Source organism: Microbacterium sp. PF5 (genome assembly GCF_004794315.1).
GTDB lineage: Bacteria > Actinomycetota > Actinomycetes > Actinomycetales > Microbacteriaceae > Microbacterium > Microbacterium sufflavum.
In genome coordinates this window covers 1-54,827 of record NZ_SSDQ01000109.1, presented here as the reverse complement: position 1 = coordinate 54,827, position 54,827 = coordinate 1, and the positions used below count along the sequence as shown (strand labels likewise).

At 70.3% G+C, this 54,827-nt stretch carries 59 protein-coding genes, 2 tRNA genes and 2 pseudogenes (1 of these 63 running past the window's edge); 33 read left to right on the top strand and 30 right to left on the bottom strand.

Features of this window, described 5'->3' with window-relative positions; genetic code table 11:
• A protein-coding gene (serC, locus tag DW297_RS09090; RefSeq protein ID WP_136031551.1) for a phosphoserine transaminase crosses the window boundary here: on the top strand, positions 1-502 show its 3' end. Its footprint begins 611 nt before the window's first position; only the last 502 of its 1,113 coding nucleotides appear in the window; its start codon lies beyond the left edge, outside the window; the stop codon is at positions 500-502.
• Positions 503-512: 10 nt separating this feature from the next.
• Here serC and DW297_RS09085 read toward each other — a convergent pair whose 3' ends face one another.
• A complete protein-coding gene (locus DW297_RS09085) occupies positions 513-1,253 on the bottom strand; it encodes a DUF3027 domain-containing protein (protein ID WP_136031549.1) in 741 nt (246 codons plus the stop codon).
• The gene (locus tag DW297_RS09080; protein WP_136031547.1) at positions 1,237-1,617 is read right to left on the bottom strand and encodes a cold-shock protein; all 381 of its coding nucleotides are present in this window, start codon (positions 1,615-1,617) and stop codon (positions 1,237-1,239) included. The genes DW297_RS09085 and DW297_RS09080 overlap by 17 nt, the downstream gene beginning before the upstream one ends.
• Before the next feature lie 116 nt (positions 1,618-1,733).
• Here DW297_RS09080 and DW297_RS09075 point away from each other — a divergent pair, with 116 nt between their 5' ends.
• The 6 genes from DW297_RS09075 to DW297_RS09050 all read left to right on the top strand — a co-directional run bounded on the left by DW297_RS09075 (position 1,734) and on the right by DW297_RS09050 (position 8,352).
• The gene (locus DW297_RS09075) at positions 1,734-2,009 is read left to right on the top strand and encodes a multidrug ABC transporter ATPase (protein ID WP_136031545.1); all 276 of its coding nucleotides are present in this window, start codon (positions 1,734-1,736) and stop codon (positions 2,007-2,009) included.
• 10 nt (positions 2,010-2,019) lie between these two features.
• Positions 2,020-3,729: a helicase-associated domain-containing protein gene (locus DW297_RS09070; protein WP_136031543.1), complete on the top strand. Its 1,710-nt coding sequence runs from the start codon at positions 2,020-2,022 to the stop codon at positions 3,727-3,729.
• A gap of 37 nt (positions 3,730-3,766) precedes the next feature.
• Positions 3,767-5,413 carry a DNA repair helicase XPB gene (locus tag DW297_RS09065; RefSeq protein ID WP_136031541.1) on the top strand — a complete coding sequence of 549 codons (1,647 nt, stop codon included), beginning with the start codon at positions 3,767-3,769 and terminating at the stop codon, positions 5,411-5,413.
• A 72-nt stretch (positions 5,414-5,485) separates the two neighbouring features.
• Positions 5,486-6,178, top strand: coding sequence for a response regulator transcription factor (locus tag DW297_RS09060; protein WP_136031539.1), 693 nt, complete (start codon positions 5,486-5,488; stop codon positions 6,176-6,178).
• A 55-nt stretch (positions 6,179-6,233) separates the two neighbouring features.
• Complete coding sequence (locus tag DW297_RS09055; protein WP_136031538.1) at positions 6,234-7,925, top strand: sensor histidine kinase; 1,692 nt, start codon at positions 6,234-6,236, stop codon at positions 7,923-7,925.
• A gap of 139 nt (positions 7,926-8,064) precedes the next feature.
• Positions 8,065-8,352 carry a WXG100 family type VII secretion target gene (locus DW297_RS09050; RefSeq protein WP_136031536.1) on the top strand — a complete coding sequence of 96 codons (288 nt, stop codon included), beginning with the start codon at positions 8,065-8,067 and terminating at the stop codon, positions 8,350-8,352.
• Positions 8,353-8,426: 74 nt separating this feature from the next.
• Here DW297_RS09050 and groL read toward each other — a convergent pair whose 3' ends face one another.
• The 4 genes from groL to DW297_RS09030 all read right to left on the bottom strand — a co-directional run bounded on the left by groL (position 8,427) and on the right by DW297_RS09030 (position 12,077).
• A complete protein-coding gene (groL, locus tag DW297_RS09045) occupies positions 8,427-10,046 on the bottom strand; it encodes a chaperonin GroEL (protein WP_136031534.1) in 1,620 nt (539 codons plus the stop codon).
• Positions 10,047-10,169: 123 nt separating this feature from the next.
• The gene (locus DW297_RS09040; RefSeq protein ID WP_206252986.1) at positions 10,170-10,748 is read right to left on the bottom strand and encodes a LytR C-terminal domain-containing protein; all 579 of its coding nucleotides are present in this window, start codon (positions 10,746-10,748) and stop codon (positions 10,170-10,172) included.
• Between the two features lie 69 nt (positions 10,749-10,817).
• A complete protein-coding gene (locus DW297_RS09035; protein WP_136031532.1) occupies positions 10,818-11,075 on the bottom strand; it encodes a DUF3263 domain-containing protein in 258 nt (85 codons plus the stop codon).
• Positions 11,076-11,084: 9 nt separating this feature from the next.
• Complete coding sequence (locus DW297_RS09030) at positions 11,085-12,077, bottom strand: DUF2332 domain-containing protein (RefSeq protein ID WP_136031530.1); 993 nt, start codon at positions 12,075-12,077, stop codon at positions 11,085-11,087.
• Between the two features lie 72 nt (positions 12,078-12,149).
• Here DW297_RS09030 and msrB point away from each other — a divergent pair, with 72 nt between their 5' ends.
• Entirely contained in the window at positions 12,150-12,554 is a 405-nt protein-coding gene (gene msrB / locus DW297_RS09025) for a peptide-methionine (R)-S-oxide reductase MsrB (RefSeq protein ID WP_136031528.1), read from the top strand.
• The gene (locus DW297_RS09020) at positions 12,551-13,237 is read left to right on the top strand and encodes a nitroreductase family protein (protein WP_136031526.1); all 687 of its coding nucleotides are present in this window, start codon (positions 12,551-12,553) and stop codon (positions 13,235-13,237) included. The genes msrB and DW297_RS09020 overlap by 4 nt, the downstream gene beginning before the upstream one ends.
• On the opposite strand, the gene DW297_RS09015 is transcribed toward DW297_RS09020, so the two are convergent.
• On the bottom strand, positions 13,238-14,149 hold the full coding sequence (locus DW297_RS09015) for a DMT family transporter (protein WP_136031603.1): 912 nt from the start codon (positions 14,147-14,149) through the stop codon (positions 13,238-13,240).
• Between the two features lie 211 nt (positions 14,150-14,360).
• On the opposite strand from DW297_RS09015, the gene DW297_RS09010 reads away from it, so the two are divergent.
• Genes DW297_RS09010 through DW297_RS08995 form a run of 4 tightly spaced genes read left to right on the top strand, consistent with a single transcriptional unit; the run spans position 14,361 to position 18,033 of the window.
• A complete protein-coding gene (locus tag DW297_RS09010; RefSeq protein WP_136031524.1) occupies positions 14,361-15,272 on the top strand; it encodes an ABC transporter ATP-binding protein in 912 nt (303 codons plus the stop codon).
• Entirely contained in the window at positions 15,269-16,081 is an 813-nt protein-coding gene (locus DW297_RS09005; RefSeq protein WP_136031522.1) for an ABC transporter permease, read from the top strand. The genes DW297_RS09010 and DW297_RS09005 overlap by 4 nt, the downstream gene beginning before the upstream one ends.
• 9 nt (positions 16,082-16,090) lie before the next feature.
• Positions 16,091-17,359: a sensor histidine kinase gene (locus DW297_RS09000; RefSeq protein ID WP_136031519.1), complete on the top strand. Its 1,269-nt coding sequence runs from the start codon at positions 16,091-16,093 to the stop codon at positions 17,357-17,359.
• Positions 17,356-18,033: a response regulator gene (locus DW297_RS08995; protein WP_136031517.1), complete on the top strand. Its 678-nt coding sequence runs from the start codon at positions 17,356-17,358 to the stop codon at positions 18,031-18,033. Before DW297_RS09000 ends, DW297_RS08995 begins: the two co-directional genes overlap by 4 nt.
• A 4-nt stretch (positions 18,034-18,037) precedes the next feature.
• Here the strand turns inward: DW297_RS08995 and DW297_RS08990 are convergent, their stop codons facing one another.
• Both DW297_RS08990 and ppk2 read right to left on the bottom strand, forming a co-directional pair.
• A complete protein-coding gene (locus DW297_RS08990) occupies positions 18,038-18,994 on the bottom strand; it encodes an aldo/keto reductase (RefSeq protein WP_136031601.1) in 957 nt (318 codons plus the stop codon).
• Positions 18,995-19,056: 62 nt separating this feature from the next.
• Positions 19,057-19,860, bottom strand: coding sequence for a polyphosphate kinase 2 (gene ppk2 / locus DW297_RS08985; protein WP_206252979.1), 804 nt, complete (start codon positions 19,858-19,860; stop codon positions 19,057-19,059).
• 183 nt (positions 19,861-20,043) lie between these two features.
• On the opposite strand from ppk2, the pseudogene DW297_RS19455 reads away from it, so the two are divergent.
• From DW297_RS19455 to DW297_RS08975, 3 genes and pseudogenes are all read left to right on the top strand, one after another.
• Positions 20,044-20,196: pseudogene (locus tag DW297_RS19455) on the top strand (TetR/AcrR family transcriptional regulator); the annotation flags it as partial.
• A 36-nt stretch (positions 20,197-20,232) separates the two neighbouring features.
• Positions 20,233-20,613, top strand: a complete 381-nt coding sequence (locus DW297_RS08980; protein WP_240744569.1) for an LmrA/YxaF family transcription factor — start codon at positions 20,233-20,235, stop codon at positions 20,611-20,613.
• Positions 20,610-21,347, top strand: coding sequence for a metallophosphoesterase (locus DW297_RS08975; protein WP_136031513.1), 738 nt, complete (start codon positions 20,610-20,612; stop codon positions 21,345-21,347). The genes DW297_RS08980 and DW297_RS08975 overlap by 4 nt, the downstream gene beginning before the upstream one ends.
• Positions 21,348-21,402: 55 nt before the next feature.
• Here the strand turns inward: DW297_RS08975 and DW297_RS08970 are convergent.
• Together DW297_RS08970 and DW297_RS08965 are read right to left on the bottom strand one after the other, a co-directional pair.
• Positions 21,403-21,475: transfer RNA gene (locus tag DW297_RS08970), tRNA-Thr, on the bottom strand.
• A 39-nt stretch (positions 21,476-21,514) separates the two neighbouring features.
• Positions 21,515-22,468 carry a DsbA family protein gene (locus DW297_RS08965; RefSeq protein WP_136031511.1) on the bottom strand — a complete coding sequence of 318 codons (954 nt, stop codon included), beginning with the start codon at positions 22,466-22,468 and terminating at the stop codon, positions 21,515-21,517.
• Positions 22,469-22,696: 228 nt separating this feature from the next.
• Between DW297_RS08965 and DW297_RS08960 the strand changes: the two genes are divergently transcribed.
• Positions 22,697-23,800, top strand: coding sequence for an ABC transporter ATP-binding protein (locus tag DW297_RS08960; protein WP_136031508.1), 1,104 nt, complete (start codon positions 22,697-22,699; stop codon positions 23,798-23,800).
• Positions 23,801-23,872: 72 nt separating this feature from the next.
• Complete coding sequence (locus DW297_RS08955; RefSeq protein ID WP_136031506.1) at positions 23,873-25,177, top strand: DUF4032 domain-containing protein; 1,305 nt, start codon at positions 23,873-23,875, stop codon at positions 25,175-25,177.
• Between the two features lie 9 nt (positions 25,178-25,186).
• Here DW297_RS08955 and DW297_RS08950 read toward each other — a convergent pair whose 3' ends face one another.
• The 5 genes from DW297_RS08950 to DW297_RS08930 form a co-directional block, all read right to left on the bottom strand.
• The gene (locus tag DW297_RS08950) at positions 25,187-25,828 is read right to left on the bottom strand and encodes an NAD(P)-dependent oxidoreductase (RefSeq protein WP_136031504.1); all 642 of its coding nucleotides are present in this window, start codon (positions 25,826-25,828) and stop codon (positions 25,187-25,189) included.
• 20 nt (positions 25,829-25,848) lie between these two features.
• Positions 25,849-26,850 (bottom strand): 23S rRNA (guanosine(2251)-2'-O)-methyltransferase RlmB, encoded by a 1,002-nt coding sequence (gene rlmB / locus DW297_RS08945; protein ID WP_136031502.1) that lies wholly within the window; start codon positions 26,848-26,850, stop codon positions 25,849-25,851.
• Entirely contained in the window at positions 26,843-28,243 is a 1,401-nt protein-coding gene (gene cysS, locus DW297_RS08940; protein WP_136031500.1) for a cysteine--tRNA ligase, read from the bottom strand. The genes rlmB and cysS overlap by 8 nt, the downstream gene beginning before the upstream one ends.
• A 59-nt stretch (positions 28,244-28,302) precedes the next feature.
• Complete coding sequence (ispD, locus tag DW297_RS08935; protein WP_136031498.1) at positions 28,303-29,529, bottom strand: 2-C-methyl-D-erythritol 4-phosphate cytidylyltransferase; 1,227 nt, start codon at positions 29,527-29,529, stop codon at positions 28,303-28,305.
• 68 nt (positions 29,530-29,597) lie between these two features.
• The gene (locus DW297_RS08930; RefSeq protein WP_136031496.1) at positions 29,598-30,080 is read right to left on the bottom strand and encodes a CarD family transcriptional regulator; all 483 of its coding nucleotides are present in this window, start codon (positions 30,078-30,080) and stop codon (positions 29,598-29,600) included.
• 134 nt (positions 30,081-30,214) lie between these two features.
• On the opposite strand from DW297_RS08930, the gene DW297_RS08925 reads away from it, so the two are divergent.
• Positions 30,215-30,688 carry a DNA modification methylase gene (locus DW297_RS08925; RefSeq protein ID WP_136031494.1) on the top strand — a complete coding sequence of 158 codons (474 nt, stop codon included), beginning with the start codon at positions 30,215-30,217 and terminating at the stop codon, positions 30,686-30,688.
• Between the two features lie 60 nt (positions 30,689-30,748).
• Here DW297_RS08925 and DW297_RS08920 read toward each other — a convergent pair whose 3' ends face one another.
• Both DW297_RS08920 and DW297_RS08915 read right to left on the bottom strand, forming a co-directional pair.
• A complete protein-coding gene (locus DW297_RS08920; RefSeq protein ID WP_136031492.1) occupies positions 30,749-31,432 on the bottom strand; it encodes a response regulator transcription factor in 684 nt (227 codons plus the stop codon).
• Positions 31,429-32,649, bottom strand: a complete 1,221-nt coding sequence (locus DW297_RS08915; protein ID WP_136031490.1) for a sensor histidine kinase — start codon at positions 32,647-32,649, stop codon at positions 31,429-31,431. The genes DW297_RS08920 and DW297_RS08915 overlap by 4 nt, the downstream gene beginning before the upstream one ends.
• A gap of 211 nt (positions 32,650-32,860) precedes the next feature.
• Between DW297_RS08915 and phoU the strand changes: the two genes are divergently transcribed.
• Positions 32,861-33,556 carry a phosphate signaling complex protein PhoU gene (phoU, locus tag DW297_RS08910; RefSeq protein ID WP_136031489.1) on the top strand — a complete coding sequence of 232 codons (696 nt, stop codon included), beginning with the start codon at positions 32,861-32,863 and terminating at the stop codon, positions 33,554-33,556.
• Between the two features lie 75 nt (positions 33,557-33,631).
• Here the strand turns inward: phoU and DW297_RS08905 are convergent, their stop codons facing one another.
• Complete coding sequence (locus tag DW297_RS08905) at positions 33,632-34,381, bottom strand: phosphoglyceromutase (protein WP_136031487.1); 750 nt, start codon at positions 34,379-34,381, stop codon at positions 33,632-33,634.
• Positions 34,382-34,441: 60 nt separating this feature from the next.
• On the opposite strand from DW297_RS08905, the gene DW297_RS08900 reads away from it, so the two are divergent.
• Positions 34,442-35,269, top strand: coding sequence for a class I SAM-dependent methyltransferase (locus DW297_RS08900; protein WP_136031486.1), 828 nt, complete (start codon positions 34,442-34,444; stop codon positions 35,267-35,269).
• Positions 35,270-35,284: 15 nt separating this feature from the next.
• On the opposite strand, the gene ygfZ is transcribed toward DW297_RS08900, so the two are convergent.
• The 3 genes from ygfZ to DW297_RS08885 all read right to left on the bottom strand — a co-directional run bounded on the left by ygfZ (position 35,285) and on the right by DW297_RS08885 (position 37,463).
• On the bottom strand, positions 35,285-36,400 hold the full coding sequence (gene ygfZ, locus DW297_RS08895) for a CAF17-like 4Fe-4S cluster assembly/insertion protein YgfZ (protein WP_136031484.1): 1,116 nt from the start codon (positions 36,398-36,400) through the stop codon (positions 35,285-35,287).
• Between the two features lie 20 nt (positions 36,401-36,420).
• On the bottom strand, positions 36,421-37,023 hold the full coding sequence (locus DW297_RS08890) for an FABP family protein (RefSeq protein WP_136031483.1): 603 nt from the start codon (positions 37,021-37,023) through the stop codon (positions 36,421-36,423).
• 149 nt (positions 37,024-37,172) lie between these two features.
• Positions 37,173-37,463, bottom strand: coding sequence for a hypothetical protein (locus DW297_RS08885; protein WP_168387152.1), 291 nt, complete (start codon positions 37,461-37,463; stop codon positions 37,173-37,175).
• Between the two features lie 74 nt (positions 37,464-37,537).
• On the opposite strand from DW297_RS08885, the gene DW297_RS08880 reads away from it, so the two are divergent.
• The 7 genes from DW297_RS08880 to pstB all read left to right on the top strand — a co-directional run bounded on the left by DW297_RS08880 (position 37,538) and on the right by pstB (position 45,691).
• Positions 37,538-38,221, top strand: a complete 684-nt coding sequence (locus tag DW297_RS08880; protein ID WP_136031479.1) for a winged helix-turn-helix transcriptional regulator — start codon at positions 37,538-37,540, stop codon at positions 38,219-38,221.
• A gap of 45 nt (positions 38,222-38,266) precedes the next feature.
• The gene (locus tag DW297_RS08875) at positions 38,267-40,432 is read left to right on the top strand and encodes an RNA degradosome polyphosphate kinase (protein ID WP_136031477.1); all 2,166 of its coding nucleotides are present in this window, start codon (positions 38,267-38,269) and stop codon (positions 40,430-40,432) included.
• Positions 40,429-41,415: an NUDIX hydrolase gene (locus DW297_RS08870; RefSeq protein ID WP_136031474.1), complete on the top strand. Its 987-nt coding sequence runs from the start codon at positions 40,429-40,431 to the stop codon at positions 41,413-41,415. The genes DW297_RS08875 and DW297_RS08870 overlap by 4 nt, the downstream gene beginning before the upstream one ends.
• Before the next feature lie 181 nt (positions 41,416-41,596).
• On the top strand, positions 41,597-42,700 hold the full coding sequence (locus DW297_RS08865) for a phosphate ABC transporter substrate-binding protein PstS (protein WP_136031472.1): 1,104 nt from the start codon (positions 41,597-41,599) through the stop codon (positions 42,698-42,700).
• A 105-nt stretch (positions 42,701-42,805) separates the two neighbouring features.
• On the top strand, positions 42,806-43,789 hold the full coding sequence (gene pstC / locus DW297_RS08860) for a phosphate ABC transporter permease subunit PstC (RefSeq protein WP_136031470.1): 984 nt from the start codon (positions 42,806-42,808) through the stop codon (positions 43,787-43,789).
• 1 nt (position 43,790) lies between these two features.
• A complete protein-coding gene (gene pstA, locus DW297_RS08855; protein ID WP_136031468.1) occupies positions 43,791-44,885 on the top strand; it encodes a phosphate ABC transporter permease PstA in 1,095 nt (364 codons plus the stop codon).
• Between the two features lie 26 nt (positions 44,886-44,911).
• Positions 44,912-45,691: a phosphate ABC transporter ATP-binding protein PstB gene (gene pstB / locus DW297_RS08850; protein ID WP_136031466.1), complete on the top strand. Its 780-nt coding sequence runs from the start codon at positions 44,912-44,914 to the stop codon at positions 45,689-45,691.
• 60 nt (positions 45,692-45,751) lie between these two features.
• Here the strand turns inward: pstB and DW297_RS08845 are convergent, their stop codons facing one another.
• The 5 genes from DW297_RS08845 to DW297_RS08825 form a co-directional block, all read right to left on the bottom strand.
• A complete protein-coding gene (locus tag DW297_RS08845; protein ID WP_136031464.1) occupies positions 45,752-46,636 on the bottom strand; it encodes an aminodeoxychorismate lyase in 885 nt (294 codons plus the stop codon).
• A 166-nt stretch (positions 46,637-46,802) separates the two neighbouring features.
• A complete protein-coding gene (locus DW297_RS08840; RefSeq protein WP_136031462.1) occupies positions 46,803-47,432 on the bottom strand; it encodes a DNA-directed RNA polymerase subunit beta in 630 nt (209 codons plus the stop codon).
• 28 nt (positions 47,433-47,460) lie between these two features.
• Entirely contained in the window at positions 47,461-48,249 is a 789-nt protein-coding gene (locus tag DW297_RS08835; protein WP_136031460.1) for an anti-sigma factor, read from the bottom strand.
• Complete coding sequence (gene sigK / locus DW297_RS08830) at positions 48,246-48,848, bottom strand: ECF RNA polymerase sigma factor SigK (protein WP_205812597.1); 603 nt, start codon at positions 48,846-48,848, stop codon at positions 48,246-48,248. Before sigK ends, DW297_RS08835 begins: the two co-directional genes overlap by 4 nt.
• A gap of 31 nt (positions 48,849-48,879) precedes the next feature.
• Positions 48,880-50,592: a cytochrome c biogenesis protein DipZ gene (locus tag DW297_RS08825; protein WP_136031458.1), complete on the bottom strand. Its 1,713-nt coding sequence runs from the start codon at positions 50,590-50,592 to the stop codon at positions 48,880-48,882.
• Positions 50,593-50,769: 177 nt separating this feature from the next.
• Between DW297_RS08825 and DW297_RS08820 the strand changes: the two genes are divergently transcribed.
• The 3 genes from DW297_RS08820 to DW297_RS08810 all read left to right on the top strand — a co-directional run bounded on the left by DW297_RS08820 (position 50,770) and on the right by DW297_RS08810 (position 52,421).
• Positions 50,770-51,429, top strand: a complete 660-nt coding sequence (locus DW297_RS08820; RefSeq protein WP_136031456.1) for a fasciclin domain-containing protein — start codon at positions 50,770-50,772, stop codon at positions 51,427-51,429.
• A gap of 131 nt (positions 51,430-51,560) precedes the next feature.
• A tRNA-Lys gene (locus DW297_RS08815) sits at positions 51,561-51,633 on the top strand.
• A 242-nt stretch (positions 51,634-51,875) separates the two neighbouring features.
• Positions 51,876-52,421 (top strand): type 1 glutamine amidotransferase domain-containing protein, encoded by a 546-nt coding sequence (locus DW297_RS08810; RefSeq protein WP_136031454.1) that lies wholly within the window; start codon positions 51,876-51,878, stop codon positions 52,419-52,421.
• A gap of 3 nt (positions 52,422-52,424) precedes the next feature.
• On the opposite strand, the gene DW297_RS08805 is transcribed toward DW297_RS08810, so the two are convergent.
• Positions 52,425-52,943: a CGNR zinc finger domain-containing protein gene (locus tag DW297_RS08805; RefSeq protein ID WP_136031452.1), complete on the bottom strand. Its 519-nt coding sequence runs from the start codon at positions 52,941-52,943 to the stop codon at positions 52,425-52,427.
• A 25-nt stretch (positions 52,944-52,968) separates the two neighbouring features.
• Here DW297_RS08805 and DW297_RS08800 point away from each other — a divergent pair, with 25 nt between their 5' ends.
• Positions 52,969-53,211 (top strand): hypothetical protein, encoded by a 243-nt coding sequence (locus tag DW297_RS08800; RefSeq protein ID WP_136031449.1) that lies wholly within the window; start codon positions 52,969-52,971, stop codon positions 53,209-53,211.
• Between the two features lie 21 nt (positions 53,212-53,232).
• On the opposite strand, the gene DW297_RS08795 is transcribed toward DW297_RS08800, so the two are convergent.
• A complete protein-coding gene (locus DW297_RS08795; protein ID WP_136031447.1) occupies positions 53,233-53,766 on the bottom strand; it encodes a DUF1697 domain-containing protein in 534 nt (177 codons plus the stop codon).
• A complete protein-coding gene (locus DW297_RS08790) occupies positions 53,763-54,344 on the bottom strand; it encodes an isochorismatase family protein (RefSeq protein ID WP_136031445.1) in 582 nt (193 codons plus the stop codon). Before DW297_RS08790 ends, DW297_RS08795 begins: the two co-directional genes overlap by 4 nt.
• 91 nt (positions 54,345-54,435) lie before the next feature.
• Between DW297_RS08790 and DW297_RS08785 the strand changes: the two are divergent.
• Positions 54,436-54,827 (top strand): annotated as a pseudogene (locus DW297_RS08785) (HEAT repeat domain-containing protein); the annotation flags it as partial.

Here is a 54,827-nt window from a genome sequence, read left to right as displayed (position 1 = left end):
CGTCTCGCCCGCCGCGGTCGACCGCATCGAGCGCATCGCCGCTTCGGGCCGCTACATCCCCGAGTTCCTCAGCCTCAAGCAGGCAGTCGACAACTCCCGACTCAACCAGACCCTCAACACCCCGGCGCTGGCCACGCTGCACCTGCTCGACAGCCAGCTGCAGTGGATCCTCGACAACGGCGGCCTCGCCTGGGCTGCGGCGCGCACCGCGGAGTCGTCCACCGTGCTGTACGACTGGGCCGAGGCCTCCACCGTGGCGACGCCGTTCGTGTCCGACCCGGCACACCGCTCGCCGGTCGTCGCGACGATCGACTTCGACGACAGCATCGACGCGGCAGCGATCGCGAAGACGCTGCGCGCCAACGGCATCGTCGACACCGAGCCGTACCGCAAGCTCGGACGCAATCAGCTGCGCGTCGCGACGTTCGTCTCCATCGAGCCCGACGACATCCGTCAGCTCACGCGCTCGATCGACTACGTGCTGGAGAACCTCGGCGGCTGAGCGCCGGGACTCACTCCTCCTCGTCGACCTCGCCGGCGTCCGCACCGCGGACGTCGGCGTCGTCGTCTTCGGCGTCGTCGGCGTCTTCGTCTTCGTCTTCGGCGTCGTCGTCTTCGGCGTCGTCGTCTTCGGCGTCGTCGTCTTCGGCGTCGTCGTCGACATCTGCGTCGTCGTCCTCCGCGTCGTCGGATGCGGAGTCGTCGAGTTCGTCGTCGGATGCGGAGTCGTCGAGTTCGTCGTCGGATGCGGAGTCGTCGAGCTCGTCGATGTCGACGCCGTCGAGGTCGCCGGCGTGAAGGATGTCGGACGCCTCGTCGTCATCCTCGTCGAGCTCGTCGTCCAGGACATCGTCGAGTTCGACGTCCGCGGCTCCGTCTGACCGGTCGCCGTCATCGCCGTCCGTTGCCGCCGCAGCCGCGTCGGCGAGCTCGGCCTGGTGCGCGCGATACTCCGCCAGGCGCTCGGCCCAGGGCACCCATTCGGGCGCGAGGAGTGCGCCGTCGCCCGGCAGGAGCTCGGCCTCCAGCACCGTGGGCTCTTCGTCGTCGACGCGGGCCACCGTCACGGTCCAGTACCACCCCGGATATCCGGCCAGCCGGTTCTCGAAGCGCAGCGAGACCGATCCGTCTTCCTCTGCGATGTATCCGGCGGCCGGCCCGATGGTGGACGCGGGAGTGAACTCGCGCAGCGCTGCGAGCGCGAGATCATGGGCCTCGACGAGGCGGGCGTCAGCCTCAGGCTTCGAGGTCATCAGCGACCTTGCGCAGAACGGCTGCGATCTTGCGGCCGTGACCGGAGGACGGGTACCGCCCGCGACGCAGATCGCCGCCGATGCCGTCGAGCAGCTTCACCAGGTCTTCGATGATGATCGCCATGTCGTCGGCGGGCTTGCGCTTGGCCTTCGCCAGGCTGGGCGGGGCCTCGAGCACCCGCACGGACAGCGCCTGCAGGCCGCGCTTGCCATCGGCGACGCCGAACTCCACGCGCGCACCCGCCTTGATCGCGGTGCCGGCCGGCATCGCGGAGGCGTGCAGGAAGACGTCCTGGCCGTCATCGCTGGCGATGAAGCCGAAACCCTTGTCTTCGTCGTAGAACCTGACCTTGCCGGTGGGCATGGGTGAACCTCGCTGGTATCGAAAAGCAGAACAGAGCGCGCTCGTGCGCGTGCGTCCAGCCTACCGGTCGCGGGGCGAACGGAACCGACCGCGCCGGGGCGAGTAGTCTGGAGCGGATGAGCACGCAGAGCCCCGGACCGGAGGTCCCCATCCGCCGGATCGATCGCATCCTGGCGTTCACCGCACTCGGGATCGCCGCCGCCTCCGTGGTGTGCTTCTTCGCGATCATCATCGGCACCGCCACGGGCATGGACCGCGCCGCGTTCGGTGAAGGCGCGTGGCCGGTCGTCGCCGCGATCCCCTACTGGGGGCTGCCACTCGCGTTCGTGCTGATCATCACCCTGCTGATCATGAGCTTCGTCCGGAAGGGTCGCGCGCAATCGCGTCGCTGAGCCCCCGCCGATGAGCACGCACGCACGACCGCTGGCCGACCGCCTGGCCGCAGCGAGCGATGCCGAGCTCCGAGAGCTGTTCGCCGCCCGCGGCGTACGCCCCGACGCGACGTGGCAGGACTTCTTCGATGCGGCCGAGGCCCTGCTGGAACCGTCCTCCCTGAGCCGAGTCCTCCCGGCACTCACCGCCGCGGAGGCCGCGTCCCTCGTGGATGCCGTCGCCGGTGAGCAGCCGGGCGAGGGCCGCGAGCGACTGGTCGCCCTCGCCCTCCTGCGCGCCGATGGGACACCGCAGCCGCCCGTGGACCTGCTGGTCGAAGGCCGCGCGCGGCCGACGCCGATCGACACCACTCCCCCCGCGCCGTCCTCCGAGGCCACGTCGGCTCACGCCGCCGAGCGCGCCTTCACCACCGTCGCGCGCCTCGCCGACCTCCTCCTCATCGCCAGGGAGCGGCCCTTCGCCCTCCTGCTCGGCGGAGCGGTGAGCGCCGGCGAGAAGCGACAGCTCGCCGAGGCCGGGCTGCCCACCGAGGCCATCGACCTGCTCTCCGGACTCGCCGTCCGTGCCCGGCTGGCGGCCCCGATCGACCGTCGGCTGCGGACGACCGCACTCGCCGAGGAATGGCTGCGCTCTTCCGTCGCCGCCCGCTGGACGCTCCTCGCGACCGCCTTCCGCGACTCCCTGCCGCGCGGTCTTCGCCCGGCGACTGCCGGGTGGATCCCGGTGTCGCAGTGGCCGCTCGCGCACCCCTGGGACGCCGCCTGGACGGAACACGCCGCTGAGCTCACGGAATCGGCCCGGCTGATCGGTCTGATCGCCGACGACGGCACCGAGCCCCCCTGGGCCGCGCCGCTCCGACGCGGAGAGCCCGCCGACGCCCGCACCCTCGTCGCACAGCTCCCGGCGGAGGTCGACCGCATCTTCCTCCAGAACGACCTCACGGCCATCGCTCCCGGTCCGCTGCAGCCCGCCCTCGACGTGCGACTGCGCACGATCGCCGTCCGGGAGTCCGCTGCACAGGCCTCCTCCTACCGGTTCACCGCCGAGTCGGTGGCCCACGCCTTCGCCACCGGGGAGAGCGAACACTCCATCCTCGACTTCCTCGGCGCGATCTCCCTCACCGGAATACCCCAGCCGCTGGGCTACCTGGTGGCGCAGACCGCCCAACGGCACGGCCTCATCCGGGTGTCCGTCGACGGCGAGACGGGGCGCACCCGGATCGAGAGCAGCGACCCGCACGTGTTGGAAGCCCTCGCGGTCGATCAGGCGCTCCGACCGCTCGCGCTCACAGCCCACGTGGGCTCGCTCACCACGCGAGTGGCACAGGACACCGTGTACTGGGCGCTGACGGACGCCCGCTACCCCGCGAGCCTCGTCGACGAGGACGGAGCGATCGTCGTGCGCGACCGCCACCCCGCCGCTCCCCCGGCCGACGGACACGACCCCGCTGACGACTACGACACGCTGATCGCCCGGCTGCGCGATCGCCAGGGTCCGGACGCCGATGCCGCCTGGCTCGACCGGGAGCTCGAAGCCGCGGTGCGAGCCAAGGCCGTCCTGCGTGTGACGGTCGGCATGCCGGACGGCTCCACGCGGGACCTGCTCCTGGAGGCCACGGGTATCGGCGGCGGACGGCTGCGCGGCCGCGACAGGGCCGCCGACGTCGAGCGCACGCTCCCGGTGTCGAGCATCCGCGCGGCGACCGTCGTGGCCCCGTGAGGCCCTGCCCTCCGGACGGCCGGTAGACTGGTCAGCTATGTCTGATGGCCCCCTGATCGTCCAGAGCGACCGCACCGTGCTGCTCGAGGTCGCCCACGCCGACGCCGAGAGCGCCCGACACGAGCTCGCGATCTTCGCCGAGCTGGAACGCGCGCCGGAGCACATCCACACGTACCGCATCACCCGCCTGGGACTGTGGAACGCGCGAGCCGCCGGGCACACGGCAGAAGACATGCTGGAGACGCTCGACCGCTGGTCGCGTTTCCCGGTGCCCCCGTCGGTCGCCGTCGACCTGCGCGAGACCGTCAACCGCTACGGGCGGCTCGTCATCGAGCGCGACGACGAGGGCGTGCTGATCTTGCGGTCGACCGATCCCGCCGTGCTGGCGCAGGTCGCGAACAACAAGCGCATCCAGCCGCTGCTGATCGGCCACCCGACTCCCGAGACCTTCGTGGTCGACGCGTGGGCCCGCGGACAGATCAAGCAGGAGCTGCTGAAGATCGGCTGGCCCGCGGAGGACCTCGCGGGCTACACGCCCGGCACTCCGCACGAGATCGAGCTCGCCGAGGACGGCTGGCACATCCGCCCGTACCAGCAGGACGCGGTCAACGCCTTCGCGAAGGACGGCTCCGGCGTCGTGGTCCTCCCCTGCGGCGCGGGCAAGACGATCGTCGGGGCCGGAGCCATGGCCGCGACGAAGACCACGACGCTGATCCTCGTGACCAACACGGTCTCGGCGCGACAGTGGCGCGACGAGCTGCTCAAGCGCACCAGCCTCACACCGGAGGAGATCGGCGAGTACTCGGGGCAGTCGAAGGAGGTCAAGCCGGTCACCATCGCGACCTACCAGATCCTCACCGCCAAGCGGAAGGGCGAGTACGCGCACCTGGCGCTGCTCGACGCCTTGGACTGGGGCCTCATCGTGTACGACGAGGTCCACCTCCTGCCCGCGCCGGTGTTCAAGCTGACCGCCGACCTCCAGGCCCGTCGCCGCATCGGCCTGACCGCGACGCTCGTCCGTGAGGACGGCCGCGAGGGCGACGTCTTCAGCCTGATCGGACCGAAGCGCTTCGACGCTCCCTGGAAGCAGATCGAGGCGCAAGGGTTCATCTCCCCGGCCGTCTGCTACGAGGTGCGCGTGGACCTTCCGCCGAGCGACCGGCTGGAGTACGCCGCGGCGACCGATGACGAACGCTACCGCCTCGCCGCGTCGGCGCCCGCCAAGATCGACGCCGTCCGCGAGCTGATCGCGAAGCACGAAGGAGAGCAGATCCTCGTGATCGGCCAGTACCTCGATCAGCTCGACTCGCTGTCCGATGCGCTGAACGCACCGCAGATCACCGGATCGACGCCGGTCGAGGAGCGCGAGGAACTGTACCGCGCCTTCCGCGAGGGCGACATCTCGCTGCTCGTGGTGTCGAAGGTGGCGAACTTCTCCATCGACCTGCCCGAGGCCTCGGTCGCCATCCAGGTGTCCGGCTCGTTCGGCTCACGGCAGGAGGAGGCCCAGCGGCTCGGACGGCTCCTGCGTCCCAAGCAGTCCGGGCACACGGCGAGCTTCTACACGCTCGTCGCTCGGGACACGATCGACCAGGACTATGCGCAGAACCGCCAGCGGTTCCTCGCCGAGCAAGGCTACAGCTACACGATCATGGACGCGGACGCGATCGCCGCGGCCGCCTAGCCTCGGCGGCGCGGCTTCCGGCGCTCCGAAGGTAATCAGCAACCGCATGGCCGAAGTCACCATAATGGGGACATGACTGCTGCGCGCATCCTGGTCGTCGACGACGAGCCCAACATCCGCGACCTGCTCTCCACGGGTCTCAGCTTCGCCGGGTTCCAGGTGAAGACGGTCGCCAACGGCGCCGCCACGATCTCGGCCGTCCTCGAGGAGGAGCCGGACCTCATCATCCTGGACGTCATGCTGCCGGACATGAACGGCTTCAGCGTGACCAAGCGCCTCCGCGGCGCCGGCTTCACCGCTCCCATCCTGTTCCTCACCGCCAAGGACGGCACGGACGACAAGATCGAAGGCCTCAACGCCGGCGGCGACGACTATGTCACCAAGCCGTTCAGCCTCGACGAGATCGTCGCCCGCGCCCAGGCCATCCTCCGTCGCACCATGCAGGCCGACGAGGAGTCGATCATCCGCGCCGGCGAGCTGTCGATGGATCAGGACACCCACGACGTCTACGTCGGCAAGGAGCCGATCGAGCTGAGCCCGACCGAGTTCAAGCTCCTGCGCTACCTGATGCTCAACCCCAACCGGGTGCTCTCGAAGGCTCAGATCCTCGACCACGTCTGGGAGTACGACTTCAACGGCGACGCCGGCATCGTCGAGAGCTACATCTCCTACCTGCGTCGAAAGATCGACCCGCACACGGAGGAGTCGCTGATCCAGACGAAGCGCGGCTTCGGCTACATGCTCAAGGTCGGCAAGACGGTCTGACGACGTCGCACGGAACCGCCCTCGACGGCGGGATCGCCACAGCAGGGAGGGCCGCATGGCGCACGAGCCGGATGCGGTGACCACGTGGTGGCGGCGGATCAGCCTCCGCGCCAAGGTCACCGGCGTCACGGTCGCCGTGCTCGCGCTCGGTCTGCTGGTGGCCGGGATCGGCACGGTTCCGCTGCTGCGCAACGCGCTCGTGGAGAACATCAACGCGCAACTTCCGGCCCTCGTCACGAGCGATCTGATCGAGCGCTACTTCGACACCACGACGATCGACGGCGTCACGACCTACACGCCCCGCGACGAGAAGCCCCGCGACTTCTCTTTCGCGGTGTACGACGCGGAGGGCGCGCTGCGCGCCACGGCCCCCAGCGCGTCGGGTCGCGCCCCCTTCTTCCCCGCGGAGTACTCGCTCTCGGAGGCACAGGCGAACGAGGACAAGGTGCTCGCGCTCGAGGGGGACAACGGCAGCGTCTACCACGGGGCCGTCGCCCTGGTGCAGCAGGAGGGCACGCCTCTCAGCATCCAGATGGTCGCTCTGCCGTTGGCCGAGGCCGATCGCATCATCAGCCAGTACTTCGGCATCTACATCACGATCGCGCTGATCACGATCTTCGTCGCCGCATTGCTCACGCGCGGCCTGGTGACGCTGACGTTCCGGCGGCTGGGGCAGGTCGAGCAGACCGCCATGTCGATCGCGGCGGGCGACTTCCGACAGCGCCTCACCGACCTGGAACCGACCACCGAGGTGGGCCGCCTCAATGCCGCGATCAACACGATGCTCGACCGCGTCGATCGCTCCCTCGCGCAGCGCGACCGGACCGTGCAGCACATGCGACGCTTCATCGGAGACGCGAGCCACGAGCTGCGCACCCCGCTCGTGAGTGTCCGCGGCTACGCCGAGCTCTATCGCATGGGCGCGATCACGGGCGAAGAGGACACCGCCAGGGCCATGGAGCGCATCGAGAAGGAAGCGATCCGGATGGGGGTGCTGGTGGAAGACCTGCTGGCGCTGGCTCGGCTCGATGAGGAGCGCGAGCCCACGATCGAGCCCCTCGACCTCCGGCCGATCGCGCGCGACGCGGCGCTCGACGTACGGGCGGCAGCACCCGGCCGGGTGGTCTCGGTGATCGACCGGACGCTGGAGAACGTCCCCACGGCGCCGGTGCGCACGCCGATCGTCCCGATCGAGCCCGAGCGCACGACCCCGCGCGTGCGGCCGCTCGCACCGCTGTCCCGGCTGCGCCGCCGCGCCAAGCAGAACGAGGAGCCGCCGGCCATCGACTTCAGCGAGGTGCAGGACATTCCCGTCCGGACACCGCCGATCGTGCTCGGCGAGGAGAACAAGGTGCGCCAGGTCGTGACCAACCTCTTGGGCAACGCGCGGCGCTTCTCCCCCGCCGACAGCCCCATCGAGATCGTCGTGGACTCGGATCGCCTGGCGGGAACGGCGAGTATCGCCATCGTCGATCACGGCGAAGGCGTGCCGCCGCAGATCCGGGAGCAGATCTTCGAGCGGTTCTGGCGAGCGGACACTTCGCGCGCGAGGGAGACCGGCGGATCCGGGCTGGGCCTGGCGATCGTGGCCTCCATCCTGAAGGCGCTCAACGGCGACATCGCGGTCTCCGAGAGCCCGGGGGGCGGGGCGACCTTCACGGTCACGCTGCCCCTGGCACCGGCCCAGGCCACGCCGGCCCACCTGCTCGAAGACACGCAACCGCTCGACCCGCTCGATCTGCCCTGACTGCGGCGTGCGGCGCTGGCTCTGCACGGAGTCGTGAGCGGACGAGGTGTCCCCAGGACGCAGGGGTGACCCGCCTCCCGTCCGCTCCATCGACGGGGCCTCACTTACCGTCGGAAGCTCCGAGATGAAGGAGTTCCTCATGACCGTATTCACCGTCGACACCGATGCCATGCACGCCGCGCACGCCTCCACCCGCGCGACCATCGAGCGTCTGCGTGCCGAGTCATCGACGCTCATGGCGCAGCTCAGGCAGTTGCAGTCGTCGTGGGTGGGAACCGCGTCCAATGCGTTCCAGGGGTGTGCCGAGCAGTGGCAGGGCGCGCAGCTCCACGTCGAGCAGGTGCTCGACGGTATCGGCACATCGCTCGGCTCCGTCGCGACGCAGTACGCCGACGCCGACCAGTACTCGGCGAGCATGTTCCGCTGAGCGTCGGCTTCACTTCCCGTGAACACCAGAAAGCCCCCGGCCGGAGCCGGGGGCTTTCTGTGGATGCAGCGGGATCAGAAGTCCATGCCACCCGTGGGGTCACCCACGGGAGCGGCAGCCTTCTCCGGCTTGTCGGCGACGACGGCCTCCGTCGTCAGGAACAGGCCGGCGATCGACGCGGCGTTCTGCAGCGCGGAGCGCGTGACCTTCGCCGGGTCGATGATGCCCTGTGCGAACATGTCGCCGTACTCGCCGCTGGCGGCGTTGAGGCCCTGGCCCGCGGGGAGCTCGGAGACCTTGTTGGCGACGACACCCGGCTCGAGACCGGCGTTGAGGGCGATCTGCTTGAGCGGAGCCTCGATCGCCACGCGGACGATGTTCGCACCGGTCGCCTCGTCACCCTCGAGGGACAGGGCGTCGAGCGCCTTGGTGCCGGACTGGATGAGCGCGACGCCACCACCGGGGACGATGCCCTCCTCGACGGCCGCCTTCGCGTTGCGCACGGCGTCCTCGATGCGGTGCTTGCGCTCCTTGAGCTCGACCTCGGTTGCAGCGCCCGCCTTGATGACGGCCACGCCACCGGCGAGCTTCGCCAGGCGCTCCTGCAGCTTCTCGCGGTCGTAGTCGCTGTCGGTGTTCTCGATCTCGCGACGGATCTGCGTGACGCGACCCTCGATCTGGTCGGCCTCGCCGGCACCCTCGACGATCGTGGTCTCGTCCTTGGTGACGATGACCTTGCGGGCACGACCCAGCAGGTCGAGCGTCGCGTTCTCGAGCTTCAGGCCCACCTCTTCGGTGATGACCTGGCCGCCGGTGAGGATCGCGATGTCCTGCAGCTGCGCCTTGCGACGGTCGCCGAAGCCGGGAGCCTTGACGGCGACCGACTTGAAGATGCCCTTGAGCTTGTTCAGCACGAGCGTCGCCAGAGCCTCGCCCTCGACGTCCTCGGCGATGATGACGAGCTCCTTGCCGTCCTGGATCACCTTGTCGACGATGGGCAGGAGGTCCTTGATGTTCGAGACCTTCTGGTTGGCGATGAGGATGTACGGGTCCTCGAACACGGCCTCCTGGCGCTCCGGGTCCGTGACGAAGTACGGGTTCAGGTAGCCCTTGTCGAAGCGCATGCCCTCGGTGAGCTCGAGCTCGGTGCCGAAGGTCTGCGACTCCTCGACGGTGACCACACCCTCCTTGCCGACCTTGTCGATCGCCTCGGCGATCAGCTCACCGATGGCCGGGTCTGCCGCCGAGATGGACGCGGTCGCGGCGATCTGCTCCTTGGAGTCGATCTCCTTCGCGCTGCTCAGCAGCTCCTCGGTGATGGCGGCGACGGCCTTCTCGATGCCGCGCTTGAGGGAGATGGGGTCGGCGCCGGCCGCGACGTTGCGCAGACCCTCGCGGACCAGGGCCTGGGCGAGCACCGTGGCGGTCGTCGTGCCGTCACCGGCGACGTCGTCGGTCTTCTTGGCGACCTCCTTGACGAGCTCCGCGCCGATCTTCTCGTACGGGTCGTCCAGCTCGATCTCCTTGGCGATGGAGACACCGTCGTTCGTGATCGTGGGGGCGCCCCACTTCTTCTCGAGCACGACGTTGCGACCACGCGGGCCGAGGGTCACCTTGACCGCGTCGGCGAGGATGTTGAGGCCACGCTCGAGGCCGCGGCGGGCCTCCTCATCGAAGGCGATGATCTTTGCCATGAGTTTTGTCGTCCCTCCTGGACGTAGACGGTGGGTTTAGCACTCAGAGTGAGAGAGTGCTAACGCCATTCTGGCACTCGACACCATCGAGTGCAAGCCGCGTCGCCCGCCTGTGGAGGGGCGTCAGGGAGCGGGAGTCTCCTCGGACTGCTCCGGCGCCGACGCTGAGCGATCGAGGCCGATCACGACGGTGAGCTGCTTGCCGCCCGTCTCGTTCAGATCGGCGTAGAAGTCGTCCTGCTTCACCGCAGCGCCGCCGATCACCCCGGCGAGACCCACGGCCGCCTGCTCGTCCGCGTCGTCGACGTAGTAGATGGTCGTCGTGGCGAAGTCGTCGCTCGCGCTGTCCGTGGCGAACACGATCCCCGCCGGCCAGCCGGCATTGATGAGAGTGTCACGCATCTGGTCGTCGAGGCCGGAATCAGGGGTCGCGTTGAGGATCATGACCGAGTAGCTCGGGTCGATCACACCCGTCTCCTCCGGTGTCGGCACCGCGCTGGGGCCTGCCTCGGGGAACAGCTCGATGCGCCCCATGACGACCAGCGAACCGAAGATCCCGGCGATGATCAGAACGAGCGCAGCCACGAAGGACCACAGCAGGACCACCCAGCCGTTCATGCCCGGAGCCTCCGCGCGGTGGGCCCCGACGCGTCCGGAGGCGCGGGGAACGTCATCGAATCGGTCACGGGAGGGCTTGGACACCCCTCGATGCTAGCGGCACGATGCTGGCAATCCGCGACGGAGGCCAGCGAGCGGAGCGAAGCGGGTCCGTCAGCCGACGAAGCCGGGCATGCGCGCCGCCCGTCGGGTGCCCCGGGTGTCGCGGAGCCGTCGCAGCCGCCGCACCAGGACCGGGTCGAACGCCAGGGCCGCCTCGGAGTCGATGAGTCGTCCGAGCAGCTGGTAGTAGCGCGCCGCGCTCATGCCGAGGGTGCTGCGGATGACCTCTTCCTTCATGCCGCCATGCCGCGGCCAGGCGGCTTCGAGGGCGAGGATCGCGCGGTCGCGTTCCGTGAGGTCTCCGAGCATGGCTCCAGGTTAGGACGCGGTGACGCCATCGCCCGCGCGCCACTCCCACCATCGCCCGAGCGGGTCGGCCGCCGCCCGCACCCTGCCGTCGAGCGCGACCACGAAGCCGGACCATGTCGTCGCGTCCACGGACGGCCGCCACACGTCGAGCAGTCCGGGTGGGTCGATCGTGATCCATCGCGCCGGCAGCCCCTGGATCTGCGCGACGAGAGCCTCGCGCGCACGGCGGGGGATGTGGACGAGCACCCCGGGCGTCGTGACGACGGGGGTGGCACCCACAGGCACCATCGCCAGGAGCTCCTCGAGCCTCTCGGCCGCGTTGCCGGCGAGCAGCAGCGGTGGATCGGCTGCAGCGATGTCGAGCGCGGCCTCGATGCGGCGCTCGCGCCCGGACTCCCCCGGCCACACGAGCCCGCGCAGCCACCGCCGGTCTCCGTCGTCCGCGGCATCGAGCGGTGCGAGATCGATGCCGCCCCGCCACACGACCTCGGGCAGGCGAACACTCGGCATCGTCCCCGTCACCCGACTCTGCAGCACGACCGGGGAGGGACCGTCGTGCGGGTCGACGGCGAGCCGTTCGGAGCCCTCGGCCGTCACGTAGCGATACGAGTACCGGTCGGGGTACAGGCAGAGACCGGCCGATGCGCCGAGCTCGAGAAGCGCGATCGGCCCCTCGATCTCGGAGAGGACCGGGAGCAGCGCCGCCAGCCGCAGCGGCTCGTTCGTCTGCAGGGACCGCGCCGCGCACTCGGCCACGAGCACGTCGGCGTGCGCCAGGACGAAGGCGCGCCACGCCGCGTAGTCCTCGAGCGGGGCGCCGAGCAGCCGGGACACCGCGAACACCAGCGGTGGCTGGCGGTGCGTCTCCGGGATGCGACGCAGCACATCGCGCAGCGGCTCGTCATCGCTGACGCCGGCCGCCCACTCCCCGTACAGGGCGCTGCGCCCGGGGGCCTCGTCGCGCGCGAAGCGGGCATAGCGCTCCCGGATCGGGTCGGTCATGCGTCCATTCTGACGCGCAGCGCCGAGACACCGCCGCAGCGTGGAGAATGGAGAGGACCCGAGGAGGACGCAATGTCGTACAGCGTGGACAAGACCGAAGACGAGTGGCGCAAGGAGCTCGGCGAAGAGCAGTACGCGGTGCTGCGCCAGGCCGCGACCGAGCGCGCCTGGACCGGAGAACTGCTCGACGAGGAGCGCGCCGGCCTGTACACGTGCGGAGCGTGCGGCGCCGAGCTGTTCAAGAGCGGCACCAAGTTCGACTCCGGGTGCGGGTGGCCCAGCTTCTACGAGTCGATCCGGCCCGACGCCGTTGAGCTCCTGGAGGACGACAGCCTGGGCATGGTGCGCACCGAGGTCCGCTGCGCCGCGTGCGGCTCGCACCTCGGGCACGTGTTCCCCGACGGCTTCGGCACTCCCACGGGCGACCGCTACTGCATGAACTCGATCGCGCTGAACTTCACGCCAGACGAGTCGTGAGCGCGCTCGACGCCGTCCGCGCACGACAGTCCTGGTCGAAGGTCGGAGACACCGCGCCCGGGCGGGAAGAACTGCTGACCCTGGTGGCCGCGGCCGGACGCGTCGCCGATCACTCCTCGCTGCGACCGTGGCGGCTGATCGAGCTGCGCGGCGCCGATCGAGAGGCCCTCGGAGCAGCGATCGCCCAGGCGCAGGGCGACGACTCCCCCTCGACGAAGCCGCTGCGCGCCCCCCTGCTGATCGCGGTGGTGGCCAGCTACCAGCCGAGCGAGAAGGTGCCGCGGTGGGAGCAGGAGGCCGTCGCCTCCGGCGTCGCCCACGTGCTCAGCCTCCTGCTGGACGAAGCAGGGTGGGGTGTGATCTGGCGCACCGGACATTACACGCGGTCGCAGCCGGTCGCGGCGATGCACGGCCTCGCCGACGACGAGGAACTGCTGGGCTGGCTGTACGTCGGCGACAAGCCGCCGGGGAAGTCGCCGGGCCGACGCAAGGCCGTCGACGCGCGCAGACTGCTGACGCGTCTCCCCTCGACCCAACCGGCCGTCGCCGCCGCCGAGCTCGCCGAGAACGAGAAGAAGGCCGAGGCGAACGCGGAGAAGAAGTCCGCCAAGAAGGCGAAGAAGAAGGCGAAGAAGGCCGCCAAGAAGGCGAAGAAGAAGGCCGCGAAGGAGAACCCCGCGTAGTCACCGGCGACGACGCCGCGGCACTGCCACGACGACCGACGCCACCGCGACGACGACCATCGCGATCACCTGCCACAGCGCCGGTCCCGCCTCCGCAGGCCACAGCACGTCGATCACCACCGAGGTCACCAGCTGGCCCAGCACCGAGCCGAGCCCCATCAGCAGCACTCCCGTGTGAGCCACGATGAACGCGCCGAGCAGGATGTACGCGGCACCGAGGAACCCGCCGAGGTAGAGCCACGGCTCGGCCGGGAGGGGGTCCGGCGCTCCGCGCAGCGCGACGCTCAGGGCCGCGGCGACCGCGAGCACGACCGTCCCGGCGATGAAGCTCATGAGCGTGGCGGCGATGGGCGACTGCACGCGCTGCGCTAAACGCCCGTTGGTCGCGGCCTGCCAGGCGATGCCCACTCCCGCGAGGAACGGCAGCACCAGCATCCACAGCGGAGCGGACGCCAGGACGTCGCCCGACAGGGAGATCGCGACCGCGGCGAGCGCCAGCGCCCCACCGAGCAGGCGACCGGGGGTCACCGCGACGACGCCCGCGGGCCCGAAGCCGATCCGGTCCAGCACCAGGCCGTGGAGCGTCTGCCCCGCCACCACGCCGACCGTGAACAGCGAGACGCCGAGGACGCCCGCTGTGAGCCCCTGCGTCGAGACCGTGAGGGCCCCGCACGCGCCGCCGAGGAGCATCCAGAACGGGACGGAGCGCCCGCGGATCCCCCGCCATAGCCGTACGGCACCGCGACGGGCGAACGGCAGGAGCGCGATCACGACCGCGAGAGCCACGAGCCCGACCGAGAAGGAGAGGAAGCCCGCGACGATGCCGTTGTCGACCCGTACGCCCAGCACCCCGTTGATCCGCGCCTGGATGGCGGTCATGACGCCGATGGCGACGGCTCCGCCGAGGGCCAGGGGCGCGGGGAGTCGACGGGCGTCTGTCACCCGTCGACCCTATCCGAGCCCCGGAGCCCGACGGCTCACGGCGCTCACGGGCGCAGCATGGTTGCCCCGGACGGCGCCCCCGCGCAAGCGGTCTCTCATCCATCCGGGGGAGGATGCGGAGCGCGCGGAAAGGTACCGCGGGCGGACGCGCGCGGCGGGCGCCGTCCGTAGCGTGGACGACATGATCACAGCAGAAGGCCTCACCAAGAGGTTCGGAGACAAGACGGCCGTCGATGACGTGTCGTTCACCGTCCGGCCGGGCACGGTCACCGGGTTCCTCGGCCCGAACGGTGCCGGGAAGTCGACGACCATGCGCCTGATCGTCGGACTCGACCGGCCCACCTCGGGTCGCGCTGCCGTCGGCGGGCGCGAGTACCGCAAGCTCCGCGCCCCGCTCACCGAGGTCGGGGTGCTCCTCGACGCGAAGGCCGTGCACACCGGGCGCAGCGCCAGGAATCATCTGCGGGCGATGGCCGCGACCCACGGCATCCCCGACTCGCGGGTCGACGAGGTGATCGACCTCGCCGGCATCGGCTCCGTCGCCCGCAAGCGCGCCGGGAAGTTCTCCTTGGGCATGGGCCAGCGCCTCGGGATCGCCTCGGCTCTGCTGGGTGACCCGCACACGTTGATCCTCGACGAGCCGGTCAACGGTCTCGACCCCGAGGGTGTGCGCTGGGTGCGGCAGTTCGTGCGCCACGCCGCCTCCGAGGGGCGGACCGTGCTGCTGTCGAGCCACCTGATGAGCGAGATGGCGCAGACCGCCGACCACGTGATCGTGATGGGACGCGGGCGTGTCCTCGCCGATGCTCCCCTCGCGGACCTCGTGCGTTCGTGGACCAGGAACACCGTTCGGGTGCGCACGCCGCGTCCCGCGGAGCTCGCCGCGGCCGTGGGGGCGCCGGACGTCGAGATCGTCAGCTCCGCGCCGGATCTGCTCGACATCGTCGGTCTCCCGGCCGCACGCATCGGCGACCTGGCTGCCGAACGCGGTATCCCCCTGCACGAACTCACGCCCACCACCGGCTCTCTCGAGGACGCCTATCTCGCTCTCACCGGCGACGCCGTCGAGTACCGCACGAAGGAGCTCTCATGACCACGCAGGCCCCCGTCGCCACGACACCGCGCGTCGACACCGGTCGCCGGCTCACCTTCTTCCGGGCCGTCCGCAGCGAGACCATCAAGCTCACCACGCTGCGCTCCACGTGGTGGTCCATCGCGATCGCCGCCGTCCTCACGATCGGCATCGCCATGCTGATCGCCCAGGCGGTGGACGTTCCGGGGTTCGAACCCATCCAGGCCGTGGTCATGCCGATCCAGTTCACGATGCTGTTGGCGGGCATCATCGGCGCGATCGCGGTGACCGGCGAGTACTCGACCGGCATGATCCGCTCGACGCTCACGGCCGTTCCGGTGCGCGGGGCCGTCCTGCTCGCGAAGTCGCTCGTGCTGGCGCTGTTTCTGTTCGTGTCCTCGCTCGTGATCTTCGGTGTCGCGGCCGTGGCGGTCGGGATGATCGTCGGTTCCCGCGATCAGAGCATCGACTGGTCCGACCCGTCGGCGTCGTTCCTGCCGATCCTGGTCGCATCGCTGTCGATGTCGGTGTTCGCACTGATCGGCGTCGCGTTCGGGTTCATCCTGCGCTCGGGCGCCGGCGCGATCGCCGCGACGGTGGGCCTGCTGTTCGTGCTGCCGATCGTCGGGAACTTCTTCTCGATGGCCGGTGAGGCGTGGGCGTGGGTGGTGGACGCCGCGACCTATCTTCCGGTGGCGGCCGCGCAGAGCGCGATCCTCCCGGGTGAGGGAGCGGCGCTCGAGGCCCCCGTCGCCTTTCTGACGCTCGCTTGCTGGGTGGTCGGAGCGCTGCTGGCCGCATGGGCGGTCCTGCGCACGCGCGACGCGTAGAGTCGGCCCGTGAGGAGAACGCGCAGCCGCAGCGACTCGATCCGTGAGGACGAGGAGCTGCGGCTTCCGCGTCCGCCCGGGGTGTTCCGACGTTTCTGGGCGCGGCACCCCGTGGTCGCCGACGTCCTCCTCACGGCGCTCTGCGTCCTGCTCACGCTGACACCGGCCGCGCGTCTGGACGCCCTGCCGGAGCCGTGGGCCGTCGTCCGTGCGATCGTCTGGCCCCTGGCCGTCCTCGCCGCCTGTGCCGCGCTGCTGTGGCGGCGGCGGCTCCCGCTGCTCCCGGCGGTCGCGGCGTACGCACTCGACGTGTTCTTTCTGCTCGCGGGTTCTCCGGGCAGCAGCCCGCTGCTCCTGATCGCGGGCTTCTCCCTCGCCGTCCACGGGTCGTCGCGCGCGGCCTGGGCGGCCTTCGGCTGGGGTGTCGCTGCGGTGTCGGCGGTCGCCGGCGCGCTGCTGCTGACCGGTGGCGTCACCCTCCAGTCGGGCCTCAACACGGTCCTGAGCACCGTGGTCCTCGGTCTCATCGGCACTCTGATCGGCGTGAACGTCGGCAATCGCCAGCGATACATCGACGCGGTGATCGACCGATCGCGGCAACTCCTGGTCGAACGCGATCAACAGGCCCAGCTGGCGGCGGCCGCGGAGCGCGCGCGGATCGCCCGCGAGATGCACGACATCGTGTCGCACTCGCTGACGGTGATCGTCGCCCTGTCGGAGGGTGCGGCCGCGACCCCCGATCACACGCAGGCCCGCGCGGCAGCCTCGACCGCTGCCGAGACGGCCAGGAGCGCGCTGACGGAGATGCGATCGATGCTGGGCGTACTGCGCGACGACGACTCGCCGCTCCCCCTCGCGCCGGTCGAGCCCGCCCAGCCGCGGGAGACGGTCGAAGCCGCCCAGCGCGCGGGGTACCCAGTGACGCTCACGGTGACGGGCACCGCCGACGTCCCGCCGTCCGTCGCCCACGCACTGGGCCGGATCGTGCAGGAGGGGGTGACGAACGCCATGCGCCACGCTCCTGCCGTCTCGATGATCGGTGTCTCGATCGGCTATTCCGACGACGAGGTCCGCGTCGAGGTTGTCAACGACGGCGTCTCCGGCACCGACGTCGGCGCGGGCGGCTTCGGCCTCCGCGGACTCACCGAACGCGCGGCGCATGTCCACGGCCGGCTGCACTCCGGACCGGACGGTCCCGGCCGATGGCGCCTGCACGCCCGACTGCCCCTCAGCCCGGTCGTCCCCGCGACGACACCCACCCCGGAGGACCCCTCATGACATCGCCGATCCGCGTGCTCCTCGTCGACGACCAGGAGCTGATCCGCCTCGGCTTCCGGATGGTGCTCGAGTCCGAACCCGACATCGTGGTCGTCGGGGAGGCGAAGGACGGCCGCGCGGCGATCGCCCAGAGCGCGGCCCTTGCGCCCGACCTCGTGCTCATGGACATCCGGATGCCCGAACTCGACGGCATCGCCGCCACGTCGGCCATCGTGCGCGACCACCCGGAGACCCGCGTGCTCGTGCTCACGACCTTCGACCTGGACGAGTACGCGTTCGGGGCGATCCGCGCGGGAGCGAGCGGGTTCCTCCTCAAGGACGCGCAGCGCCACGAGATGCTCGCAGCGGTGCGGGCCGTGCACCGTGGGGACGCCGCGCTCTCCCCCCGCATCACCCGCCTGCTGCTCGAGCACGTGGGGCCGCGGCTCGGATCCGGAACACCGGCGGAGCCCGACCGCGCGGATGCGTCCCGCTACGCCTCGCTGACCGACCGGGAGCAGGAGGTGTTCCTGGCGATCGGTCAGGGCCTGACCAATGCCGAGATCGCGCGCGCTCTCTATGTGGGCGAGTCCACCGTCAAGACGCACGTGGGCCGGGTGCTGGCCAAGCTCGACGCCCGCGATCGCATCCACGCGGTCATCCTCGCGCATCGGCTCGGACTCGTCGGCGACTGACGACTCAGGCGGCGGAGGTCGGCGTCCACGCCGAGACATCGTTCAGACGGTGCACCTCGTCGGACGACAGCTCGAGCCGTGCGCCCTCCAGCAGGTCGGGCACCTGATCCACGGAGCGGGCGCTCGCAATCGGGGCGACCACGGTCGGCTGGGCCCGGAGCCAGGCGAGCGACACCGCGGCGATCGAGGTTCCGCGGGCGTGCGCGACCTCGCCGAGCGCGTCGAGGACGCGCAGGCCCTGGTTGGTGGCGTAGCGCGCGGCACCCGCGGCCCTCGGCGACGCCTCGCCGCTGGCGTCGGTCGAGCGATACTTCCCGGTGAGGAACCCACTCGCCAGGGCGTAGTAGGGCACCAGCCCGAGTCCGAACTCCTCGGCGACCGGGATGATGGTGTCTTCCACGACGTTGCGGTGCACGAGGTTGTAATGCGGCTGGATCGCGATCGGCTGCGCGACCCCGAGCCGCCCGGCGATGTCGACCCACTCGCGAATGCGCTCGGCCGAGTAGTTCGACACCCCCACGTGTCGCACGAGGCCGTCGCTGACCAGCTGGCCGAACGCGGCGACCGTCTCCTCCAGCGGAACGGTCTCGTCGTCGAAGTGCGCGTAGTACAGGTCCAGCTCGTCGACGCCCAGCCGCGTCAGCGACGCCTCCGCTGCGGCGCGCACCGTGGTCGCGGAGAGCCCGGAGAAGTCCGGATGCTGGCTCACCTTAGTCGCGACGACGACACCGCGCGGGCGGCGCGAAGCCAGCCACTCCCCGATGATCTCCTCACTCTCCCCGCCCCGATTCCCCGGTACCCACGCACTGTACGAGTCCGCTGTGTCGATGAAGTCGCCGCCACCGTCGACATAGGCGTCGAAGACGGCGAAGGATGCGTCGCGATCGGCGGTCCAGCCGAACACGTTGCCACCGAGGGCGAGGGGGAAGACGTCGAGGTCACTGCTGCCGATGCGGGTCATGCTCATCACAACCGCGATCGCGATACTCGGCATTCCCGCGTGACGCCGCTCCGTCAGCGTCGTTACGCGGCGGACTCGCCCTGGTCGTAGATCTGCGACGGACGCCCGACGAGACGACTGTCCGGCGCGTGTGCGACCCGCGCGTCCTTTCCGTCGTATTCGAAGCGCGACAGCACGTAGCGGATGGCCTCGAGCCGCGCGCGCTTCTTGTCGTTCGAGCGCACCACGATCCACGGCGTGACCGGCGTGTCCGTGTGGAAGAACATCGCTTCCTTCGCCGTGGTGTAGTCGGCCCACCGGTCCATGCTCGCGATGTCGGTGGGGCTCAGCTTCCACTGCTTCACGGGATCCTCGCGGCGACGGTCGAACCGGCGGCGCTGCTCCGCTTCGCCCACCGAGAACCAGAGCTTGATCAGTCGGATGCCCGAGCCCACCAGCATCCGCTCGAATTCCGGAGCGGTTCGGAGGAACTCCTGGTATTCCTCATCGGTGCAGTACCCCATGACGCGCTCGACCCCGGCGCGGTTGTACCAGGAACGGTCCATGAGGACCATCTCACCGCCCGACGGCAGATGGGCCACGTACCGCTGGAAGTACCACTGCGTGCGCTCGGCGTCGGTCGGCTTGTCGAGAGCGACGACCCGGGCCCCGCGAGGGTTGAGATGCTCCATGAAGCGCTTGATGGCCCCGCCCTTGCCGGCTGCGTCGCGCCCCTCGAACAGGACCAACACCCGCTCCGCGCTGTGCTTCACATGCGCCTGCAGCTTGAGCAGCTCGATCTGGAGGAGGCGCTTCTCGGTCTCGTATTCCGCGCGGGAGAGCTTTTCCGAATACGGGTAGCCCTGCTGCCACTCGGGAACGTCCATCGTCAGCCTCCTGCGAACGGGGCGGCCGTAGGAGGCCTGAACAGATGCGCGCAGGTGGCCGGGGCGGGGTGCCGGCCACCTGCACATAAGTAACATAACACTCGCCAAAGTGTTACGCAAATGGCGCGGCGCGGCGGCGCACGACCTCCCCATACCTACCTCTAGGTATGGCATGATCCTTCTATGAGCACAGATGCGAGGGAATCCCTGCTACGCGCGGCGCAACAGCTGTATGCCGCCAACGGGGTGGCGGCGACCACCCCGCGGCAAGTCATCGAGCGAAGCGGTGTGGGACACGGGAGCCTCTATCACCACTTCCCTTCGAAGCGCGACCTGGCGCTCGCTGCCGTCGGCCGTTCGGTGGATGAAGCGTTGGCATCGTCCTCCGACGCCCTGAACGCCCACACCGAGTCGCGAGCGAGGATCGCCGCGTACCTCGAACGTCCCCGCGAGGCGACCTCGGGGTGCCGTATCGGTCGCCTCACGGCTGACCCCTTCGTCGCGGCCGACGAGGAGCTCAGCGCCTCCGTCGCCCGCTACTTCCTCGACCTCATCGGTCTCGTCGCCGACGTCTTCGAAGAGCAGGGGCTCGATGGGGGCGTCGCGCGCGACCGGGCTACGGCCGCGGTCGCGGTGATCCAGGGCGGGTATGTCCTGTCGCGAGCCACGGGGGACGAGCAGATGATGCGCGCCGCCGTCCGCGGGTTCCTCGGCCTCGTGGACACACCCCAGCGACAGGAGGGCGACTCATGACTCTGATCGCGCACCTCAGCGACCCGCATATGGACACATCTCCGCACCGACTGCGCCGGCTCGAGGCAGTGCTCGCAGCGGTGTCCTCCCTGCCCGACGTCGATGCGATCGTCCTCAGCGGCGATCTTGCCGACCACGGCGCCGCCGAGGAGTACGCCCAACTGTTCGCGACCCTCCCGGCGGACATACCGACGATCGTCGTACCCGGGAATCACGACCACAGCGAGACGATGCTCCACTCCCAGGCCCAGGCCGGTCTCAACCCGGCCCTGTCGGGCTTCATCGACGTGGGCGAGGTGCGCGTCATCGGGCTGGACTCGCACCTCGATGCTCGCGTCGAAGGCCACCTCACGCCGGACACGATCGACTTCGCGCGGCACGCAGCGAGCTCGGCCCCCGGCACCGCCCTTCTCGCACTGCACCATCCACCGGTGCCCGTCGGGCATGATGTCGCCGACGGGTGGAATCTCGAGAACACGAGCGACCTGGAGGCGCTGATCGTGGGGAACGCACGAATCATCGGCGTCCTGACCGGGCACGTGCACTCCGCCCTCGCCGCGTCGTTCGCCGGGGTACCGGTGCTCGGTGCCCCGGGCATCGTCTCCACGATGCGACTGGGAAGCAGGCTCAATCCGATCGCGGACGACACGGCGATGCCGGGGCTGGCCATTCACACCATCGACGGCACCGCCATCCGCACCGTGTTCCACTACCTGAGCCCCGCCGAGCTGTGAGACGCAACGCCCGCCATCCCCCGGAAATACAGGGATGGCGGGCGTTGCCGTCCGGAGCCGACTACGGGACTCGAACCCGTAACCCCCGTATTACAAGTACGGTGCGCTACCAATTGCGCCAAGTCGGCGGGTGCCATCAGCTTAGCGATGGCGGAGGCGCCGCTCGATTACGGCGCGGGCGTCGACGTGGCCGACGGCGTCGGAGTGGGGGTCGAGGTGGACTCGTAGTACGCCTCGCTCGCCACCGACATCACGAACGTGGACAGCTCCTGCGGGTCGTCGAGCGCCCCCACATAGGCCTCGCCGTTCACGACGATCATCGGGGCGGCGGTGAGGACCAGGTCGTCGGAACCGGCGAGCGGACCCTTGAGCGCCCGCGTGGTCGCTTCCTTCGCCCAGTTCACGAAGTCACCCTCCTCGATGCACTTGCGGACGACCTTCCCGTTGTCGACGCCGACCGCTCCAGCGAGGTTCGCCAGCTCCTGATCGGAGAGACCGTCGCTGCCGACCTCGGGCTGATCGTCGAGCAGGTCGTGATTGAACGCGTAGAACTGGTCGGGCGAGTGCGTCGCGACGCACGCCGCAGCTGCGGCCGAGCGCAGCGAGTACTTCGTGCCGTTGGAGCTGGCCGTCAGCAGGGCGACGGGGTGATAGCTCACTGTTGCCGCGCCGTCCTCGATCCACTGCGCGAGCAGTCGCGCGTTCGCGCGCTCGAACTTCCCCGCATCGGGCGACAGATAGTCGACGTAGACGTGCACGTCCACAGCCTGAGACGCGGTCGGATCCGGCGTGGGAGAAGCGGAGGCACCGGCCTCGGACGGCGTGGGCGTCGGCGTGGCGGGGGCTTCGGCGGAGGTGGCCATCGACGAGATGTCGGTCACCACGACGCCGTCCGACTCCATGCCGCTCGGGCTGAGCTGAGGCTTGGATACCTGCGACGTCACGGCCATGGTCACCGCGGTGCCGATGGCCCCGACGGCGATCACCGCGACCGCGCCGATGATGATCCGTCTCATCAGGCGGGCCCTCGACTGCTGGGCGTGCACCTTCTGGGCCTTCTCCCGCACGACCTCGCGGGAATTGCGAGGTGCGGGGACGTTCGGCGTTTCGTCGCTCGACATCGTTCCTCTTGAGTCTCGGGGGGTCCGGGTTGGCCCCGACCGTCGCCCGGCGACGATCGCCGCAGAACGCGGCCGGATTCGATGCTAGTCAGTGAGGCTGAGAAATACCCAGGTACGGCCGATCGTGCCATACTGAACCCGACCCGATGGCGGGTCACGGCGGGTCACTCCGCCGCTTCATTCACTACGGATCGTCCGGCACGTACCTGCCGGTGAAGGAGAAACACGATGGCATCTGTGACTTTCGACGAGGCCACCCGCCTCTACCCCGGCGGAACCCGTCCGGCCGTCGACAAGCTCAACCTCGAGGTGGGCGACGGTGAATTCCTCGTCCTCGTCGGCCCTTCCGGTTGTGGTAAGTCCACCTCGCTCCGCATGCTCGCCGGCCTCGAAGAGGTCAACTCCGGCCGCATCCTGATCGGTGACCGCGACGTCACCGACGTGCCGCCGAAGGACCGCGACATCGCGATGGTCTTCCAGAACTACGCCCTGTACCCCCACATGACGGTCGCCGAGAACATGGGCTTCGCGCTCAAGATCGCCGGCGTCGGCAAGGAGGAGCGCGCCGCCCGTGTCCTGGAGGCCGCCAAGCTCCTCGACCTCGAGCAGTACCTGACCCGCAAGCCGAAGGCCCTGTCGGGTGGTCAGCGTCAGCGCGTCGCGATGGGCCGCGCCATCGTCCGTCAGCCGCAGGTGTTCCTCATGGACGAGCCGCTGTCGAACCTCGACGCCAAGCTCCGCGTGCAGACCCGTACGCAGATCGCGTCGCTGCAGCGCCGTCTCGGCGTCACCACGGTCTACGTCACGCACGACCAGACCGAGGCGCTCACGATGGGCGACCGGATCGCCGTGCTGAAGGACGGCCTGCTGCAGCAGGTCGGCTCGCCGCGCGACCTGTACGAGAAGCCGAACAACGTCTTCGTCGCCGGCTTCATCGGCTCCCCCGCCATGAACCTGTTCGCGGCGGACCTCGCCGACGGCGGCGTGCGCTTCGGCACCGAGGTCGTCCCGCTCGACCGCGACACGGTCGGCCGCGCCAACGGCTCGCAGGTCACGGTCGGCGTCCGCCCCGAGGACATCACCGTGGGTCCGGCCGACGGCAAGGGCCTGTCGGTCGTCGTCGACCTCGTCGAGGAGCTCGGCGCCGACGGCTACCTCTACGGCCACACCGAGATCAACGGCAAGCGCGCCGACCTCGTGGCCCGCGTGGACGGCCGCAACCACCCGAACGCCGGTGAGACCGTGACCCTCGCGGCCAACGCCGGTCACGTGCACGCCTTCGACCAGGAGACGGGCGACCGCCTGAACGACAAGCCGGTCGTCTCCGCCTGATCGGACATACCATCCGCGGCGCGGGCTGACTTCGGTCGCCCGCGCCGCGCTCGTTTCCCCTCAGGAGCATCCATGCAGGAGTCGCTGCGCATCACCGCCAGCACCGTCGACCCGGGGCTCCTCGCGCTGCCCTGGTCGACCAGCCTCGCCAAGTGGCCGTCCGAGCACATCGTGTCGCTGCCGAAGGGGCTGTCCCGGCATCTCGTGCGCTTCGCGGACCTCTCCGGTCGGGTCGTCGCCGTCAAGGAGACCACCGCCGCGATGGCGCAGCGCGAGTACGACATGCTCGGCAACCTCGCCCGCCTCGACGTCCCCTGCGTCGCCAGGGTCGCCGTGATCGCCGGGCGCACCGATGCCGCCGGCGAGCCCCTCCCCGCGGCGCTCGTCACCTCGCACCTCCGCTTCTCGATGCCGTATCGCGCGCTGTTCACACGCGTGCTCCGACCCGACACGGCCACGCGACTCGTCGACGCGCTCGCCCTGCTCCTGGTGCGCCTCCACAACGTCGGCTTCTACTGGGGCGACGTGTCGCTGTCGAACACCCTCTTCCGCCGCGACGCCGGCGCGTTCGCGGCCTACCTCGTGGATGCGGAGACCGGCGAGCTTCACGAGGAGGGCCTGACGGACGGCCAGCGCGCGTACGACCTCGACCTCGCCAGGACGAACATCGCGGGCGAGATCATGGACCTCGCGGCGGGCGGTCGGCTCGAGCACGGCGTGGATGCGGTCGCGATCGCCGACGGCATCGTGTCCTCCTACCGCTCGCTCTGGGCGGAGCTCACGGCGCAGGAGTCGTTCTCGGCAGCCGAGACCTGGCGCATCACCGAGCGCGTCGAACGCCTCAACGCGCTCGGCTTCGACATCGACGAGATGTCCATGTCGACGACCGCCGACGGGACGGTGGTCGAGATCCAGCCGAAGGTGGTGGATGCCGGCCACCACCAGCGCCGCCTCATCCGGCTGACGGGACTCGACGTGGAGGAGAACCAGGCGAGACGCCTGCTCAACGACCTCGACGAGTTCCGTGCCCGCTCGACCAAGCAGTGGGCGGACGAGGAGATGTACGCGCATGAGTGGCTCACGCGCGTGTTCGAGCCCGTCGTCCGCGCCATCCCCTACGACCTGCGCGCCAAGCTGGAGCCCGCCGAGGTGTTCCACCAGGTGTTGGAGCACCGCTGGTACCTGTCGCAGGCGCAGGGCCGCTCGATCCCCCTCGCGGAAGTCCTGACCAGCTACATCAACGACGTGCTGCGCCACCGCCGCGACGAAGCGACCATCATGGGACCGCCGACCGAGACCATGAGCCTCCCGGTGATCACCGGCACGCTCTCGCTCGCCGATGACGAGGACGAGGTCGACTGGCGCGACCTCGTCTGAACGCCGCCCTCAGTAGCCGACCGTGAACCGCTCGCGGTGGTGGTTGCCCTGCTCGATCTCGTCCACGACGGCCACGGCGAAGTCCGCGCCGGAGATGTACGACTTCCCCTCCTCGTCGCGCACCAGCACGTCGCCGCCGTCGCGGTAGCGACCCGTCCGCTCCCCCTCGGCCCAGGGGCCGAAGACCTCGGCGGGGTGCACGAAGAACCAGTCCAGCGCGGGATCGGTCTCCTCGAGCAGCGCGAGCGAGTCGATGCCCACCTGCGCCTCGTGCTTGTACTCCTCCGGGAAGTCGAGGTCGAAGAGCCTCGGCCCCTCCGGAGCGACCAGGCTGCCGCCGGCACCGCCGACCACACCGAGCCGTGTCTCGGTCCCGGCGAGCACGCCGATCACCGTGGTGAGGGCCTCCAGTACCCGATCCTCCATGTCACCGCGGGGCGACAGCGCGGACACCACGGCATCCGCACCCGCGAAAGCCTCCCGCAGCGACGCCGCGTCGAGGGCGGATCCCTGCACGTATGCGGCGCCGGCGACCGGGTCGGACGGCGTCGTGCGGGAGATCGCGACGACCGCATGATCGCGGCTCACCGCCTCCGACACGATGTGCCGTCCGGCGTAACCGGTTCCTCCGAGGACGATGATGCGCGCCATGCTCTGCCTTTCTCGTGCGGTCAGTCCGCCGCGCGGACGGTCGCCACCTGGTACAGGGCGACCGACGCGGCGATCCCGGCGTTCAGCGACTCCGTCGCCGCCGAGATGGGGATGGAGACGATCTGGTCGCAGGTCTCGGTCACCAGACGCGACAGGCCCTTGCCCTCGGAGCCGACGACGATCACGACCGGTCGATCCGCGAGCTGCAGCTCGGGCAGCGACACATCTCCATCGCCGTCGAGCCCCAGCACGAACACGCCCTGCTTCTTGAACTCCTTGAGCTGCGTGGTGAGGTTCGTCGCGAGGGCGACGGGGATGCGCGCGGCGGCACCCGCACTGGTCTTCCACGCCGCCGAGTTGACACCGGCGGAACGGCGCTGCGGCAGGATGATGCCGTGGCCGCCGAACGCCGCCGTCGAGCGGATGATCGCGCCGAGGTTGCGCGGGTCGGTCACGCCGTCGAGCGCCACGAACAGCGGCGTATCCCCGCGGTCGATGACCTGCTCGAGCAGATCCTGCGGGTGCGCGTACTCGTACGGCGGCACCTTCAGCGCGACGCCCTGGTGCACGCCGTCGAAACCCGCCATGCGGTCGAGCTCCTGGCGCGTGACCTCCAGCACCGGGATGTCGCGGTGAGTCGCGATCGACAGCATCTCCTTGACGCGATCGTCCATCTCGACACGCTGCGCGATGTACATCGCCGACGCCGGGATCTTGGCCCGCAGCGCCTCCAGCACCGAGTTGCGGCCCGTCACCGTCTCGGTGTCGGTGGTGTTGTCCTTGGCACGGGCCGTGCGGTTGGGGCTGCCACCCGACGGGCGCCCGCCGGGCTTGCCCTTACCGCCCGCCGCGGCGTAGCGCTCGGCCGCGGCCTTGCGCTTCCCGGCCGGGTGCCATGCGCGGTCCTCCGCCTTCGGGGTGGGACCGCGGCCCTCGAGCGCCTTGCGCCCGAGACCACCGGTGCCCTTCGTGGGGCCCTTCTTCTTGCCCTTGCTCGCGCCGGGGCGCCCTGGCTTAGTCATCGATGCTCCAATGAGTTCCGGCCGGAGTGTCCTCCAGCGTGATTCCTGCGGCAGCGATCGCATCACGGATGCGATCCGCCGCCGCCCAATCCTTGTCCGCCCGCGCCTGCGCACGCTGCGTGATCATCTCCTGCACCAGCGCGTCCAGTGCGGCCGCCCGGGCGTCGCCCGCGGCCGTGGCGTCGCTCGGTCGGAGACCGAGCACCGACGTCATCGCCGACACCGCGCGCGCCGCCTGCGCGGCCGCGTCGCGGTCTCCCGCGTCGAGCGCGGAGTTTCCCGCCCGCACGGTCTCATGCACGACCGCGAGCGCCTGGGGAACGCCGAGATCGTCGTCCATCGCAGCGGCGAAGGCCGACGGCAGGTCTTCGCGACTCTCGGCGGCGTCCACCTCCGCGACACGCGCCGCCCGCTCCAGGAAGGTACGGATACGACCGAGGGCCGCCTCCGCCTCCGCCCACGAGGACTCCGACAGGTCGAGGCTCGAGCGGTAGTGCGCGGCAGCGAGCGCATAGCGCACCACCAGCGGGTCGTGCGCGTCGAGCACGTCACGGGCGAGCGTGAAGTTGCCGAGCGACTTCGACATCTTCTGCCCGTCCACCGTCACCAGGCCGTTGTGCACCCAGTACCGCGCGAAGCCGTCCCCCGCTGCCGTCGACTGCGCGAGCTCGTTCTCATGGTGAGGGAAGCGGAGGTCGAGCCCGCCGCCGTGGATGTCGAACTCGTCGCCGAGGTAACGCTTCGACATCGCCGAGCACTCGATGTGCCATCCCGGTCGCCCGAGACCCCACGGCGAACGCCACGTGGCGTCGGCCGGCTCATCCGGCTTCGACGCCTTCCAGAGCGCGAAGTCCTGCGGATTGCGCTTGCCCCGGGGGTCCGCATCCTCCGCCGCCTCCATCGCGTCGACCGACTGATGCGTGAGCGCGCCGTACTGCGCCCACGACCGCACGTCGAAGTAGACGTCGCCGGAGCCGTCGGGCGCGGGATAGGCGTGCCCGCGGTCGATGAGGCGCGTGATCAGCTCCTGCATCTGCGGCACCGAGGCCGTGGCACGGGGCTCGTAGGTGGGCGGCAGGATGCCGATGCCCGCATACGCCGCGGTGAACTCCTGCTCCATCCGATACGCCAGCGCCCACCACGGCTCCTCCGGTGTGGCGTTCTGCAGCACCTTGTCATCGATGTCGGTGACGTTGCGCACGAACGTGACGCGACCGTAGCGGTGCTCGAGCCACCGGCGCAGCAGGTCGAAGCTCAGCGCGGCCCTGACGTGACCGATGTGGGGTCCGGACTGCACCGTCGGTCCGCACACGTACATCGTGATGTTCTCGGAGTCGAGAGGCACGAAGTCGCGCAGCAGCTGTGCGCGGGTGTCGTAGAGGCGGAGGGTCACCGGTCAAGCCTACTCGGCGGGCGCGCGGCGCTCCTGATCGTGTCGCGGATACGCTCGGCTCAGCGGTGCGGGCCGTCCACCGGCACCACGAGTGCGACGGCCGTGACCGCGATGCCTTCTCCGCGGCCGGGGAAGCCCAGGGCGTCGGTCGTCGTCGCAGTGACCGACACGGGAGCGCCCCCGAGCGCCGCGGACAGCGCGCGCTCCGCCTCGACACGGCGGGCGCTGAATCGCGGACGGTTGCCCTGGAACTGCACGGAGACGTTCCCGATCGAGAAGCCGGCTTCGGCGAGCAGCCGCCGCGTCGCCGACAGGAACACGTCGGCGTGCGCGCCCGCAAACTCCGGATGCGCCGTGCCGAAGTGGGTGCCGATGTCACCCAGCCCCGCCGCGCCGAGCAGGGCGTCGACAATGGCGTGCGCGACCGCGTCGCCGTCGGAATGACCCGACAGCGGCTGTTCGCCCGGCCACTCCAGCCCGGCGAGCCACAGGTCGCCCTCGCCGCCGAACGCGTGCACGTCGGTTCCGATGCCCACGCGCGGTAGAGCGCTTGCGCCGCGGTCTCGCCGCGCACCCGTGCTCGGGGGCGCCGTCGCGAGGAGAGCCCTGGCACGCTCGAGGTCGTCGGGAGTGGTGATCTTGAACGATCGTTCCGAACCAGGGACGAGGCGGACCGTGTGACCGGCCGCGGCGAACAGCGCCGCGTCGTCCGTGTACTCCGCGCCCTCCTCGGCGGCACGCGCGTACGCCGCCTCGAGCGCGTCGCGCGGGAAGCCCTGCGGCGTCTGCGCCGCGGCGAGCTCGGAGCGGTCGACGGTGCCGGTCACGACGCCGCCGTCCACCCGCTTGAGGGTGTCGACGACGGGAAGCACCGGAAGCGCGGCCGCCTGCGCCGTGACGGCCGCGGCGACCGCATCGATGACGGACGGCGGGGTGAGCGCCCGCGCCGCATCGTGGACGAGCACCGTCGTCACGTCTCCCCAGAGAGCCGCCAACCCCGCGGCGACGGATTCCTGACGGGTGGCGCCTCCCGTGACCACGCGGCCGAGATCGGCGCGGTCGCCCGCGGCGGCGAGAAGCTCGGTCTGCGCATCGCCCTCGTGCCCGGCCGGCGCGACCACGATGACCTGCAGGGGCTGCGCCGCGAACACCCCGTCGAGGGCGTGGCGCAGGATCGTGCGATTGTCGATGCCGACGAACGCCTTCGGGGCGCGCGCCTCCAGTCGGGTGCCGGAGCCGGCGGCGACGATGATGATCGCGGTGTGCGGGACGGGAACGATGCTCACGCCTTCACGTTACCGGCGGAGACGACGAAAGGCGGGTGCCGCAGCACCCGCCTCTCGTCGTGAAGAAGTCAGGAGGCGAGGACCTCGTCGAGCAGGGTGCCCGCCTTGTCCTCGTCGATCTTCTCTGCCAGCGCCAGCTCCGAGATGAGGATCTGACGAGCCTTCGCCAGCATCCGCTTCTCGCCGGCGGAAAGCCCGCGGTCCTGGTCGCGACGCCACAGGTCGCGCACGACCTCGCTCACCTTGATGACATCGCCGGAGGCGAGCTTCTCCAGGTTCGCCTTGTAGCGACGGGACCAGTTGGTGGGCTCCTCCGTGAAGGGAGCGCGCAGCACCTCGAACACGTGATCGAGGCCCTCCTTGCCGATCACGTCGCGAACGCCGACCAGGTCGACATTCTCGGCCGGGACCTCGATGATGAGATCGCCCTGCGTGACGTTGAGCTTCAGGTACTTCTTCGTCTCGCCCTTGATGACGCGTTCCTTGACCTCGATGATGGTCGCAGCGCCATGGTGCGGATAGACGACGGTCTCGCCAACCTCAAAAAGCATAAAAACATGTCCTTTCGGCAACCTCAAGGATACCACAGGGGATATGCGCTAAGGTTCGCGCTTCCTCGTCCACGCCCCGCTGACACATACCCATAGAATGGGTACGGATATCCCGCCGGACCTCAGGAGGACCCGTGAAATCGCGCCTTGTCGCGTCTGCCGCCATCAGCGCCCTCGTTCTGCTCGGCGCGACCGGGTGCACGTTCATCACGCCGCAGTCGACCAAGATCGAGTACGCGGCCTCCGACGGCGTGAACGTCTCCGACAAGGACGGCCCGATCGACGTGCGGAACGCCCTGGTCATCGCGAACGAAGACGGCTCCGTCGGCAACTTCGTCGGCGCGATCGTCAACCCGACGCAGGACCGCGCCACCCTCACCATCACCCTGGAGGGCGTCGACCCGTTCACGGTCACCGTCTCCGCCGGCCAGACCATCAGCCTCGGCTCCGACGAGGAGCCGCTGCGCATCGTCGGGCTCGACACGAAGCCCGGCGCCACGGTCGACATCCACTTCCAGTCCGGCGACTCGGCCGGCGTCACGACCGCGGTGCCCGTGCTCGACGGCACCCTCCCTTACTACTCGGACCTCGCCCCCGAGGGCGACTGACACCGCACGAACGCACGAGGCCGGCACCCACGGGTGCCGGCCTCTTCGCGTCCCCCGTCGTCAGCCCTCGAAGCGGTAGCCCAGACCGCGCACGGTCACGAGCATCACGGGCTCGCTCGGGTTCTCCTCGATGCGGGACCGGATCCGCTTGATGTGCACGTCGAGCGTCTTCGTGTCACCGAAGTAGTCGCTCCCCCACACCCGGTCGATCAGCTGCCCCCGCGTGAGCACGCGCCCGGAGTTGCGCATCAGGACCTCGAGGAGCTCGAACTCCTTCAGCGGCATGTTGATCTGCTCCCCCGCGACCGACACCGTGTGGCGATCGATGTCGAGCGACACGCGTCCGCCCTCGAGCACCCTCTCGTCGAGCTCGCCCTCGGCCTGGACGACCCGACGCAGAACGGCCCGCATCCTGGCCAGCAGCTCCCGCGACGAGTACGGCTTGGTGATGTAGTCGTCGGCGCCCAGTTCGAGCCCCACCACGATGTCGACCTCGGAGTCCTTCGCGGTCAGCATGATGATCGGGATGGCCGACGTCGACCGGATCTGACGACACACCTCGGTGCCGGGCATCCCCGGCAGCATCAGGTCCAGCAGCACGATGTCGGCACCGCGCTCCCGGAACGCCGCCATCGCACCGGGACCGTCCTCGGCGATCTCCACCTCGTACCCCTCGCGGCGCAGCAGATACGCGAGGGGATCGGCGAGGTCGGGCTCGTCTTCGACGAGAAGGATGCGGGTCATGCGGTCTCTCCGTTTCGGACGCGCGAGCCGGCCGACCTGGCCGCTTTCCGCGCACGCTTCTTCTTGTTCTTCTTGTCACGATCGGCGTTCGCCGGCGCGGCGATCTGCGGAAGACGGATCGTGAAGGTGGAGCCACGGCCCGGCCGGGACCACAGGCGCACCTCGCCGCCGTGGCGCTGCGTGGCGTGCTTCACGATCGACAGTCCGAGCCCTGTGCCGCCGGTGCGGCGCGAGCGCGCCTCGTCCGCACGGTAGAAGCGCTCGAAGATCCGCTCCCTGTCGGCCTCCGCGATCCCGATGCCCTGATCGGACACGGCGATCTCGACCACGTCGTCGTCGGCCCGCACCCCCACACCTACGCGCGAGCCGCGCGGGGAGTACACGATCGCGTTGGCGATCAGGTTGCCCACCGCCTCGATGAGGATCTGCGCGTCGCCGCGCACCCACACGCCGCGGTCGCCCCCGCGGGCGAGCTCCACCCCCGCCGAATCGGCCTGCACGACGTGCGCCTCGATGGACGAGGCGATGACCTCATCGATCGAGACGGGTCCGACCTCCGTCAGGCCGTCCTCCGCCTGCAGGCGGGACAGGCTCATGATGCGGCCGGTGAGCTGTCCGAGCCGATTGGCCTCCGCCGAGATGCGCGACGCGAAGACGCGCACCTGTGCGGGATCGTCGGCGGCGGACTCGATCGCCTCCGCGAGCAGGCTCACCGCCCCCACCGGGGTCTTGAGCTCATGACTCGTGTTCGCCACGAAGTCCCGACGCATCTGGTCCAGGCGCTCCTGCTCGGTGACATCCCGCACGATCAGCAGCACCAGGCGCGCCCCGATCGCACTCGCCCGTGCCGACACCAGGCGCGGATCGAGGCTGAGCCCTCCGCGAGTGATGCGCAGCGACTCCATCGCCGTGTCGCCCGACGCACGGACGCCGCGCACCAGCTGCCGCAGCTCCGGGTTCTCCAGCGTGGAACCGACCTCGATGCCGAACCGCGCCGCCGCCCGCGAGGTCGCGAGCACGAGTCCCGAGGCGTCGACGACGCAGGCCGCGTCGTCCATGCTGCCGAGCACATCCGTGATCCCCTGCGGGATCGACGTCGACGTCTCCTCCTCCGCACGCGCCCTCGCCCGGTAGGCCCAGACGACCAGAAGCGACATCCCGACGCCGATCACCAGCCCGATGGCAAGGGAGGACAGCGCGAGCTGCGGCAGGGTCATGACTCCAGCGTAGAGCGCGTTCACCGCCCGTCCGGCGGGTTTCCGCGCCGTGACGGGGAGGCGAGACGTACTATTCACTCGCTGGGCACCGTTCGTTAACCTTCGGAGCAGACAATCGCTTCAGGCCTGCGCACAGGCCCGAACTCGTGCGGACGCCCCGCCGCCTCGCGCTGACGACTCAGCAGAGATCCGAACGAAAGGTTGCGCCCCCATGCGCGAAGTCTTCCACCAGTCCCTCGAGGACCTGCAGTCCCGCCTCGTCGAGATCGCCGACCTCGTCACCGTCTCGATCGACAAGGCGACGCGCGCGTTCGCCACCAGCGACGTCGCCCTGGCCGAGGAGGTCATCGCCGACGACGCGAAGATCGACGAGCTGGCCGTCGCGCTCGACGAGCAGGCCATCGAGATCCTCGCCCGCCAGCAGCCGGTCGCGCGCGACCTGCGCATCGTCGTCACCGCGCTGCGCGTGAGCGCCTCCCTGGAGCGCATGGGCGACATGTCCGAGCACATCGCACAGCTCGCCCGGCTGCGCTTCCCCGAGCGCGCCATCCCGAAGGGCCTCAAGGGCACCTTCGTGCGGATGGGCGAGCTCGACGTCGAGATCTCGCGCACGCTCGCCGAGCTGCTGCGCACCCAGGACCTGAAGTTCGCCGACCAGATCCGCAACGCCGACGACGACGTGGACGAGCTGCACGCCAGCGTGTTCGAGAAGGTACTCAGCGACAACTGGAAGGGCGAGGCGGTCGCCACCGTCGACGCCACGCTGGCCAGCCGCTACCACGAGCGCTTCGCCGACCACGCGGTCGCCGTCGCGAAGAAGGTCGTGTACCTGGCGACGGGCGACTGGCACGTCGAGGAGGAGGACATCGCCCTCGCCGTGGAGCAGCAGGAGCTCGGACACGCCTGACGCCCGCTCCGCCGAACGCGAGAGACCCCCTGCGCCGATCGGCGGCAGGGGGTCTCTCGCGTCGGGGCGTGCGCGTTACTTCTTGCCCTGCGCGGCCACGGCGGCGGCACCGGCGGCGGCGGCCTCGGGGTCGAGGTAGCGGCCGGGGCCGGTAGGCGCGTTGTTCTCGTCGAGCTCGTAGACCAGCGGGATGCCGGTGGGGATGTTGAGCGCGGCGATGTCGTCGTCGCTGATGCCCTCGAGGTGCTTCACGAGCCCGCGCAGCGAGTTCCCGTGCGCGGTGACCAGCACCGTCTTGCCGGCCTCGAGGTCGGGCACGATCGCGGTCTCCCAGTACGGCAGCAGACGGTCGATCACGAGCTTGAGCGACTCCGTACGCGGCACCTCACCGTCGATGTGCGCGTACCGGGGGTCGTTCACCTGGCTGAACTCGCTCGCGTCGTCGAGCGGGGGCGGCGGCACGTCGAACGAACGGCGCCACAGCTGGAACTGCTCTGGACCGAACTCCTCCAGCGTCTGCGCCTTGTCCTTGCCCTGCAGCGCGCCGTAGTGCCGCTCGTTGAGTCGCCACGAGCGCGTGACCGGGATCCACAGCCGGTCAGCCGCGTCCAGCGCGATGTCGGCGGTCTGAATCGCTCGGCTCAGCAGCGAGGTGTGCAGCACGTCGGGGAGGATGCCGGACTCGGCGAGCAGCTCACCGCCGCGACGGGCCTCGCCCTTGCCCTGCTCGGTCAGGCGGACGTCCACCCAGCCGGTGAAGAGGTTCAGTTCGTTCCACTCGCTCTGCCCGTGGCGGAGCAGGATCAGGGTGCGCTTCGCAGTCATGCGGCCAGTTTATCCGCGGCCGTGGATCGGACTGCGCCGGGCACGGGAGAGGATGGACGCATGGCGTCATCTCCGCTCGGCCAGCCGACCCGTGGCACGACCGGGACCAACCGGCTGCGCCGCAACGACCGCTGGATCGCCGCGAGCACCGCGTTGCGTCGCGCGGAGGATCCGCTCGTGGTCGACCTCGGCTATGGCGCCAGCGGGGTCACGGCACTCGAGCTCGCCGCGCGCCTGCGCCGGGTCCGTCCCGACGCGGAGGTGCTCGGCCTGGAGATCGATCCGGCGCGCGTCGCCACGGCCACGCGACAGCTCGCCGAGGTCCGGGCGGGTCGGACGGGATTCCCGCCGGATCTGCGGGTGTCGTTCGCGCGTGGGGGCTTCGAGGTGCCGCTGCCGGGCGACCGCCGCGCCGCCGTGATCCGCGCCATGAACGTGCTCCGGCAGTACGACGAGGCCGAGGTCCCCGCGGCCTGGCGCACGATGGCGGCGCGCCTCGCCCCCGGCGGTCTGCTCGTGGAGGGGACGTGCGACGAGATCGGCCGCATCGCCAGCTGGGTCGACGTGGACCGGGATGGATCGGCGCTGCGCCTCACGATCTCGCTGCGACTGGAGGGACTCGAGCGTCCGAGCATCGTGGCGGAGCGGCTGCCCAAGGCGCTGATCCATCGCAACGTCCCCGGCGAGCGCATCCACGCGCTGCTCACCGAGCTCGACCGGGAGTGGGACCGCGCGGCTCCCCTGTCGACCTTCGGCGCCACGCAGCGGTTCCTCGCGGCCGTGTCCGCGCTGCGCGACCAGGGGTGGCCTGTGCAGGGCGGCCGCACGCGCTGGCGTCTCGGAGAGCTCACGCTGCCGTGGGACGCGGTCGCCCCGCGCCCGACCTGACGCCGGGACGCCCGCTCAGGCGGACGGCGAGGTGCGGCGCGGGTCCGGCGCGGTCGGGCGGCGCGACAGCCGCGTCAGGCGGGGCACCTCCGCCGTGGCGCCCGCGTCTGCGGGGACGATGACCTGCTGCGACGCCGCGATGTCGACGCCCTCGGAGCGCACGACCAGATCCCCGACCGGGGCCCGGCGCGACAGGATCGCGAGCGCGATGGGGCCCTCCTCGTGGTGTCGCGCGACCGAGGTGATGTGCCCCACCTCGTCGTCGCCCGCGAAGACCGGAGCGCCGGGCTCGGGGAGCACTGCGTCGCTGCCGTCGAGGTGCAGCGCGGCGAGCCGCCGAGGCGGATGACCGAGGTTGTGCACCTTCGACACGGTCTCCTGCCCGCGGTAGCAGCCCTTGTCGAGGTGCACCGCGCTGCGCAGCCAGTCGGACTCGTGCGGCAGCGACCGCTCATCGACCTCGGACGCCCACCGCGGTCGCCACGCGGCGATGCGCAGAGCCTCCGCGGCCAGCAGTCCGGCGACCTCGCCGTCGTCGAGGGTCGCGGCGAGCGCGGGCACGCTGCCGCTCGGGACGATGGCGATGCGCCAGGCCAGCTCGGCCCCGGGGTGCTCGGTGGTCGCGGCGTACTGATACCCGCCCGCGCCGACGCGCTGCCAGGGGTCCGCCCACACGAGGGCGCCGTCGACGGCGCGGATCCGCTCGGATGCGGCGCCCCCGTCGACGAAGCCCACCAGCGCCACGTCGTCGCGCACCTCGACCGTGGCCTGGGTGCGGAACTTCATGCGGGTGAGCCAGCCCGCCAGTGCCTCCGCGTCGGCCGCATCGACGATGAGCCAGGTCGCGGAGCCGTCGTCGACGACACCGGCGGCGTGCTCCACCCGCCCCTGGGGATCGAGCACCAGCAGCTCCGTGCTCTCGCCCGGCGCGAGTCGCCCGACGGCCTGCGACGTGATGGAGTCGAGCCAGCCGAGACGCTCGGGGCCCGCCACTTCGATGACGGCGCGGTCGTCCAGCGGGACCAGCGCCTCGCCCGCCGCCAGCCAGCGCTGCTCACGGAAGGGATCGCCGAAGTGCGCCACGCCCCCGTCGCCGAGGACGGCCCCGTTCCGCTCGTCGAACCCGCCCATGCCTGCTCGCCCCTCTCCGTTCACACCCGCGCGAGGCGGGCCGAGGCGTGCGCGCGCAGCGGTGTGCCGAGCGCGGCGATGTCCCAGGCCCACAGCAGGTGGCCGTCGACCAGACCGTACATGCGCGAGGCCGAGCCGTACTCCTTCGTCCCCGCTCCGCGCACGATCGCGTCGGACGCCAGGTCGACGCGCGGGCCGTTGATCTCGCCGAGGTAGAACTCGAGCATGCCGTCGGAGCGGGCGATCGAGACCTCGAGCGGGAACGCGCCGTTCGGTCCGCGGAGCTCCTCCACGTCGTCGACCGTGCGGACGACCGGCGCGACGGTCGGCGGCAGCAGCGCGGGGCCCGCATCGGATGCGGCAGCCGGGCGCGCCAGGCGCCAGAAGCCGGACTCGGCGGTCAGGGGAATCGACGCCGACTGGTCTTCGCCGGTGAAGGTGGCGGTCGCGGCGTAGTTGAGGAAGGGGCCACCGTCATGGCTGAAGCTGACGCGGTGGGTGAACTCGCCCTGCAGACGCTCCTCGCCGACCGGGTACTCGATCACGCCGGTGCCCTCCCAGACCCCGATCAGCCACGAGAGCGGAACGAGATCGGCGGGAAGGTCGGTCGGGAGCTCGATCACGATCTCGTCAGCGCTGACCGCGGAAGAGGTTGCGCAGCACCACGGCCGACACGAAGACGATCGCCAGGCTCGCGAGGCCCAGGAGGCCGATGAAGAAGATTTCGAGCGCCATGATGTCCATGGATCCACCATACCGCGCCGGATCGGCGTCAGGACGGGATGAGCGCCGCCAGCCCGAACCCGACCGAGATGACCCCCATCAGCAGCAGGGCGCCGGTGACGCTGCTCGCCACGCGGAAGATGAACCCCTGCGTGCGGCCGTACCAGAGCTGCACCGCGAAGGAGATCAGGACGACGGCACCGAACCCGACGAGCATCCAGGGGATGCGCCACTCCTCCGCAGCGAAGATGCCGATCAGGATCGTGCCGACGAAGGCCACCGCCCACACCACGATCACGCCGGTGAAGGCGTTGCGCGGAGCGAGGGCGGGTTCTGACATGTCTCCATTCTTGCGCATCCACGGCCGCTATCATGGCGGCACGGCGTCGAACCCCCCGCCGGTGAGGAGTGCGCGTGGCCCTGGTGCTGGTTCTGACCAACGCTCCCCTCTCGGAGCAGGTGCTTCCCGCGCTGGAGCTGCTCAGCCATCGCACCCGCCAGATCCCGGCCGAACCGGCGCAGCTCGTGAACGCTCCGGAGTACGACGTGGCGGTGGTCGACGGCCGCCACGACCTGGTCGGAGCGAAGTCGCTGTGCCGGCTGCTGCGCGCCACCGGCCAGCAGGCCCCGCTCCTCCTCGTCGTCACGGAGGGCGGCATGAGCGCGCTCTCCGGCGACTGGGGCATCGACGACGTGCTGCTCGCGACGGCCGGCCCCGCCGAGATCGACGCCCGCGTCCGGCTCGCCATCGCCCGCCGCGACGAGGTGTCCGAGCCCGCGCGCGTGCAGGCCTCCGGCGTCACGATCGACGAGCAGTCGTACTCGGCCAAGCTGCACGGCAAGCCCCTCGACCTCACCTACAAGGAGTTCCAGCTCCTGCACTTCCTGGCCACGCACCCGTCGCGAGTGTTCACGCGCGAGCAGCTGCTCAGCGAGGTATGGGGCTACGACTACTTCGGCGGCACCCGCACGGTCGACGTGCACGTGCGACGGCTCAGGGCGAAGCTCGGCGACCAGGAGCAGATCATCGGCACGGTCCGCAACGTCGGGTACCGCTTCAACGTGTACGACGACGAGAGCCTCGTCGGCACGGGGTGACCGGCGTTCACACGCCCGACACCTCCCGGTGCTTAGATGTACCCCATGATCGATCCCGCACTCGCCGACGCCGGCCTCGGTGACGCCGAAGACGACGACTTCGATGCCGTGGAGTCCCCGGACTCGCAACTGCCCGACCACCGGTACCTGGACCGCGAGCTGAGCTGGCTCGCGTTCAACCAGCGTGTGCTCGAGCTCGCCGAGGATCCGACGCTGCCCGAGCTGGAGCGCGCGAACTTCCTGGCGATCTTCGCGAGCAACCTCGACGAGTTCTTCATGGTGCGCGTCGCCGGCCTCAAGCGCCGCATCATGACCGGCCTCGCGGTGCCGACCAACATCGGCCGCTCCCCCGTCGACGCCCTGGCCGACATCTCGCGCGAAGCACACGCGCTGCAGCTGCGGCACGCGGCCGCGTGGACCAACCTGGTGCGTCCCGCCCTCGCCGACTCCGGCATCGAGATCACCGAGTGGTCCGACCTCACCGACGAGGAGCGCAGCGCGCTGTCCGACTACTTCGGCGCGCAGGTCTTCCCCGTGCTCATGCCGCTGGCGGTCGACCCCGCTCACCCGTTCCCCTACATCTCCGGGCTGTCGCTGAACCTCGCGATCCGCATCCGCAACGCCCGCACGGGCCGTCAGGAGTTCGCCCGTCTCAAGGTGCCGCCGATGCTGCCGCGCTTCGTCGAGGTGCCGTCCACCGGGGAGATCAAGCGCTTCCTGCGCCTGGAAGAGCTGATCGCCAACCACCTCGGTGACCTGTTCCCCGGGATGGAGGTGCTCGACCACCACGCGTTCCGCCTCACCCGCAACGAGGACGTGGAGATCGAGGAGGACGAGAGCGAGAACCTCATCCAGGCGCTGGAGGCGGAGCTGCTGCGCCGCCGGTTCGGCCCGCCCATCCGCCTCGAGATCACCGACGACATGGACGACGTCACGATGGACCTGCTCGTGCGCGAGCTCGACATCACCGATCTGGAGGTCTACCGCCTTCCCGGACCGCTCGACCTGCGCGGCCTGTTCGACCTGTCACGCATCGACCGTCCCGACCTGCGCTACCCGCCGCACCTGCCCACGACCGCGGTGGCGTTCCAGCCGGCGGGATCGAGCAACCGGGCCGACATCTTCAAGGCCATCCGCAAGTCCGACGTGCTCGTGCACCACCCCTACGAGTCGTTCACGACCAGCGTGCAGGCGTTCCTGGAGCAGGCGGCGCGAGACCCGCACGTGCTCGCGATCAAGCAGACGCTGTACCGCACCTCGGGCGACAGCCCCGTCGTGCAGGCACTCATCGACGCCGCCGAGGCCGGCAAGCAGGTGCTCGCCCTGGTCGAGGTGAAGGCGCGGTTCGACGAGGCGAACAACATCGTGTGGGCACGCAAGCTGGAGAAGGCCGGCGTGCACGTGGTCTATGGGCTGGTCGGCCTCAAGACGCACTGCAAGCTCGCGCTCGTGATCCGCGAGGAGGACGGCCTGCTGCGGCACTACTCCCACGTCGGCACGGGCAACTACAACCCCAAGACCAGCCGCATCTACGAGGACTTCGGCCTGTTCACCGCCGACGCCCAGGTCGGCAAGGACCTGACCCGGCTGTTCAACGAGCTCAGCGGCTACGCGATCGAGAAGAAGTTCAAGCGCCTCCTGGTCGCACCGCTGCACCTGCGCAAGGGCCTCATCCGCCTGATCGACGCCGAGCGCCGCAACGCCGAGGCGGGCGTGCCCGCACACATCCGCATCAAGGTGAACTCGATGGTGGACGAGGAGATCATCGACGCCCTGTACCGCGCCAGCGCCGCAGGCGTGAAGGTCGACGTGTGGGTGCGGGGCATCTGCAGCCTGCGCACCGACCTCGAGGGCATCAGCGACAACATCACCGTCCGCAGCATCCTCGGCCGCTACCTGGAGCACTCGCGCATCTTCGCGTTCGAGAACGGCGGCGACCCGCAGGTCTACATCGGCAGCGCCGACATGATGCACCGCAACCTCGACCGTCGCGTCGAGGCGCTCGTGCGCGTGACCGACCCCGCGCACCTCAAGGAGCTCACGGCGTTCTTCGACCTCGCGATGGACGATGGCACGTCGTCGTGGCACCTCGGCGCCGACGGCGTCTGGGAGCGCCACGCCGTGAACGCGGACGGCAGGCCGCTGGTCGACCTGCAGGACAAGACTATGGGCATGATCCAGCGGCGCCGGCGGGCGCGGGCGGTCCGATGACGGCGCGGCAGCTCCAGCTCCCCGAGGACATCGCCCGCTCCAAGTGGGCGGACAAGGCCGTGTACGCCGCGGGTGCCGTGGTGTGGCGCCTGGTCGACGGCAAGCTGCGCATCCTGCTGATCCACCGCACGAAGTACCGCGACGTCACGCTCCCCAAGGGCAAGGTCGACCCCGGTGAGATGCTCGCGGAGACGGCCGTGCGCGAGGTGCACGAGGAGACGGGCATCCGCGTCGCCCTCGGCGTCCCCGTGGGGGTGAGCCGCTACCTGCTCGCCTCACGCAAGCAGAAGGTCGTGCACTACTGGGCGGCCGAGGCGACCGACGAGGCCATCCGGGCGTCCACGTTCGTGCCCAACCGGGAGATCGCCGCGCTCGAGTGGGTCAGCGTCAAGAAGGCCCGCGCCGCGCTCAGCTACCCGGTCGACCACGAGATCCTCGACGCGTTCGCGGCCCTCGTCGATGACGGCGTCCTGCGCACCTTCCCGGTGATCGCGCTCCGACACGCGAAGGCCCTCCCCCGCTCGGAGTGGGACGGCGCGGACTCCGCGCGGCCGCTCACCGAACGCGGCCGACGCCAGGCCAAGGCGATCGTGGGTCCGCTCCGCGCGTTCGGCGTGCGCAAGCTCATCACGAGCGACGCGGTGCGCTGCGTGCAGACGGTCGCCCCGCTGGCGAAGGCCCTGGACCGCAAGCCGGTGAAGACGGAGAAGATCAGTCAGGACGCGTGGGAGGACGGCACCGCAGACCTCCGCTCGGTCGTCGGGCGCCGCATCCGCTCCGGCAAGCCCGCCGTGCTGTGCAGCCACGGCCCCGTGCTGCCCGCTCTGCTCGCCGAGATCGCCCTCGCCACCGGCACCGTGCGCGGCTCGTACGTGAGCAGCGCCGCCGATCTGGAGACCGGCGCGTTCTCCGTCGTGCACGTGTCCGCCACGAATCCCGGCTCCGGGATCATCTCGATCGAGACGCACGCTCCGAAGGTCTGACCCGTCGGCGGACCCGCGAACGAGGGGGCTCGAGCCCGCACGGCGCCTGGGATCGCCCCCAGAGCGTCTCCGGTCGTTCACCTGCCGTTCACCTGCGAGGGAGAGTCTCGTTAACCGTCGCCCCTAGCGTCACTGTGTGCCCTGCACCGGGCCCCAACCCTCCACGATCGAAGGATCCACAGTGAAGATCTCCCGAATCGCACGAATCGGCGCCATCGGCGCCGTCGCCGCTCTCGCACTCGCCGGCTGTGCCGCGAACGAAGGCGGCACCGGCGGCTCCACCGACGAGCCCAGCGAGTCCACGCTCTCCGGCACGATCGACGCGACCGGCGCGTCCTCCCAGACCGCAGCCCAGGAGGCCTGGGTCGCCGCGTTCCAGACCGCCAACCCCGACGTGACCGTCAACTACGAGCCCACCGGCTCCGGCACGGGCCGCGAGAACTTCCTCGAGGGCGGCAGCAACTTCATCGGCTCCGACCGCGCGTTCAACGACGAGGAGATCGCCGCCGGCGGCTTCGGCGCCTGCACGACCGACGACATCGTCGAGGTCCCGCTCTACATCTCGCCCGTCGCGGTCGCGTTCAACCTCGAGGGCATCGACACCCTGAACCTCGACGCCGCGACCATCGCGGGCATCTTCGCCGGCACCATCACCAACTGGAACGACGCCGCGATCGCCGCTCTCAACGAGGGCGTCGAGTTGCCCGACCTGGCGATCTCGCCCGTGCACCGCTCCGACCCCTCCGGCACGCAGGAGACCTTCGCGAAGTACCTCAGCGCGACCGCTCCCGACGTGTGGACCTACGAGGTCTCGGACGAGTGGCCGATCCAGGGCGGCGAGGCCGCTCAGGGCACCTCGGGCGTGAAGCAGGCCATCACCGCCGGCAACGGTGCCATCGGCTTCCTCGACGCCTCGCAGGCGGACGGCCTCGGCCAGGTCGCCGTGGGCGTCGGCGAGGAGTTCGTGCCCTACTCTGCCGAGGCCGCAGCGAAGCTCGTCGAGGCCTCGCCGCTCGCCGAGGGCCGCGGCGAGGGCGACCTCGTCTTCGACGTCGACCCGGCCTCCGCCGCGGACGGCGCCTACCCGATCGCCCTGGTCAGCTACCTCATCGGCTGCGAGCAGTACGAGGACAGCAACGTCGCGGAGCTCGTGAAGGCCTACTTCACGTACATCGCGAGCGCCGAGGGCCAGGACGCCGCCGCGGAGAACGCCGGCAGCGCCCCGATCTCGGACGGCCTGCGCGAGCAGGTCCAGGCCGCGATCGACCTGATCCAGGTCGGCTGATCCCGCCGATCCGCTGACACGGTGCCCCCGCGTCCCGACACGGACGCGGGGGCTCCGCCGGGTCAGCACCCGATCCATCTCCACCCGGCCCGAAACAGGGAGATCATGAGCACGACCGCGCAGGAGCCCACCACGGCACCGGCACCGACCCCGGCGCCGCCCGCACCGATCAAGGCCAAGCAGCGACTCGGTGACCGGGTGTTCTCCGGCACCGCACTCGGAGCGGGGATCATCATCCTCGTCGTGCTCGCCCTCGTCGCCGCGTTCCTCATCATCCAGAGCCTTCCGGCCTTCCAGCTCGACACCACCGACAACCACATCCTGCGCGGCGAATCCTTCTGGGCCTATGTCTGGCCGCTCGTCTTCGGCACGCTGTGGGCTTCGTTCATCGCCCTGATCATCGCGGCCCCCATCGCCATCGGTATCGCGCTGTTCATCTCGCACTACGCGCACCGCCGACTCGCGGCCGTGCTCGGCTACATCATCGACCTGCTCGCGGCCGTGCCGTCCGTGGTGTTCGGCCTGTGGGGCGGACTCGTGCTCGCCCCGCTGCTCCAGCCGATCTACGTCTGGCTGAACGACAACGCCTCCTGGGTGCCCTTCTTCGGCGGTCAGGTCTCCGCCACGGGCAAGACCATCCTCACCGCGGCCCTCGTCCTCGCCGTGATGTGCATCCCGATCATGACCGCCATCTGCCGCGAGGTCTTCCTGCAGACGCCGAAGCTGCACGAGGAGGCCGCCCTGGCCCTCGGCGCCACCCGCTGGGAGATGGTGCGCATGGCCGTGCTGCCCTTCGCCCGCGGCGGCATGGTCTCCGCCGCGATGCTCGCGCTCGGGCGGGCCCTGGGCGAGACCATGGCCGTGACCATGGTGCTCTCCCCCTCGGCGGTCGTGAGCTTCCTGGTGCTCACCGCCACGAACCCCACGCCGATCCCCGCGAACATCGCCCTCGCCTTCCCCGAGGCGCACGGCACGGGCGTCAACACGCTCATCGCGACCGGCCTCATCCTCTTCGTCGTGACCTTCGCGGTCAACGCCGTGGCGCGCTGGATCGTCGCCCGCCGCGCCGAGTTCTCTGGAGCGAACTGACATGACCGTCCTCACCAGCGCTCCCACGACGCCGAGCGCCTCCCTCACCTCCGGCCGCCTCCCGAAGTGGGCGCCGTGGGCTCTGCTCGGCGTCTCGTTCGCGGTCTCCGCGGCCGTGTTCGGCGTCGCCGCCGCGGGGTCGGACACGCCGCTCGCCGACTTCAACATCGCGGGCACCGTGATCGTCGGCATCCTGCTCTACATGGTGATCATCACGGTGATCTCGTCGATCGCCGAGAGCCGCCGCAAGGCCGTGGACCGGCTCATGACGGCCCTCGTCGCCACCGCCTTCCTGATCGCGCTGCTGCCGCTGGTGTCGCTGCTGTGGACCGTGGTGGCGAACGGCATCGAACGCTTCGACGCCGAGTTCTTCAGCTACTCCATGCGCAACGTGGTCGGCGACGGCGGCGGCATCGTGCACGCCATCTGGGGCACCGTGCTGATCACCCTGACGGCCACGATCATCTCGGTCCCGATCGGGCTCATGACCTCGATCTACCTGGTCGAGTACGGGCGCGGGAAGATCGCGAAGGCCATCACGTTCTTCGTCGACGTGATGACGGGCATCCCGTCGATCGTCGCCGGTCTGTTCATCTACGCCGTGTTCGCGCTGCTGCTGCGACCGGGCATCTCGATGGGCTTCATGGGCGCGCTCGCCCTCGCCGTGCTGATGACCCCGGTCGTCGTCCGCGGCAGCGAGGAACTGCTGCGCATCGTCCCGAACGAACTGCGTGAGGCCTCCTACGCGCTGGGCGTGCCGAAGTGGCTGACGATCCTCAAGGTCGTGCTGCCCACCTCCATCGCCGGCATCATGACCTCGGTCATGCTCGCGATCTCCCGCGTGATCGGTGAGACCGCCCCGCTGCTGCTGACCGCCGGCTTCACGCAGAGCCTCAACACGAACATCTTCGACGGTCAGATGATGACCCTGCCGGTGTTCGCCTACAACCAGTACATGAACCAGGGCACCAACCCCGACGCCGCTGTCGCGCGCGCCTGGGCCGCCGCCCTCACCCTCATCCTCATCGTCATGGTGCTGAACCTCCTCGCGCGTCTGATCGCGAAGTGGTTCGCCCCGAAACTCTCCGGCCGCTGAGCCCGAACCTCAGAACAGGAAACCCCGTGTCCAAGAGCATCGAAGTCAACGACCTCAACGTCTACTACGGCAACTTCCTCGCCGTCGAAGGCGTCTCCCTCGACATCCAGCCGCGCAGCGTGACGGCGTTCATCGGCCCCTCCGGCTGTGGCAAGTCCACGTTCCTGCGCACCCTCAACCGCATGCACGAGGTCATCCCCGGCGCCCGCGTCGAAGGGGAGGTGCTGCTCGACGGCAAGGACCTGTACGGCGCCGGCGTCGACCCGGTGCTCGTGCGCCGCCAGGTGGGCATGGTGTTCCAGCGCCCCAACCCGTTCCCCACGATGTCGATCAAGGAGAACGTGCTCGCGGGCGTCAAGCTCAACAACAGCCGCATGTCCAAGAGCGACCAGGACGACCTGGTCGAGAAGTCGCTCACCGGCGCGAACCTCTGGAACGAGGTCAAGGACCGGCTCGACCGCCCCGGCTCCGGCCTCTCCGGCGGTCAGCAGCAGCGTCTGTGCATCGCCCGCGCGATCGCGGTGTCGCCCGAGGTGCTGCTGATGGACGAGCCGTGCTCGGCGCTCGACCCCATCTCGACGTACGCGATCGAGGAGCTGATCGGCGAGCTCAAGAACGAGTTCACGATCGTGATCGTGACCCACAACATGCAGCAGGCGAGCCGTGTCTCGGACAAGACGGCGTTCTTCAACATCGCCGGCACCGGCAAGCCCGGCAAGCTCATCGAGTACGACGACACGACGTCGATCTTCACCACGCCGTCGGTGCAGGCGACGGAGGACTACGTCTCCGGCCGCTTCGGCTGAACCGCCGGTACGACAAGGGCCCGGGTGCGACGGCACCCGGGCCCTTCCGTGTCTGCGGCCTCAGTCGCGCGGCGAGAGCAGGTACGCGTTGAGCTCGTCCGTGAGCGCGGCATCCACCGGCAGCGGCACACCGTCGACCGCGGTGATGGCCGCCGCGAGACGCACGCTCGACACCAGCCACGCCGCATCGGCCCGGGTGAGGTCGCCCGCGGGGATGCGGTCGTAGCCGACCTCGAACCCGCGCGCGCTGAGGTGGTCGTACACGCTGAGCTGTGTGGTGCCGTGCAGGATCCCGCCGTTCGGCGCCGGGGTCGTGAACCGGTCGCCGAAGCGCAGGAGGAGCGAGGCCGTCGGCGCCTCCAGCACGAAGCCGTCGCTCGAGAGGAACACCGCGTCGTCGGCCCCGCGCCGCTTGGCCTCGCGCAGCGCCGCCATGTTCACCGCGTACGACAGGGTCTTGGCGCCCAGCAGCAGCCACGGCGCCCGCTCGGCGGCACCGAGGTCGTACCCGCGGTCGAGCGTGACCACCTTCACGCCGTCGCGGCGCACGGCGGAGAAGTCCGCGGCGGGAGCGGCCGTGACCCAGGCGGTGGGTGTGGGTCCGTGCTCCACGCCGCGACTGAGGATCAGCTTGATGACCGACTCCCCCGCGCCGAGCTGCGCCGCGGCCCGCTGCACCGCCTGCCGCCACTGCTCGAGGTTCGGCTCGGGGAGGTCGCACAGTCGCGCGGAGTGTGCCAGTCGCTCCAGGTGCGGCACGACCTCCTGCGCATGACCGTCGACGACGCCGATCGACTCGAACACGCCGTCCCCCCGCTGGGTGCTCAGCTCGCCGACGCTCAGGGCCGGAGCCGTGGCGTCGACCTGCGGGAACGTGCCGGTGTAGTCGTCGCGCTGCTCGTCGGCGGCGACGGGGTCGAGCATGAGGGCGAAGCGTCGGGTCATGCCACGAGCCTAGAACGCCGGGAATACCTGTCGCGCGCTCGCGTTACACTGGAGTGGCCGGGCCGCATAACCCCGGGCTCCAATTTTCGCCGCTGCGAGCGGCCTTCCGCCGAGAGGCGTTCTTGCGGCCCGGTCTTTCTCTGTCCGGGCGCCGGCCGCGGCGCTGTCAGGCCAGCGCGCCCATGCGCCACAGCGCGGCCGAGGCCGAGAGGTCCTGCGCATACGTGCTCAACCGCAGCGCCCGCGTGGTCAGCTCGCTCGCGCGCTCCGGCTCCGTCACCTCGTAGTCGTCCGCGGTGTGCGTCGCGCCCGAGGCCTGCACGCGGCAGAACGCCGCCGCCCGGTCGAGCGCCACCGCGAAATCGCCCCGGAAGGCGCCGCGCAGGATCGTGTCGATCAGCGCGACCAGCTCGTCCGGGCTCGCCGGCACCGGGGCACCCGCCACCACGGCGTCGGCGGAGGGCAGCTCGACGCGCCCCCGGTCGTACAGGAGCGCGGCGGTGCGCGGGTCGCCGTGGATCGCGAGCTGCAGCACGTACAGGCGCCACAGCGAGCCCGGCAGCGTGCGCGACGGCGCGGTGGACCACAGCTCCGCGATCTCGTCGATGCCGTGCTCGCGCGTGAACGCGATCAGCCGCTCCACGCTCGCGCCGGTCTCGTCCTCGCGCACGCGCGTCAGCAGCGCGGAGGCCGTGGCGTGCGCGACCCTGCTCTCCTCCGCGGGGTCGCTCGACCCCACGATGTTGTCGAACGCGTGGGAGGGGCGGCGCACGGGCCGGTGGTGCTGCTCGGGCATCCCTCCAGGGTACGCCCGCCGCCGCGGCTCAGGCCGTGGGGATGACGATGACCGGATCCGTGGTGGGCTGCCCGGACGGCGAGCCGCCCTCCTGCTCCACGGTCACCGCGATCGCGTCACCCGCCCGCATCTCGCCCTCGAGCAGCGCGGTCGCCGCACCGTCCTCCGGGTCGAACACACCGGCCGCGATCGGCTCCTCGCCGCGCACGAACCACAGCTCGTACGTCTTGCCGGCGTCGGTCTCGGGCAGACCGTTCGTCACGAGCACGGCCTTGCCGACCGAGCCCGACCAGTGGGCGGTGGCCGTGGCCCCGCCGTCGAGCTCGACCGTGGCCTGCTGCGCATCGCCCGCGGCCTCGATCTCCTGCAGCGCCACGACGCTGGCGGGACGGGTGAGCTGTGCGTTGAGCGCCACCGCTCCGATGCCGACGCCGACCAGCAGCGCCAGGCACGCGGCGAGCGCGAAGGCCAGGCGGGTCCAGCGGCGCGGCCTGCGGACGGCGGGCTCCTCGGGGCCACCGGCGGACGCGACCCCGGGGGTGCGCCCCGCGGTGTCGTGCGCGTCGGTGTCGTGCGGGGCAGTGTCGCCCTGCGGCGTCTGGGCGATCTGGGCGAGCAGAGCCGCACGAACGCCGGGCGGCGGGGCGACCGGCGTCACGCCCTCACCCAGCAGCGCGACGCTGTCCGCGTCGACGTCTGCGACGGCCGCCCACTCCGGATGCTCCACGAGTGCCCGGCGGTACCGGTTCTCGTCGTCGGCGGACAGCGCGTGGAGCGCGGCACCCGCCGCGAGTTCCGCGAAGTCCTTCTCGTTCATGCCGTCACCCCCATCGCCGTGCGGAGACGGGTCAGCCCGTCTCTCATCCGTGTCTTGATCGTCCCCAGCGGCGCCCCCACGAGCGCCGAAATCTCGTTCTGACTGTAACCGCCGTAGTAGGCCAGGACGAGCGCCTCCCGCTGCGCGTCAGGAAGCCCTGACAGCGCCGCGACGACCCGCTCCCCCTCGATGCCCAGCTCCACCCGCTCCGCGACACTGTCGTGCGCGACACCGAGGTCTTTGAAGCCGGCTCGCACATCGCGGTCGGCGCTCGACTGCGATGCCCGCACCCGGTCGACGGCCCGTCGATGGGCGATGGTCATCACCCAGGTTCGTCCCTGTCCTCTGTTCGGAGCGAACCGCGAAGCGGATTGCCAGATCTCCAGGAACACCTCCTGGAGCACCTCCTCGCTCTGCGCGCGGTTGACCAGCACGCGGAGGATGAGGCCGAAGACCCGCGGGGACAGGGAGTCGTACAGCTCGGCGAAGGCAGCCTGATCACCGGACGCGACGCGGACGAGGAGGTCGGCGACGGCATCCTTCGGCGCTGCCCCGTCCTCCGGGACGTCCATCCCGTCGATGACCATCTCCATAAGCATGCCGTATCTCCTCCCCGTTCCCGCGCAGACGTCACCCGAATGTGAAGGAATAGACCTCGACACCGGCCGGGACCTCGAGCGTGAGCGTTCCCTTCGCGATGTCGCCCTGCTCGACCAGGCCGTACGAGCGAGGCGTCCCGTCGATCGCGATGGTCTGCTCCTCACCGTCCTGATCGCGCACCACGACCTCACCCGAGCCCGCCACGACCATCCGCACCTCGCCCGCGCGATACTCCAGGCGGATGCGTCCGTCGTCGCTCGTCGGGGTCACGTACTGCGTCTCGACCGTCCAGTCGCCGTCCAGCGCGAAGCTGTCGTCGGGCTGGTCCTTCGGGAACGAGAAGCTGCCCTCACCGCGGCGGTACTCGTCCCCGCCGCCGTAGTTCACGTCCTTCGACGAGCCGAGGAAGGTCTCCCGTGTCGTCGAGCCGAGCTCCGGCGTCTCGTCCTTCACGTCCGTCGCCGGCGGCAGCTGCACGTCCGGATCCGCGTCTTGCAGCAGCTCCCGGATCATCGACTCGGTCGCCGCGTAGTTGCCCTCGCCGAAGGAGATGTGGCGCACGGTGCCGTCCGCGTCGATCAGGTAGTGCGCCGGCCAGTAACGGTTGCGGTAGTTCGTCCAGGTCGACAGGGTGTTGTCGAGCGCGACGGGATACGCGATGCCGAAGTCGCGCACGCCCGCGGCGACGTTGCCCGGATCCTTCTCGAACGCATACTCCGGCGAGTGGATCCCGATGACCTGCAGTCCGGCGTCGCGGTACGCCTCGTCCCAGGCCACCACGTGCGGGATCGACCGCTGGCAGTTGATGCACGAGTACGCCCAGAAGTCGATCAGCACGACCTGCCCCCGCAGGTCCTTCAGGTCGATCGCCTCGCCGTCGGGCGTGTTCAGCCACTGCTGGATGCCCTTGATCGACGGGGCAGTGCCGCAGGACTCGAGCTCGGTCGCACCGTTCGTGCACTGGTCGAGGTCCTTGTTCTCGTCGTTGACCAGGCCACCGAGGTCCAGCGCGTCCTGCACCTGCTCGGAGTCGGCGATCTGCTCCTGCAGCGGAGCCGTGTAGTCGGGAAGGAGCCGCTGCAGCGCCTGCGGCACGTTGAACACGAGCCCCACGGCGAGTGCGATCATGGCGATGCCGGCGGCGATGCGCAGTGCGCGCTCCTTCGACCGGAAGGCGCGGATGCGCTCCACCACGCTGCGACCCGCGAGCGCGAACACCAGCAGCGGGACGGCCACGCCGATCGCGAACGACACCGTGAGGAGCACCGTGCCCACGCCGATCTGGCCGGTCGAGCCCGCCACGATGATCGCCGCGAGGACCGGTCCGGCGCACGGCACGAACACCGCGCCGAGGGCCAGTCCGACACCGAAGCCGTTGCCCCGGTTCTTCACCTCGCGCTGCCCGAAGCGCTGGAACGGCCGCTCCAGGAGGTGCTGGAACCGCGGCACGATCAGGCCGACGCCGATCACGACCAGCACCGCGATGCCCACCCAGCGGATGATGTCCTGCGGCAGGTTCAGCAGACCCAGGATCAGCGAACCCACGAGCGTCACCAGCGTGAAGCTGAGCACGAGGCCCGCGATCACGAAGTACGGGCGGCTTCGCCGGGCGGGCACCGCCTCTCCGTCGTAGGCCGCTGACTGCGCGCCGCCGGTGAGGAAGATCACCGGGAGCACGGGCAGGATGCACGGCGAGATGCCGGTGATGAGCCCGCCGAGCAGGCCGATGATGATCAGGTCCATGAGGTCCTCGCTTCTGTCAGGCTCTGTTCGCTCCGGGCCGCCCAATGGATTGGATCGGACCCCGCGAGGGAGGATTCGCGAACTTTTTCCGAATTCGTCCCATCCGATCCCGAGACGGTTCCGAACACCGGTCAACGCCACGGAGAGGCCGTGGCCGGAGTTTCGAAGGAGCTCGACATGTTCAGCACCAAGAAGAAGGTCACCGCAGCAGTCACCCTGGGTCTGGCGAGCGCATTCCTGCTCTCCGCGTGTTCCATGGGCAGCGGCAGCACGACGGAGGAGTCGTCGGAGCCGAAGGCCCCCGAGACGTCGGAGTCGACGCCGATGGAGATGGACCCCGCCGCGAACCTCGTGGGCCCGGGCTGCGCGGCCTACGCCGAAGAGGTCCCGGACGGCGCCGGTTCCATCCAGGGCATGTCGCAGGACCCGGTCGCGGTCGCCGCGTCGAACAACCCGATGCTGACCACGCTGGTGGCCGCGGTGAGCGGCCAGCTCAACCCCGACGTGAACCTGGTCGACACGCTCAACGGTGACGAGTTCACCGTGTTCGCGCCGGTCGACGACGCGTTCGCGAAGATCGACCCCGCCACGATCGAGGCCCTGAAGACCGACAGCGCGACGCTGACGTCGATCCTCACCTACCACGTGGTGCCCGGCCAGATCGAGCCGGCCGACATCGCCGGCATGCACACGACCGTGCAGGGCGCGGACCTCGAGGTGACCGGCAGCGGTGACCAGTGGATGGTCAACGACGCCAACGTCATCTGCGGCGGCGTGCAGACCGCGAACGCGACCGTGTACCTGATCGACTCGGTCCTGATGCCCCCGGCGCAGTAAGCGCGGGGAGGTGCCGGGCGACCCGACCGGCACACGGCCTTCTCTGATCGGGAGGAGTCAGGGAAGGTGAAGGGGCCGTCGGCGAGCTGTGCGCCGACGGCCCTTCGTCGTGCGCCCTAGACTGGGAGCACGGGCCTCTAGCTCAGTTGGCAGAGCATCGGACTTTTAATCCGCGGGTCGTGGGTTCGAGCCCCACGGGGCCCACCGTCATTCCTCCGTCGCCACCCTGCGGGTGCGTGCGGCGTCACGACCGTGGCCGGGTCGATGCGGCGTGCACCGGGGTGGTCGCCATCGCCTGCTCATCTCCCTCCAGCGCGACCTCGCGTGAGCCCGCCCTCGTATCATCCGCGCGGCCTCCTGGCCACCCCCTGTCCGCGCTCCTGGCCGACGAGAGAGGGTGATGGTGCGCCCGGATCCGGGCGACTCCCCCAGCGAAAGGACAGACGATGACTCTCAGCGGAAACCGCGTGGCGTTCCTGGCGACCGACGGCTTCGAGGACAGCGAGCTGACCAGCCCGTGGGAGGCCGTGACCGCGGAGGGCGCGAGCGCGACCATGATCGCCCCCGACGGCGCCGCCATCACGGGCAAGAACGGCCACGAGCAGGCGGTCGACCTGACCGCGGCCGATGCCTCCGCCGACCAGTTCGACGCGCTCGTCCTCCCGGGCGGCGTGGTGAACGCCGACCACCTGCGCATGGACGAGGCGTCCATCGCACTCGCCCGCTCCTTCTTCGAGCAGCACAAGCCGGTCGGGGTGATCTGCCACGGCGCCTGGATCCTGATCGAGGCGGGCGTGGTCGACGGCCGCACCCTCACGAGCTACCCCAGCCTGAAGACCGACCTGCGCAACGCGGGCGCGAGCTGGGTGGACGAGGAGGTCGTGGTCGACGAGGGCCTGGTCTCCAGCCGCACGCCCGACGACCTCCCCGCCTTCAACGCGAAGCTGGTCGAGGAGATCGGCGAGGGCAAGCACGCGGGACAGACCGCCTGACCCTCACCCGACGCGCGCCCGATGGCGCCGCACGGCCGCCCGGTTCGCGCACCTCACGGAGCAGAACCGCTGGCGGCCGTTGCGCGTCACATCGGCGACCACGTTGCGGCAGGGTGCGGCCTCGCAGCGTCCGAGCCGGTGCATGCCGCGCGTGACCAGGTGCAGCGCGGTGCCGAGGTTGATGGTCGCGCGCAGCACGAACGGCAACGACCGCACGTCGTCGCGGTAGTGCAGGTGCCACCCCTCGTCGTCGTGGTCGACGAGTCGCGGATAGGCGCCGGCGGCGGCGAGCTGCGCGTTCAGCAGGGCGGCGCGCTCGTCGGGGTCGGGCGCATCGACGATGGAGAGCCAGTCGTCGATCACCGCCCGCACCGCGGCGTGGTCGCCGTCGGCGGGCGGGAAGGTCTGCGTCATCCCGAGGGCGAGCGTGCGCTCCTCGATCCCTTGCCGGTCGGCCGGCCAGTCGTTGGCGAGCGACGCGGCCAGCAGCACGGCATACTCGCCGTAAGGGTTGAGATGCATAAGACCATTACATCACGCTGGTCCCATGACCGCCGCCGACACCCTCCCCGTCCCCCTCGTCCCGCCCGTCGACCGCCACGAGCACGCCTGGCTCGTGGAGTCGCGGCACCCCACCAGCGAGGGCGTCGTGCTCTACGTGCGCTGCCTCGACTGCGGCACGCGCCGGGTCGACGTCGCCGCGCATCCGCACCTCCCGCCGCGCGCGCTGAGCCGCCCCCTCGCCGCAGCTCCCGACGGCTCCGACGCCGCCGACGCCGACCAGCGATGAGACCCCCTCGCCCCGCCCCGCTCAGGCCGTGAGGTCGATGAGCTTCTGCGTGGTGCGCAGGTTGCGGGCGGTTCCGGCCACCCCCAGGGCACGGTTGAGCACGCTCGTGGTGAGCTTCGTGGAGTGCACGCCGCCCTCGGCGTAATCGATCCACAGGTCCTGACCCACCAGCGCGATCCGCTCCCCTGGCACGAGTCGCTGCTCGAGCGCCGCGACCGCACCCGGCGCGGGCGGCCCCTCCAGGAACATCGCGTGCACGTACCTCGCCTCGCCGTCGGGGAACGGCTGCGCGGCCTCCGTCGCCACGAGCTCCGCGTGCGTGCGGTGGATGACGGGCGTGTCGACGCCGAACTCCTCCGCGATCAGGCGGCGCACGGTCGCGCGGGCCGCCTCGGGGTCGTCGGGCGTCGCGCAGAGGATGTTGCCGCTGGCGATGTAGGTCGACACGGCGGCGAGCTCCGTCCGCTCCTCCAGCACCTCGCGCAGTCGCGCCATCGGCACGCTGTTGCGCCCGCTCACGTTGACCGCGCGCAGCAGCAGGACGCTGCGACTCACGCGTCGCCGCTCTCGGCCAGCACCGCGCCGGCGTGCACGAGCTCGGCCAGCGCAGCCTCGCTCGAGGGCGCGGCCACCCCGGCGATCAGGTCGGTGAGGACGCGGACCCGCACGCCGTGCGCGATGGCATCCAGCGCGGAGGCGCGCACGCAGTGGTCCGTCGCGATGCCGACGACATCGGCCGACACGACTCCGGCGGCCGAGAGCACGGCCCCGGCGGTGTCGCCGTCGTCGGTGATGCCCTCGAACAGCGAATACGCGGGCACACCCTGCCCCTTGCGGACGTGGTGGGTGACCGCGGTCGTGTCGAGCAGCGGGTCGTAGTCCGCGCCCGCCGTGCCCGCGACGCAATGGGCCGGCCACGTGTCGACGAAGTCGGGCGAGCCGGAGAAGTGTCCGCCGTTGTCGCCGTCCGCATCGTGCCAGTCGCGGGAGGCGAGGATCACGTCGTAGTCGGCCGCGTGCACGGTGAGAAAGGCGGAGACGGCCTCGGCGACCGCGTCTCCCCCCTCCACCGCGAGCGCCCCGCCCTCCGTGAAGTCGTTCTGGACGTCGACGATGAGGAGTGCTCTGCTCATGCCTCGAGGGTACGCCGTGCGGGCGCCGTCGACCGGGCAGCGCTTGACCCTGTCATCGTGACAAGGTGTGGAATGGACGGCGGAGGCAACCATGACCGAACAGCATCCCCTCGACCCGGCGTCGCGACTGCGCGCTGCCCTGCAGTCGACCGCGTCCTCGGCGCGCCTGCAGGCCGCTCTCACGGCCGGCACCATGCCGAACCCCTGCTACATCGACGTGCTCGTCGAGCAGAGCGCGGTGGAGCCCGACTTCTTCGTGCGCGACATGCTCACGTGGGCACTCACCCGACACGACGCTGAGCCGACCGTGGACCGTCTCCTGCCGGAGCTGCGGTCACCCGTGGCGCAGGCCAGGAGCCAGGCCCTGCACACGCTGTCGAAGATCGGCGACCGTCGCGCCTGGCCCGCGGTGTCGACCGAGCTGCTGCGCGACGACGACCCCGAGGTCGCACGCGCGGCGTGGCGCGCCGCGGCGGGGCTCGT

Coding starts and splice junctions, on each gene's coding strand:
- DW297_RS09085 (WP_136031549.1), bottom strand. CDS start 1,253: ATGACCTCGAAGCCTGAGGCTGACGCCCGCCTCGTCGAGGCCCATGAT.
- DW297_RS09080 (WP_136031547.1), bottom strand. CDS start 1,617: ATGCCCACCGGCAAGGTCAGGTTCTACGACGAAGACAAGGGTTTCGGC.
- DW297_RS09075 (WP_136031545.1), top strand. CDS start 1,734: ATGAGCACGCAGAGCCCCGGACCGGAGGTCCCCATCCGCCGGATCGAT.
- DW297_RS09070 (WP_136031543.1), top strand. CDS start 2,020: ATGAGCACGCACGCACGACCGCTGGCCGACCGCCTGGCCGCAGCGAGC.
- DW297_RS09065 (WP_136031541.1), top strand. CDS start 3,767: ATGTCTGATGGCCCCCTGATCGTCCAGAGCGACCGCACCGTGCTGCTC.
- DW297_RS09060 (WP_136031539.1), top strand. CDS start 5,486: ATGACTGCTGCGCGCATCCTGGTCGTCGACGACGAGCCCAACATCCGC.
- DW297_RS09055 (WP_136031538.1), top strand. CDS start 6,234: ATGGCGCACGAGCCGGATGCGGTGACCACGTGGTGGCGGCGGATCAGC.
- DW297_RS09050 (WP_136031536.1), top strand. CDS start 8,065: ATGACCGTATTCACCGTCGACACCGATGCCATGCACGCCGCGCACGCC.
- groL (WP_136031534.1), bottom strand. CDS start 10,046: ATGGCAAAGATCATCGCCTTCGATGAGGAGGCCCGCCGCGGCCTCGAG.
- DW297_RS09035 (WP_136031532.1), bottom strand. CDS start 11,075: ATGCTCGGAGACCTCACGGAACGCGACCGCGCGATCCTCGCCCTCGAA.
- DW297_RS09030 (WP_136031530.1), bottom strand. CDS start 12,077: ATGACCGACCCGATCCGGGAGCGCTATGCCCGCTTCGCGCGCGACGAG.
- msrB (WP_136031528.1), top strand. CDS start 12,150: ATGTCGTACAGCGTGGACAAGACCGAAGACGAGTGGCGCAAGGAGCTC.
- DW297_RS09010 (WP_136031524.1), top strand. CDS start 14,361: ATGATCACAGCAGAAGGCCTCACCAAGAGGTTCGGAGACAAGACGGCC.
- DW297_RS09005 (WP_136031522.1), top strand. CDS start 15,269: ATGACCACGCAGGCCCCCGTCGCCACGACACCGCGCGTCGACACCGGT.
- DW297_RS08995 (WP_136031517.1), top strand. CDS start 17,356: ATGACATCGCCGATCCGCGTGCTCCTCGTCGACGACCAGGAGCTGATC.
- DW297_RS08990 (WP_136031601.1), bottom strand. CDS start 18,994: ATGACCCGCATCGGCAGCAGTGACCTCGACGTCTTCCCCCTCGCCCTC.
- ppk2 (WP_206252979.1), bottom strand. CDS start 19,860: ATGGACGTTCCCGAGTGGCAGCAGGGCTACCCGTATTCGGAAAAGCTC.
- DW297_RS08975 (WP_136031513.1), top strand. CDS start 20,610: ATGACTCTGATCGCGCACCTCAGCGACCCGCATATGGACACATCTCCG.
- DW297_RS08965 (WP_136031511.1), bottom strand. CDS start 22,468: ATGTCGAGCGACGAAACGCCGAACGTCCCCGCACCTCGCAATTCCCGC.
- DW297_RS08960 (WP_136031508.1), top strand. CDS start 22,697: ATGGCATCTGTGACTTTCGACGAGGCCACCCGCCTCTACCCCGGCGGA.
- DW297_RS08955 (WP_136031506.1), top strand. CDS start 23,873: ATGCAGGAGTCGCTGCGCATCACCGCCAGCACCGTCGACCCGGGGCTC.
- DW297_RS08950 (WP_136031504.1), bottom strand. CDS start 25,828: ATGGCGCGCATCATCGTCCTCGGAGGAACCGGTTACGCCGGACGGCAC.
- rlmB (WP_136031502.1), bottom strand. CDS start 26,850: ATGACTAAGCCAGGGCGCCCCGGCGCGAGCAAGGGCAAGAAGAAGGGC.
- DW297_RS08930 (WP_136031496.1), bottom strand. CDS start 30,080: ATGCTTTTTGAGGTTGGCGAGACCGTCGTCTATCCGCACCATGGCGCT.
- DW297_RS08920 (WP_136031492.1), bottom strand. CDS start 31,432: ATGACCCGCATCCTTCTCGTCGAAGACGAGCCCGACCTCGCCGATCCC.
- DW297_RS08915 (WP_136031490.1), bottom strand. CDS start 32,649: ATGACCCTGCCGCAGCTCGCGCTGTCCTCCCTTGCCATCGGGCTGGTG.
- phoU (WP_136031489.1), top strand. CDS start 32,861: ATGCGCGAAGTCTTCCACCAGTCCCTCGAGGACCTGCAGTCCCGCCTC.
- DW297_RS08905 (WP_136031487.1), bottom strand. CDS start 34,381: ATGACTGCGAAGCGCACCCTGATCCTGCTCCGCCACGGGCAGAGCGAG.
- DW297_RS08900 (WP_136031486.1), top strand. CDS start 34,442: ATGGCGTCATCTCCGCTCGGCCAGCCGACCCGTGGCACGACCGGGACC.
- ygfZ (WP_136031484.1), bottom strand. CDS start 36,400: ATGGGCGGGTTCGACGAGCGGAACGGGGCCGTCCTCGGCGACGGGGGC.
- DW297_RS08885 (WP_168387152.1), bottom strand. CDS start 37,463: ATGTCAGAACCCGCCCTCGCTCCGCGCAACGCCTTCACCGGCGTGATC.
- DW297_RS08875 (WP_136031477.1), top strand. CDS start 38,267: ATGATCGATCCCGCACTCGCCGACGCCGGCCTCGGTGACGCCGAAGAC.
- DW297_RS08870 (WP_136031474.1), top strand. CDS start 40,429: ATGACGGCGCGGCAGCTCCAGCTCCCCGAGGACATCGCCCGCTCCAAG.
- pstC (WP_136031470.1), top strand. CDS start 42,806: ATGAGCACGACCGCGCAGGAGCCCACCACGGCACCGGCACCGACCCCG.
- pstA (WP_136031468.1), top strand. CDS start 43,791: ATGACCGTCCTCACCAGCGCTCCCACGACGCCGAGCGCCTCCCTCACC.
- DW297_RS08845 (WP_136031464.1), bottom strand. CDS start 46,636: ATGACCCGACGCTTCGCCCTCATGCTCGACCCCGTCGCCGCCGACGAG.
- DW297_RS08840 (WP_136031462.1), bottom strand. CDS start 47,432: ATGCCCGAGCAGCACCACCGGCCCGTGCGCCGCCCCTCCCACGCGTTC.
- DW297_RS08835 (WP_136031460.1), bottom strand. CDS start 48,249: ATGAACGAGAAGGACTTCGCGGAACTCGCGGCGGGTGCCGCGCTCCAC.
- sigK (WP_205812597.1), bottom strand. CDS start 48,848: ATGCTTATGGAGATGGTCATCGACGGGATGGACGTCCCGGAGGACGGG.
- DW297_RS08825 (WP_136031458.1), bottom strand. CDS start 50,592: ATGGACCTGATCATCATCGGCCTGCTCGGCGGGCTCATCACCGGCATC.
- DW297_RS08820 (WP_136031456.1), top strand. CDS start 50,770: ATGTTCAGCACCAAGAAGAAGGTCACCGCAGCAGTCACCCTGGGTCTG.
- DW297_RS08810 (WP_136031454.1), top strand. CDS start 51,876: ATGACTCTCAGCGGAAACCGCGTGGCGTTCCTGGCGACCGACGGCTTC.
- DW297_RS08805 (WP_136031452.1), bottom strand. CDS start 52,943: ATGCATCTCAACCCTTACGGCGAGTATGCCGTGCTGCTGGCCGCGTCG.
- DW297_RS08800 (WP_136031449.1), top strand. CDS start 52,969: ATGACCGCCGCCGACACCCTCCCCGTCCCCCTCGTCCCGCCCGTCGAC.
- DW297_RS08790 (WP_136031445.1), bottom strand. CDS start 54,344: ATGAGCAGAGCACTCCTCATCGTCGACGTCCAGAACGACTTCACGGAG.